The sequence below is a fragment of the Chryseobacterium sp. TB1-D10 genome (genome assembly GCF_059803555.1).
Map to the genome: position 1 here is coordinate 115,344 of NZ_JAPFHB010000009.1, position 57,671 is coordinate 173,014.

The following is a 57,671-nucleotide window of genomic DNA, read 5'->3' on the forward strand; positions in this document are numbered from 1 at the left end:
GCTAATGCTTTTAATAATTCTTTATCGTTATTTGTTGAAACATTTTCATCAAACCATTCCCAAATATATCCTCCATCTCCAGAATCAGTTTCTGTATTTAATGGAATATATTCATAGGCTTTTCCATCAATTGAAAATTGAATTTTATCAAAAAACAACCATTCATCAGAATAGTATTGAACTCTAAATCTTAAATTACTTGGAGTATTATTCTCAGTTTGAAAATAACAATAAATTCCATTTTGATTTGTGTATGCCGGCGAAGATTTTGGTTTTATCCAAGTTTTTCCTTCAGGTGAAAACTCATCTTTTTTCTGTTTAAAATATGCTTTTAGTTCTCTGATTTTTACAGAATCAATTTTGTTTTTGTTCATAGAAACTGTAGGTTTTGAAAACGAAGTACTTAAAGAAAGAATGCTTTTCATAATTTCATTTTCTCTTTTTTCTTTATTAGGAAAATCGATATAAGTAATATCATTCCCTTTATCATCATAAACATTAAAACTTATTGGTGTGGATGACGAAGACCCTAGCGATTTTTTCATCTCCAATTCCACTTTTTGAGAAATCGCAAATTTTTTGAAAGCCTCTAAATAAGCTAATGTATCATTTTCAGATTGAATTTGCACTTCTTTTTCTTCCCGATCAAATCCCCCAAGTATTCTTTCTTTTTCAATTTTTTCAACATATCTATAATCCTTCTTACAAGAAAACAAAGTGATTGACATTAAAAAAAGTAATAATAATTTTTTATTCATTTGTAGAGATTTGTACTATATTCAATATTATTAATTCCTCAAATATAAAACAATCATCATCGTATTATTTACGGTTTTCCGTAATCAATTAAAAAAACATTAAAATAAAAACCAAAACACAATCCCCCACCACATCTTTCCCAGAATAATAAATATCACTACCTTTAAAACCCTTATTTAAATTGACATAATGGACTTGAGAGACCAACTGAAAAACCTTTTTCCCGGGCACGAAGAGCAGGATTTTGAAATGCCGGATGAAGAAAAAGAAAACTTTAAACAGAAAGAACCGCTCGTTTGCAAATTCGAGAAGAAAGGCAGAAACGGAAAACCCGTAACCATCATAGAAGGCTGGGAAGGCGACGACGAAGGCCTGAAAGAAATCTCCAAAAAAATCAAAACAAAACTCGGCATCGGTGGCTCGGAAAAAGACGGCTTCATCATGATCCAAGGCGACAACCGCGACAAAATAATGACCATCCTAAAAGAAATGGGCTACAAAACAAAGCGCGTTGGAGGATGAGAATAATTATTAATGGTTAATTATAAATGATGAATGATTTAACTTCTGGTTTCTTAGGAAATAACAGAATATATTTTAGAAACAAATGACTGAGAATCAAGTGGTCATTATTGGCGCTGGTCCTGCAGGACTGATGGCTGCACAAATCCTTGCCGAGAAAGGCTTCAAAGTTCAAATCTTCGAGCAAAACAAAGCTGCAGGAAGAAAATTCCTAGTCGCTGGAAATGGCGGTTTCAATCTGACGCATAGTGAAGAATTAGAATCTTTTATCGAAAAATATGATGCGCTGGAAATTAGAGATATTGTAAAAAGTTTCGATAATAAAAAAGTTGTGGATTGGCTTTCTGACTTGGGAATTACAACTTATGTCGGAAGTTCGGGGAAGATTTTTCCGACGAAGAATTTCAAGCCGATTCAGGTTTTAAAAACTTGGCTGGATAGATTAGAAAAACTTGGCGTCATCATTCATTACGAACATACTTTTATGGATTTTGATGAGAATTCTGTTTCGATTAAAAATAAAGAGAAAGAAATTAATGTTGAATATTCAAAATTAATCCTGGCGATAGGTGGCGGTTCCTGGAAAAAGACAGGTTCTGATGCAAAATGGATTGAAATTTTAAAATCAAAAAACATTGAAATCACGCCCTTAGAATCAGCAAATTCCGGTTACGATACGGATTCAAAATTTCATCAACTACAAGGTCAATATCTGAAAAATATCAAAGTTTCTTTCGAGCGAAATGAAAAAATCGGTGAAGTGGTTTTCACAAAATATGGCATAGAAGGAAGTCCAATTTATTATCTGAATCGATTTACAAGAAAACACTACTTTCCTCTAACCTTATATATTGACTTAAAACCAAATCTCTCAGAAACAGAAATCTTCGAAAAATTAAACGGAACTGAAAAGATAAGTCAGGTTTTGAAACGGAAATTAAAACTCTCCACAACTGCGCTCAACCTTCTGAAAACATTAGACAAAGAAAGTTACACGAACATAGAAATCTTATCCAAATTAATCAAGAAATTCCCGATAGAAGTTCTAAGTTTCCGACCAATCGACGAAGTGATTTCGACTTCGGGTGGCGTTTCATTCTCAGCTTTAAATCAAAAACTTGAACTAAAAGATTTTCCTAATGTTTTCTGCGCCGGAGAAATGATAGATTGGGAAGCACCAACTGGCGGTTATCTTTTGCAGGCTTGTTTCAGTACGGGAAATTGGGTAGCAAATCAGATTGCCAATTCCTGAAATTTTAATTATTTCAAAAATTAAATAGCTTCGATCCTTTTGCGGATGGAGAATTTTGTTAACTTTAAGACCTTTTTAATTTCAAAAATTAGTGCACCTTTTAATCATTAATTTTTTAATCTTTTAAATTATAAATCAAAAATATGATCAACAAATTAGCAGCTTCTGAACTGGTTCTAAACGATGACGGAAGTGTTTATCACCTTAATCTTCTTCCCGAAGATCTTGCAGACAAAGTATTATTGGTAGGCGATCCGGACAGAGTTCCGAAAGTTTCGAAATATTTTGACACCATTGATGTAAAAAAGAATAAAAGAGAATTCTACACGCACACAGGAACTTTGCGAGGCGAAAGGATCACAGTAATGTCAACAGGAATCGGGACAGAGAACATTGATATCGTGATGAACGAGCTTGATGCTTTGGTGAATATTGATCTGAAAGAAAAGGAATTCAAAACAGAACATAAAGCTTTGGAACTTTTCCGAATGGGAACTTGCGGAAGTGTGAATCCTGACATCGAAGTTAATAATATGTTGGTGACAGAAAACGTAGTTGGCCTTGACGGACTTTTGCATTTCTATCAGGATTATGCTTTTGAAAATGAGTTCAGTAAGAATTTTATGGCGAAATTCCCTTATGAGAAAATCAAACCAATGTTATACTTTTCAGATTGGGCAAAGGATATTTCGGATTATTATGCTGATGCAAAATACAAAGGAAACACTGCAACTTTTCCTGGATTTTACGCACCTCAAGGCCGTCAGTTGAGATTAAAAGCATTAGACGATCAATTCCTTGAAACATTGAATGACCTTGGCGTTTCCAACTTCGAAATGGAGACTTCTGCAATCTATGCCTTATCAAAATTATTAGGCCACAAAGCCTTGACCGTAAACTGTGTCATCGCCAACAGAAGACGAGGCGAGTTTGCAAGTGACCACCACGCATCAGAAAAAATGATGATCGAATGGGTTCTGGAAAGGATTATTAAATAGAAATCAGAGTTTAAACTTTAGATATTAGAAAGCAACATTCAGAAATGAGTGTTGCTTTTTTTATAGTTTGGTTTTATTTATAATTACTTTAACGTTCATTAAGATTTTACGGCATTTTAATTGAATAATAGAAAGCATCAAATCAAATTTTTCAATTTAACCACAAAATAAAATATTATGAGCACTCAAGATCAAAATTACAATGACGCAGAAAGAGCAGTTGACAGAACTGAAAACTCATTAGAAAATGCTGCTGATAAAGCGAAAAATAGAGTTAATGAATATGCTGATAAAGCAAGAAATTACATTGACGAACAAAAAAGAAACAACACAGAATCTACAAAAGAAGGATTCTTTGAAAAACTGAAAGCCAATGCTACAGAAGCTTGGGAAGATACCAAAGATTTTGCAGAAAAAGCTTGGGACAGTACAAAAGATACAGCATCTGACGCTTGGGAAAAAACCAAGGATGCCAGCGAAGACGTGAAAGCAGAAGTCAGAAAAGCAACGAATTAGTTTTTAAGTTAGTAATAGTTTTTCAACACGAAAGGAGAAGACATTTATCAAGTCTTCTCCTTTTTTATTTATATTTACAAATTATTACGATGTAAATGAAAAACTTAATTTTCTCAGTTATATTTTTAGGATTTTTTGCAAATTCTCAAACATTCAATCAGGATTATGCCAATGTCAGCAATCTTGTTTCTCAGGCGAATATCAATAATTATCTGCTCGAGTTCGAAGCTTTAGGCGTCAAAACCACAGGTTCTACAGCCAACAACTACGCTTACAACTGGCTAAAAAACAAATATTTATCTTTCGGATATTCTGAAGCCGAAATTACCAGAGACAATTTTACTTACAACGGAAACGCCACATCCAACATCATCGTCACCAAACAAGGCACAAAATATCCAAATATTTACATCATCGTATGCGGCCATTACGATACCATCACAGGTCCCGGCACCAATGATAATGGCAGTGGCGTTTCAGTAATTTTGGAAGTTGCCCGGCTTTTGAAAAACGTTTCTACCGATTATTCTATCAAATTCATCAATTTTTCGGGCGAAGAACAAGGCTTGCTTGGTTCTCAGCATTATGTAAGCAGCGTAGTCAATGCAACCAGTCCTAAGATGAATATCCGTTTGGTACTTAATATAGACGAAGTGGGCGGAATCAAAGGACAGACAAATGATACCATCACTTGCGAGAGGGACGAATCCAATAATCCAAGCGCAAACAATACTGCGTCAAACACTTTTACGCAGCAATTGATAAAATGCGTCACACTTTATTCTCCTCTGAAAACGAATCTTAACTACGCGTATGCTTCAGACTATATGCCTTTCCAGGCAAATGGCGAAGTGATAACGGGACTTTTCGAATATAACGAAACACCTTATGCACATACAGCGAACGACAAATACATCTATCTGGATCCGGTTTACATTTACAATATTGCAAAAGCCACGACAGGTGCGGTTCAGCATTTTGCAATCGCAGGTCAAACTTTGGACACTTGTACGCCAAAAGAAATTGTGATGAGTTTCAGATTCTATCCCAATCCTGCACAAGATTATCTGCAACTGGAATTTCTGAATAGCAAGACCCAGCGTTTCACATTTACGATTACAGATTTCGAAGGAAAGATCTTAAGCAAAACAGAAAACCAAACCAGGATTGATATTTCTTCACTTTCAAAAGGGATTTACTTAGGAACTTTCAAAGTGGAAGACCAGGTGATTACCAAGAAAATTATCGTTGAGTAAGGAGTTAATCTGGGCAATCCCCTTGCCTACGCTTGCCGTCCAAAGGCCACAGCAGAGCCATCAGCTTGGGTCGCGCTATCCGTTACTATCTTTTTCCAGCCTTGGCTTTTTCCTGGCTTTAGAAAAAAGGATAACCGCTACTATCGCTATTGCAGGGACCATTTGTAATCAATTGAAGTTTCCTGTTTTTTAGAATATTTCTATATTTCTATTTTCAGAATAATCAATCATAATAATTTCGCATTACGAATTCTAAAATTTGTATCTTTGCACCTATGCAAAAAATCTTAATCGTAGAAGACGAAAAAGCAATCTCTGGAGTACTTCACAGTATCTTATCAGACGAACTTCCAGAATACCAATTCGAAATCGCAGAAGACGGTCTCGAAGGTTTCAAGTACATTGAAAAGGAAGATTTTGCCTTGGTGATTTCTGATATTAAAATGCCAAAAATCTCAGGAACAGAACTTCTGAAACAAAGTCTGGCTTTAAAACCTGAAAGCACTTTTATTATGATCTCTGGACACGCAGACATAGATACTGCTGTCGGCTGTTTGAGAGAAGGTGCTTATGATTTTATCTCTAAACCGATTGATATCAACAGATTGATCACAAGTGTGAAAAACGCTTTGGACAAAGGCAATCTTCAAAAAGCAAACTCAAATCTGAAGCAGGAAAATTCTCAGCTGAAGAAAAAAGTCAATAAAAAATATCAGATGATCGGGCAATCTCCTGCACTTAAAAAGATCCAGGAAATCATCGACAAAGTGGCGGTTTCTGACGCAAGAGTTCTTGTAACCGGACCAAACGGTGCTGGTAAAGAATTGGTTGCGCACGCAATCCATTCTCAAAGCGAACGTTCGAGAGGACCAATGATCGAAGTAAATTGTGCTGCAATCCCGTCAGAATTGATTGAAAGCGAATTATTCGGTCACGTGAAAGGTTCTTTTACAGGCGCGATTAAAGATAAATCCGGAAAATTCGAGCAGGCCACTGGCGGAACTATTTTCCTTGATGAGATTGGTGATATGAGTTTGGTTGCTCAGGCAAAAGTGCTTAGAGCGCTTCAGGAAAGCAAAGTTTCTCCTGTTGGAAGCGACAAAGAAATCAAGGTTGATGTCCGCGTGATCGCTGCTACTAACAAAAATCTGGCTAAAGAAATTGAGCAAGGAAAATTCCGTGAGGATTTGTACCACAGGCTTTCTGTAATCGAAATCAGTGTTCCTTCTCTTAATGACAGAGCGGAAGATATTCCATTATTGGTGGAACATTTTACCAATTTGATCGCTTCAGAAAAAGGTTCTGCACCAAAGAAATTTGACGATAAATCCATCAAAGCTTTGCAGCAATATGATTGGACAGGAAACATCCGTGAACTTAGAAACGTTGTAGAAAGGCTGATCATCTTAGGTGCTGATCCTGTAACTGCTGATGACGTTGCTAGTTTTGTAAAGAAATAAACTTAATTAAATATTATATTTAACCGCAGTTTATTCTGCGGTTTTTTTTTTGGAAAATTTTGAAAAGTCAACAACCACTTTTCATTGAATAATAAATTATGAACAAATGAAATTTTTAGATAAACAATACACACAGCAAGGGCTAAAACTGGCACTTCCTGTGATGTTGACACAAGTCGGGCAAGTGTCCGTGAATCTCTTCGACAATATCATCGTGGGAAAACTTTTGGGCGCGCAGGCTTTGGCTTCTGTGTCTTTGGGAAATGCGCTGTTCTTTTCCATTTTCGTTTTGGCACTGGGATTTTCTTTTGCTATTCCGCCATTGGTTTCTGAGGCTAATTCTCAGGGAAAGCACGATACCATCAATTCGGTTTTCAGACACGGATTTGTCATCAATCTTGGGATTGGGATTTTGCTGATGATCTTACTACTGGCCGGACTTCCGTTGATCAAACATATGGATCAACCTACTGAAATCATTCCAGACACGATTAGTTTTTTAAGCATCATGGCATTTACAATGATTCCGTTTATGATGTTCCAGACTTTGCGAGAAGTGTCGGAAGGTTTGTCATTCACTATTGGTGTTACGAAAGCTACAATTATTGCGAATGTTATTAATATTGCTCTAAATTATGTTTTCATCAAAGGACTTTTCGGCTTACCGGCAATGGGTGTCCAGGGTTCTGCTTTGGCAACATTGATTGCGAGAATCTTTATGGTGGTTTTCTTATATTTTGTTTTGGTAAAAGAGCCGAAAACAAGACGTTATATCAAAGATTTCTCATTGAAAATCAATTTGTTTGCGAAAGAAATGTTCAGCAAAATGTTCAAGCTTGGATTACCAACCGCTTTGCAAATGTTCTTCGAAGTGACAGCTTTTGCAGCGGCCGCTTTCATCTGTGGATTGGTAAGTTCTCAGGATATTGCGTCGCATCAGATTGCTTTGTCAATGGCTTCATTCACATTTAATCTTTGTATCGGTTTTAGCGTCGCTTCTACCGTGATGATTGGGAACAAAATGGGTGTGAGAGATTTTGAAGGCTTAAGAAAAATTGGAATTAATAATTTTAAGTTGACACTGATTTATATGGGATTTTGTGGCATTATGTTCATTCTTTTCCGAAATGTTCTGCCTCATTTCTTCACGAAAGAAAGTGATGTTTTGGTGATCGAATTGGCTTCAAAACTAATGATCATCGCCGCACTTTTCCAATTGTCCGATGGAATCCAAGTGACAGCTTTGGGTTGTCTGAGAGGAATCCAGGATGTGAAAATCCCGAGTGTCATTACGTTTTTAGCCTATTGGGTTTTCACGATTCCGGTTGGCTATTTCCTTTGTGTGACGATGAAAATGGGCGCATTTGGAATGTGGATCGCGCTTGGAATTGGATTGACGATTTCTGCGATTCTTTTGGTCATCAGGTTTTTGAGGTTGAGCAAGAGGAAAGCTTTATTAATTAATAATGAAGAATTAATAGTGAATTAAGGCTTTGAACCTCTCGCAGATTTTGCAAATTTCGCAGATCTATTTTTTAAAATCTGTTTGGTCTGCTGAATCAGCGAGAAAAAAAATAATCATTATTCTAACGGCGAATTGCTCGCAGCCCGACTTGAGCGGAAATCCTTTTTTGCGTATACTAAAGTTCTATCTAAACTGAAACCGTCAGCAAAAAAGATTGGGAGCGGAAGGCGGAAAAGCTGCCCAAAGAATCTCAATTATATAATTTGCGACTTTGCTTCAAAAACATATTTTAAATTTTTAAATTTGCAACACAAAATTCTGAAATGAATATCATACAACATATACAATCCAAAATATCCGAGATCATCCCGAAACTTTGTGGCGTGGATGGCGTAAATCTGGATGTTCAAAAAAATAAAACCGAGTTCGAAGGCGATTTCACTATCGTGATTTTTCCTTTGGTAAAACTGGCGAAGAAAAGTCCGGACGCTATTGGAAATGAACTTGGAGAAGCCATCAAAAATGAAATCGATTTCATTGAAAGTTTCAACATCGTGAAAGGTTTCCTGAATCTTAAATTGAAAGACGAGGTTTTTGCAAATCAATTGTCCGAACTTCAGGATAATTTTGACAACGTAACACCGAAAAATTCAACGGTAATGGTGGAATATTCTTCACCAAATACGAACAAACCTTTGCACCTTGGACACGTTAGAAATAACTTGCTAGGTTTCTCGGTTGCTGAGATTTTGAAAGCTGACGGTTACAATGTCATCAAATCTCAAATCATCAATGATCGTGGGATTCATATCTGCAAATCGATGTTGGCCTGGGAGAAATTTGGGAACGGTGAAACGCCTGAATCTACGGGTTTGAAAGGCGATAAACTGGTCGGAAATTATTATGTAGAATTCGATAAGTTATATAAATCCGAGATCAAAGCAATGGTGGCTGACGGCATAGATGAGGAAACTGCGAAAAAGCAAGCGCCATCTATTATCGAAGCTCAGGAAATGCTATTGAAATGGGAAAATAATGATCCGAAAGTTCGTGAACTTTGGGCAATGATGAACGCTTGGGTTTACGCAGGTTTCAATGAAACTTACTTTAAATTGGGCGTTAACTTTGACCAGGTTCAATATGAGAGTAATACCTACATTCTTGGGAAAGATCTCATTCAAAAAGGTCTTGATAACGAGATTCTTTATAAAAAAGAAGATGGCTCGGTTTGGTGTGACCTGACCGACGAAGGTTTGGATCAAAAACTACTTTTGCGTTCGGACGGAACTTCGGTCTATATGACTCAGGATCTTGGAACAGCTGTTGAGCGTTTCAAAGAAAATAATATTCAAAAACTGATCTATACTGTTGGTAATGAGCAGGATTATCACTTCCAGGTTCTATTCAAAATCCTGAAAAAATTAGGTTATGAGTGGGCAGATCAGCTTTACCATTTGTCTTACGGAATGGTGGAATTGCCGGAAGGAAAAATGAAATCCCGAGAAGGAACTGTGGTAGATGCCGATGAATTGGTTGAAGAAATGATCACAACAGCGAAAGAAAAATCTGAGGAATTAGGCAAGTTAGAAACGCTTTCCGACGAAGACAAAGTAAAATCTTATGAAACCGTTGGGCTTGGAGCTTTGAAATATTTCATTCTGAAAGTGGATCCGAGAAAGAAAATGCTTTTCAATCCTGCGGAAAGTATTGATTTTAATGGAAATACCGGGCCATTTATTCAATATACTTATGCCAGAATCCAGTCACTTTTGGCTAAGGCTGAATATGCTGGAAAAGGAAATTTCGGCGCTTACGTTCCGAATGAAAGTGAGAAGGAAGTGATTATGCTTTTGGCTGAATTTAAAGTAGTGATTGCGCGTTCTGCGGAGTCTCTGAGTCCGGCTTTAGTTGCAAATTACGTTTATGAATTAGTGAAATCTTATAACTCATTTTATCAGAATAATCCGATTGTAAAACAGGAAAATCTGGATGCAAAACAATTCCGTCTTCAGGTTTCTGATTTGGTAGCGAAAACAATTAAGAAAGCTTTGGCAATGCTTGGAATAAATGTGGTGAACAGAATGTAATTAGCTGATGGCGAATGGCTTTTGGCAATTGGCTAACAATTCAAAAATAAAATTGAAACTCTGCTTCGGCGGAGTTTTTTTTGTTTTAGATTCATTCCTCACTCCCATATTTATCTAAAATATAATTTGTAACCGGTTTTAGGTCGCTTCCATTTTCTGGATTCACTCCATTATCTGTAAAAAATTCCACTTCACTTTGATATTTGGAATACCAAATGTTTTTAATTGAAGTGATTGTATCCGGTCTTGTTATTCTTTTGAAATTTGCTACTTTTTTATGGTCAATTGCAACCAGATTATTCTTTGTTTGACCACAATCTTCCGGAATATATTCTTTCCCATTCCAGTACATACATTGCTTTGCTTTTGGTATGTTGAGCAATCCTACCCTATTTTCATTCGCATTTTTTTGAGGCGCAGTTTCTTCAGCTTTATACATTTTACTTCCTATTACAAAACTTCCACAAAGAATAACTCCGATAATTCCAAGATTACTTTGTTTTGAAAGAAACTCCTGAAGATTAAAAACCGGACTATTAAGAAGTGTAAAATTAAAATTAGATCCTTTTATAAAGTGTTCTTCATCATCAATGCTAAATCTTAATGTTGTAGAATCATTAATCTTTTTTTCAAATTTGAAATTCTTGCAAAAATCGTCGTAATTCTTATATCCGATGTATTTACTTAATTGATCCAAAGTTATTTCATCGATATAACGATCCTTATTATTCTCTACAAGGTCTGTGTAATAGCGGACAAAGGTTTTTTCATTCTTTGCAGATTCAAATAAGCCTTCGAAATGGGTACTAAGATATCCGGCAAGATAATTTTTGCTGACATTCTCTTTTTTCAACTCTTTCTCTGCTTGTTCAAAAGCGGTTTTTACTAAGATTTTCTTCTTGTCATACATATATTTTATTTGAAGAATTAATTACGTGTCCAAATTAGACAAATCCCTGTCTGAAAAATTACGGTTTTCCATAAAAACAATACAAATCCTGTCCATTCTGTGTCCAGCCTGTGTCTAGGAAAAAGCACCTCATTTGACTGAAATTTGTAATCAGAAATCAGTGATAAACAAAACATTACAAAAACAAAGTTACAAAACTGATCTCAAAAAACAATCAGATAAAACGGAGGTAAATCTCTGGCTTGGGAAGCGGATGTTTCTCTTCCGTTTTTGAAGGTTGACTTCCCAAAAATTTAAGAAGCGCTTCTTTTTTCAACAACTGTGTAAACCTGCTCGTGGACTGTTTCGCGGGGAAGAACACGAATGTCAATTTTTAAATTTTTAAAACAATGTTAAACTTAATCTTAATATTAATGGGATTGATTTCAAATCCAAATTCGAATACGTCAAACTGTGGCGGTGATGAAACTACACCATCAATCGTGAATCCAACAACAACACCTCCTACAGGCGGAGAGGACGGTCATCCTGTTCCTCCAAAAATCATCGGCGGCTAGGACACGGCAGACTTATATGTAATTTAATTAGCGAAAGAGTTTTCTTTCGCTAATTTTATTTAAATTCGGTGAAAACTAATAACTTGAAGATTTTTGCATTTTTATTAATCATATTTATTTATTCTTGCTCAGATAAAATAGCTGATGAAGAAAAGATTACAAATCATTTTTACGACAAAGCTTTCGAATACAGAGAAAAAGGCAACATTGACAGTTCTTTTTTGTATTTCTATAAAGCTAAAGACGTTTTCCTGCAACAGAAAGACAGTTTTGGGATTGCAAAATGCCTTGTAAACCTCGCTATCATTCAGGAAACTAAGGGAGATTATTTGGAAGTCAGGAAACGGCGCTTTCGGCACTGCGCTATTTTAATGCGAATGACAGTTTACAAAACACATATTTATCTATTAATTATAATACTTTGGGCATCACAGCCAGTAAGTTGGAAGATTACACAAAAGCTATCCAATTTAATCAGCAGGCATTAAAATTTGCTGATGATTTGACAAATAAAAATATTTATCAAAATAATTTGGCTAACAATCACAGGCGAATTAAAAATTATAATGCGGCAATAAGGATTTTAGATTCGCTGTCAGAAAAAAGCACAGCAGGATCTTCCCACTCAAGGATCATAGACAATCTTGGCTTTACAAAATGGCTTCAAAACAGGAACTACAATCCGATTCCGGAATTCCAAAAGGCTTTAAATATAAGACTTCAGGAAAAGGATAATTGGGGACTCAACTCCAGCTATTCACATTTTGCAGATTATTACACGGAAAAAAAAACAGATTCTGCATTATTTTTTGCCAGAAAAATGTATGAAACGGCTAAAGAAATCAAAAGTCCGGATGATAAGATTGAAGCACTTCAGAAATTAATCTCTCTGGAAAATCCTGAAAACTCCAAACAATATTTCAAAATCTATCAAAAACTTAATGACAGCCTGCAAACAGCCAGAAACAAAGCTAAAAATCAGTTTGCCCTGATCCGTTATGAAACCGAAAAAAATAAGGCAGATTTCCTCAAAGCAAAAGCAGAAAGTGCCGAACGGCAGAATAAAATTATAGTTAGAAATATTCTCGTTATATCTTTAGTTATTTTTCTAATATTTAGCTTCCTTCAGTACAAAAAAAGGCAGAAACGACTTCAGCAGGAAAAACTATTAGAAGTAAAAAATACAGAACTGAAATATTCCAAAAAAGTACACGATGTGGTAGCAAACGGACTTTATCATACGATGATAGAAATCCAAAACAATCCTGAACTAAACAAAGAAAACATCCTCAACCGCATCGAAAAAATGTATGAAGAATCCCGGGACATTGCTCAGGAAGAGGTTTTAGAAACGGATTTTTTCTCACGATTTTCGAAGATGATAAATTCTTACAATTCTTACCATCAAAAAGTTTTGATCGTGGGATACAAAGATGATTTGTGGGAAAATGTCTCAGAACGGGTACAATCTGAGTTATACTATATCGTAAGAGAAATGTTGGTTAATATGAAAAAACACAGTCTTGCGAAACTCGCTTCATTAAAATTTGAAAAGAATGAAAATAACTTAATCATAAAATACACTGACAACGGAATAGGAATCAACAACTTGGAAAACAAAAAAGGAACAGGAATCCGAAATACGGAAAACCGTATTGATGCTATTAATGGAGATCTTATTTTTGAAAAAAAAATAAATGGTGGATTAATTATAAAAATCACCGTTCCAATAAATTCAAAATATGTTTAAAAAAATTCTAATTGCAGAAGATCACGAAGTCAGAAATTTAGGTGTTATCAATGCATTGTCGGAACTCCGCATTCAGGAATTCGATTTTGTAAGCTATTGTGATGATGCCGTAAAAAGAGTATTAAAAGCTCTTGCTGAGAACAAACCGTATGATCTTCTAATTACCGATCTATCTTTTGATAAAGATCATTTGGAGCAAAAAATCAATTCCGGACAGGAACTGATTGATGAAGTAAGAAAAATACAGCCGGATCTGAAAATTGTTGTTTTTTCCATCGAAAACAAACCGGCGATTGTTGATGAGCTTTTCAAGAAATATAACATTAATGGTTTTGTAAGTAAAGGCAGAAATGATGGGAAAGAACTAAAAAATACGTTAAGAAAAACATACAAAGGTGAAACGGTAATTCCTCAGGAGATTATCAATTCTATCAGGAATCAATCTTTTGTATTCTCAGAATACGACACACTTCTTGTAGAATTATTAGCAAAGGGTTTGAAACAAAATCAGATAGAAATGCATTTCAAAAAAAATAATATTACTCCCGACAGCAAAAGTTCTATTGAAAAACGACTTGGAGAATTGCGCGAAAACCTGAATGCCAAAAACAACATCGAAATGGTTGTGATGTGCAAGGATATTGGCATAATTTAGAAAATAACAACATTTAAATTAAACCCTTTCAGAAAATTTCTGAAAGGGTTTTTTTTTAGAAAAAATTCACTTTACGGTTTTCCGTAATGAAGGGACTTCTAATGATTATACTTTTGGATTATTAAACAAATAAATAATACCATAATGAAAAAAACCTATTACTTAAACAAAAATCAACAGTCAAATGGAGATTATGAGGTTCACGAAAGTTCTTGTAATTATTTACCTCTACAAGAGAACAGAGTCTATTTAGGAGAATTTTACACTTGTAATGACGCCGTAGTAGAAGCAAAGAGAAGATTCCCTACATATAAGAATAATATAAACGGCTGTTATTATTGTTCAAAAAGTTGTCATACCAGCTAATTAAAACTATAAATCATCATGAAAAAATTATTCTTCACCTTACTGACATTAGGATTATTAATCCCAACAACTTACGAAGGATCAACAGGCAATTTATCTTCTACAACAGAATTTACAATTCAAAAACAAAAAAAGAAGAAATCTTCAAAAAAGAGAAAATTGAAAAAGACTTACTCTCAAAGCAAGGGCTGTACTTATCAAGGACATACTTTATATGTAGGGAAAAGAGGCGGCTGCTATTACATGGCCGGAAACAGCAAAGAATATGTAGACAGAAGCTACTGTTCCGGATGTAACTAATGATGGAAAAAGCCAAAAATAAAACAGAAACAATTAGGCTGGAAATCGTCTATAAAACATTTTTCTCTTTTTGCGCATTATGCTGCTTTGTTGCAGTGCTTCCGCTTCCGATCTCTTATTACACATTTCTCAGGGTTATTGTTTTCATCGCATCAGGAATTGCGGTTTACCATTTCGGAAAGCAGAAAAAATATCATTGGATAATCATTTTCGGAGTAATTCTGGTTTTATTCAATCCCATAATTCCGGTTCATTTTTACCTGAAAAGCATCTGGATTCCGATTGATATCGTGACAGGAATTCTATTTCTACTTATCATATTCATCAGGAAAAAAGTAAAAGAAATAACACAAGAAATCGCTCCGGAAAGCTCGCCACAACAAAAAACCTACAGCAGAGACAGAATCATTAAAACTTCATCTAAAAACAACAATAACAATGAATGAAACAACCGAACCAACCGAAAGCCTCAAAGCCCATTTTCTCAGGCTTTATCAAATGGCTATTTGCGATGACAACTTCAGTCCGCTGGAATTGAAAGCTCTTTACAAATCTGCAGAAGACAGAGGAATTTCCCCAAAAAATCTGGACGAAATCCTTTTGAATCCCGTCAACTCCAAAATTGCAGTTCCGCAAAGCATAGAAGAAAAAATTGACTGCCTCTATGATCTTACAGTCATGATCTGGGCAGACGGAGAAGTGTCTCCCAACGAGAGAACTTCATTAGAAAAATATGTGCTGATGTTCGGATTTATGGAAGAAAACAGTTTACAGATCGTAGATTATCTGATTGATTCTGTAAAAGATGGAAAAAGTAAAAATGATATTTTCAACGATTTAAAAAACTAAATTATGACAAGCAATATCAAAAATATTTTCAGATTAAAACCTGATTCAACGGTTATAGATGATTCTCATTTGAAATTCGTTGAGACTAATAACAGCCAAGAATCAACGGAGGAAAGCAGAAAAAGAACCTATCACGAATCCGGTTACAGAGACAGTTCCAGAAACAGCGGGAATCATACGGCATTGTCCATTTGTCTGGACGCCATCTACTCGAAATTTCAAAATGAAGAAAAAGAACTGGCCGAGAAACAAAATAAACTAAAGGAGCCTTACATCAACGAACAGAAAAACAAAGAAACCGAGATCAAAGGACTGACTGTTTCTCTCGATAATAAAGAAGAGCAAATCAAAGAAGTTCAGAATAACATTAAGAATGTTCAGGATAAGATAGAATCTCTTAAATTCGAAATCAATGATATCCCAAGAAATCCCGAAGTTTATCACATCAATGCGCGTAAAGGCGCTTCTACAAAATTCTGGATTGGTCTTTTATTATTAATTCCGATAACTCTTTATCTTTTCACATTTTATATTTCGACCTCATTTTCTGCTTTCTTTAAAACCTTTGATCCCAATGTCAGCATTATGCAGAGTGTTTTGGACGCTCAGGCTTTCAATAAGGCTTGGGATGAAGGTCCGTTGGAAGGCGCATTCGTAACGTTGATTCCGTTTGTTTTTTTAGGACTTGGCTATCTGATTCATATGTTTGGAGAGAACAAAAACTGGCTGAATTATGTGAAAATGCTTCTGCTTTTTGTGGTCACATTCATTTTCGATGCCATCTTAGCTTATGAGATCGAGTCCAAGCTTTATGAACTTAATAAAACGTTTGATTCTCCTCCATTTGACTTGTCGATTGCTTTTACCAAAAATCAATTTTGGGGAATCATTTTCGCCGGATTTGTAGTATATATTATATGGGGATTGGTCTTTGATTTTATTATGAAAGAACATAAAGAAAAAGACAAAATCAAAAATGAACAGCTTAAAAAGCATCAAGACATTACGGTTCATCAGGACAGAATCTCTGCTTTTGAAAAACAGACGGAAGAAATCAAAAACAGTATTGCAAGTATCAAAGAACTCATCATCAAAGCAAGAGGGAGAATTGAGGAGCTTCAGAATATTATTGACGGCGTTATTATCCCAACCAAAGAATATAAATCTTATGCCTCCGAATATGTGCAAGGCTGGATCACTTTTGTCAATGAAAAATTAGCCGTTTCGCATTCCGTGAAGCAGGAAATGATTGACGAATGTAAAAACCAATACAATTACAACCTCAACAAAGTAGGGGCAAATTCTGACAGTCAGAATTCTGTGTATGTTTCTGTTTTATAAATTATTGATTATGAAAAAAATATATTATTTATTAATTCTTTCTCTATTTGTACAATGTGGAAAGAAACCAGAAACAAAAACTGGAGGAAAAGGCGTGGATTCTATTACGAATAATAAAAATCTAAACATTAGCATCCTCATTGATTTGTCTGACAGAATCGATCCAGAGAAATATCCGAATCCGTCTATGGAATTTTATCAAAGAGATCTGGAATATATCAAAGCCATCAAAACAGGATTCATAGATCACGTAAAAAGTAAGAAAGTCATCCAATTGAATGATCAGATGCAGATTTTCTTCAATCCTGAGCCTTCAGACCCGGAAATCAATGATTTTGCTAAACAACTGAAAGTTTCGTTTTACAAAAACACCTCGAAAGAAAACATTAAACTTGTTGATGAAAAATACACTTCTCTCCCGGACAGAATTTACCAATCAGCAATTCAGGATAAAAAGTATGTTGGATCGGACATTTGGGGATTTTTCAAGAATAAAGTGAAAGACTACTGTATCAAAGATAAACACAGAAATATCCTTTTCATTTTGACAGACGGTTATATGTTTCATAAAGATTCAAAATTTTCTGAAGGAAACAAAACCTCATATCTCACTCCGGAACTGGTAAAATCTATGAAACTAAACAGTTCGGATTTCAAAACTAAAATTGAGGATAAAGATTTTGGTTTTATCAAAGCAAATGACAACCTTGATAACCTGGAAGTCGTAATTCTAGGAATTAACCCAGAAAAAGGCAACCCTTTCGAAGATGAAATTATTAAAATCTATTGGGAAAATTGGCTGAAAGAAATGAATATTAAAAAATATCAAATTAAGGATGCTGATCTGCCCAGTAATCTTGAGCCTTTAATTAAAAACACAATTTTAAATAAATAAGTCAATCTACAATTACTAAAATGAGATTTCAAATTGAAATCTCATTTTTTATTAAAAAAAAGATCTACCAACTTATTTTCGAAGTTCATTAATATATTTTGAACACCGTAAAAATTATTATTTGTAACAACTCTTACAATATTTAAATAATTTATCTGTCAAAAATCTGATATTCAAGAAAAATAAAATAAAAAGTTGTACTCAACTAAAAATTTTATTTCACTTTACGGTTTCCCATTTTTTACTTTCAAAGGCTTTTTATATATTTAACGTCAATTATATTTCAGAGTTAAATATAATGCGAACCGAACAATCAATTGACAAATACGCTTTTATTAAAATTCAAAGGCGTATTTTTTTATATCATATTTAAAACATAACCAAGAAGAACATTTATTTTATGGCAATTAATTTACAAAAAGGTCAGAAAATTGACATCGGATTAACCAAAATGACCATCGGGCTAGGCTGGGATCCAAACGAAGGAACCGGACATGATTTTGATTTGGATGCATCAGCAATTATGATCGATTCCAATAGAAAACTGGTCGGAGAAGATTATTTTATTTTCTATAATAATTTGAAGTCTCCGGATGATGCACTCACGCACACAGGCGATGATCCAACAGGTGGAAACAGCGATGGCGACGATGATGAAGCCATCATAATTGATCTGGATAAAGTGGATTCCAGAGTAGAAGAAATCTTGTTTGTGGTTACGATAGAAGACTTTGAAAGAAGAAAACAAAACTTTGGACAAGTACGAAATTCTTACATCAGAATTGTAGATAATTCTAACAATGAAGAGATTGCAAAGTACGAATTAGACGAGGACTTTTCTATAGAAACTGGTGTCGAGTTCGGAAGACTTTACAAAAGAAACGGCGCCTGGAAATTTGAAGCTTCAGGTATTGGCTACAAAGCCGACCTAGGCTTTTTCCTTGAGAAATATTATAACGGATCCATCATAAAATAGTAGTATGGCAATTAATTTACAGAAAGTTACCATCGAGAAACAAGGTGACACGCACTCCATCGATCTCACAAAAAAAGATAATAATAAAGAGATTGTCATCAATCTGAATTGGTCTCAAGGCGAAACCAAAAAAGGTTTTTTTGCAAGCTTATTAGGCGGAAATAACGCAATCGATCTGGATCTTGGCTGTTTTTACGAATTGGCTGATGGCTCAAAAAATGTGATCGACGGTGTTCAGTTTTCGAAAGGAAATGGCGGACCGAGAGACAGAAAAACACGTCAGGGAAGATATACAGATTCACCCTGGATTTGGCATACAGGCGATGACAGAGGCGCTGCGGCTGGGTCTGGAGAAAATATCATCGTGAACCCGAATAATAGTATCAAAAGAATGGTCATCTATTGTTTCATCTACGAAGGTGTTGCAAAATGGGCAGAAACCAACGGTGTTGTGACCATCAAAGTATCAGGAAATCCGGATATCGAAGTTGAAATGGGTAAACAAAACGACACCAAAAAATTCTGTGCAATAGCGGAAATTTTGTTTTCTCCGACAAGTTTGCAGGTTAAAAAACTGGTAACATTCCATAATTCACACAGCGATTGTGACAGAATGTACAATTGGGGAATGCAATGGGCAGCAGGATCAAAATAATTGTTTGTGGAAATAGACATAGATTCTTACGAGCATTTTTCTTTTGACCTTTGGCTGACATTAATCAAATCAAATCCCGATTTCAAATTCAAAAGAGATTCTTTATTCAGAGATTTTTTTTCAATTGATAAAGATATTGATGAAGTTAGGAAAGTGATCAGACATTACGATGTTTTATTCAATAAAATTTCTGAAAAAACCGGCAATCATATTGAGAGAGAAGAAGTTTTTCTTTTGATGTTGGATGCGTTAGGTAAGGAAATTGATGCGATTGATGAAAATCATTTAAAGTCGTTTTTTCAGCAGGTAGATGAATTATTTTTGAATAATATGCCAATTCTTTTATGGGAAAATATCGAGGAAATATTAAGGGAGATCAAAGAAAAAAATAAAACAGCCAGCATCTTGAGCAACACAGCCTTTATTCTCGGCGACTCATTGAGCAAAGTTTTGGAACATCTTGGTCTGGCTCAGTATTTTTCATTTATGATTTTTTCTGATGAAGTCAAAGCTTCGAAACCTAATATTCAGATTTTTGAGATGATGTTCAATAAAATCAATGACTTAAGAAAACTCGATAAAGAACAGATTTTACATATCGGCGACAATAAAAAAGCTGATTATGACGGCGCAAAAACATTTGGGGTCAACTCAAAATTGGTGAAATTTTAAAAAAGTTATGAAAAAAAGATATAGTTTACATAAAATTGAAAGTGAACTTAAAAGCCCTTTTGATGAGGGAAGTTACAGCAAATTCAAGTTTGGAGACACTTCCGTTGCAAGACATTTTGCTGCAGAATTATTCCAGGGTTTTATTTCAGAATTTAAAGATGAATTATTACAACAGGAAGAGATCATTCTGTTCCCAAGTCCATATCATTCAATCCCGACGGCTTCCAATTTTCTCTGCACTTACTTCAAAGAGCAGCTGAACTATTTCCTTTTCGAGAATGGGAAATCGGCTTGTCTGGAAGGCAAAATCCACAGGAAACAGACTTATGTGGAAGATTATGGCAATATGAGTTATGAGGAAAGAATCAATCTGATTTCCAATGATACTTATTACATCGATAAAAGCTTTGTGGACGGCAAATTCTGTCTTTTTATAGACGATATCAAGATCACGGGAAGCCACGAAAATACGGTTGATAAGATCCTGAAACATTATGGCGTGAATGGTGAATTTATTTTCGTATATTTTGCTGAATTAATAAACAAAGATATTCATCCGAAAATCGAAAATCATTACAACTATTTCAAAGTAAAATCTACGGAAGATTTGATAGAGGTTATCAACGGAAAAGATTTTCATTTTAATACAAGAATCACGAAATACATTCTGCTGATGCAGGATTCGGATTTTGAAAAAATATACGACAACATCTCAGAAGCGAAAAGAAACGAAATTCTGAGTTTGGCAATCAGTAATAATTACCATCTGGTAGAGGAATACAAAGAAAATATTATCAAATTAAAAAATAAATTACAATGGCGATCAACTTACAAAAAGGACAAAGACAAAACATTAATGCACCAAAATTCACTATTGGATTAGGCTGGGATGCGAATAACTCTTCCACTGGAGGCGCTTTCGACCTGGATGCATCGGTTTTTGTTTTGGGCGAGAATAAAAAAATAGTTTCTGACGAGTTTTTTGTTTTTTACAACAACTTGCAAACGCCGGACAAATCTGTGACACACACAGGTGATAACCTAACCGGAGACGGCGATGGTGATGATGAGCAGATCAAAATAGACCTTACAGGAATCGACCCAAGAGTGAAGGAAATCATCGTGGTGGTGACGATTCACGAAGCAGATTCCAGAAATCAGAACTTTGGTCAGGTGAGAAATTCTTTCATCAGAGTTTTCAATACTGATACGAATGAAGAGATTTTAAAATATGAATTGGACGAGGATTTCTCAATAGAAACGGCTGTAGAATTCGGTAGAGTTTATGAGAAAAATGGCGAATGGAAATTCGAAGCGGTAGGAAACGGACAAAGAGACGGATTAGAAAAATACCTAAGCTTATATCAATAATGGATTTACCTCAAGTTAATAATGCGGTCATTGATAAAAATGGCAATGTAGATCTGGCGCAGCTGGGAACTACAGACGTTCAGAAATACGACAGCCTTTCTGGATCAATTGATGAGCAAAATCCGAATTCGATCATCAATTTCGGATCAGAATTACAAAATTCTCTGGCTAACCAAAGTGATTCTTTCCTGAACAACGTCAGAAAATCAAACTCAGGGGAAGTTGGTGATTTGATCAACAAATTGTTGGTTGAACTCAACTATGTAGATGTTGACGAGATCGAAGGCAGTTCTGTGAAAAAGTTTCTAAAGAAGATTCCGTTTTTGAATAAAATGGTTTCATCTGTAGAAACACTTTTTGTGAAATATGACAAGATTGTCAATAATATCTCTGATATTTCTAATAAAGTCAATGCAGGAATCATCAATTCTACTAAGGATAATGCAGTTCTGCAAACGATTTTCACAAGTAATATAGAATCTGTAAAAAAAATTGAGGATTACATCATCGCAGGAAGCATTAGAATGCAGAAGTCCAGCGAGGAATTGGCTTTGATGGAAATCAATGCTGCTAATTATCAGGATTATCAAATCTCGGACAAAAGAGATTTCATCAACAGATTGGACAGAAGATTGGCCGACCTCAAAGTCGTTCGATTTATCATTTTGCAGTCTTTGCCACAAATACGATTGATCCAGAACAACAATGTTTCTATTGCAGAAAAAGCGCAAACCATTTTAACGACAACGCTTCCTGTCTGGAAAAATCAATTGACTTTGGCAGTTGCAATGCACCGCCAGCAGCAGAATATCGATATTCAGAAAAAAGTATCTTCTACAACAGAAGAGATTTTGAGAAAAAATGCACAAAGATTGCAGCAAAATACGATAGATGTTGCAAGGGCGAACGAGCAAACGATTGTTTCCATAGAAACGCTTCGTGATACGACGAGTTCATTGATCAATACCTTGAATGAAGTGAAGCAGATCCAGCAGCAAGGAACACAACAGAGACAACAGTTGGATGTAGAGTTGAAAACCCTTGAAGATACTTTAAAAAAGCAAATTCAAAATTCTTAAATAACAATTGAGCCCGGAGCAGAATATTTTAAAGAACAGTAAAAAAAGAATACAGAAACTAAAGCTTCTAAGTAAGTTTTTTCAGAAAGAAGATCTGATCAATATCATCATAAAAACGGAAGTGATCCAGTCTTATTTTGAGTCGAAATCTATTGCAGGATTGGATATCAATAAGTTGGAATTATTTCATATTCAATATACTGATAGTCTGATTGTTCTTCTTGATAAAATTAAAAAACAAAAGGAAGCTGGGATTCTTACGGCTTATAAGGAAATCGATGCCAATGAAGATTATATCGCAGGATTTATTTCCCAGGAAAAAGGCGGCCGTGATTTCAATACGGAAAGAAAATATCAGAATGCTTTGGTCTCAGACTTTTTAAGGTCTATTTATGATAATTTGACAGACGTTAGAACACCGATTGATTACAAAAAAGTTCGGGATCTTTCTAATTCATTTGCTCAGGATTATTACAGAAAAGAAGCTAAAATAGACTGTTTGCTGAGTTTGCCCGATGTCAGATATTATGAATTCGATAATGTAGATATTGAAAGGAAATTGTTAGGAAAACTGAATGCAAACAACTTTAAGATCCGTTTTGTCTGTGGTTATATCATCAGCAATCAGATCTTTGAACTGTTCAGAATAGTTGACACGAATGAAGATTTTATCTGGAATCTGCAGACCAATGAGTTTTATCTTTTGGCAGAAGATATCGGATTATTGCTCGATCGTTCTCCAAACACATCTTCAAAAAGATCTATTGTAAGTGAGCTCAGAAACAGAAATGAGGAACTTAAAACTAAAGCAGAAAATATAAAATCTGAACTTCCGGAACAAGTAATCACACTTTTGGAAAAATATAAAGAAACTTTGGACAGTCAGGAAGTCCTGAACCAAGTGATAAGCATTGATGAAGAACTAAGTATTCTTACCTCGATGCTGAATTTAAATTTAAATAATAAAATACAATAAAATGGCAATTAACTTACAAAAAGGACAAAGAATAAGTCTGGTAAAAGAAAACGGAACAACGTTACAAAATGTTTGTGTAGGCGTTAACTGGGGCGCAATCGAAAAGAAAAGCTGGCTGGGAAGCGTGACGAAAGAAGCGGTAGATCTCGACGCAAGCTGTATCTTATTTGATGAATCAAAAAATGTTCTCGACACGGTTTATTTCGGACAACTGAAATCGAAAGACGGCGCAGTGAAACACAGTGGCGATGACCTTACAGGCGATTTGTCTGGCGATGATGGATTGGATAATGAGATCATCACTTTGGATTTTTCTAAACTAAGTTCAAACGTAAATTACGTCGGTTTTGTACTTAATAGTTACAAAGGACAGGATTTTGGGACGATTCCGTTCGCATCAATCAGAATTTATGAAGGAACACCTACAAGAGTTTCAGAGGTTTTTGCAACTTATAATATTGCAAAAGGTGATAATTTCGGCGGTCACGTGGCAATGGTGATGGGCGTTTTCTATAAGAAAAATGGAGAGTGGAAATTCAATGCGATCGGAGAACCTACGAGAGATAAAAAATTGCAGGAAACGGTGGAAACTGTAAGACAGAATTATTTATAATTCGTTTTGATTTCTTAAATAAATTTAATTGAAAAACTAATAGCCATGTCAATCAATTTACAAAAAGGACAAAAAATAGACCTTAGAAAAAGCTCTGGAGAAGCATTAACCAATTTTTGCGTCGGTGTCAACTGGGGCGCCATAGAAACTACAAAATCTGGATTTTTAGGTTTCGGAACCAAGAAAGTGGTTGAAGATGTTGATCTGGATCTCAGCTGTGTGATGTTGAATCAGAACGGAGATCTTGTAGACTGGATCTATTCCCCGGAATATAACGGCTGGCTTTCTCAGAACAATTTTCCATTAGGTAAATTATCCTCAAAAGACGGCGGTTTCAGACACAGCGGAGATGACAGACAAGGTGATGTAGGTGGCGATGATGGTTTGGACAATGAGATCATTTCCGTGGATCTTGGGCGTGTAAGTCCGGACGTAGATAAAATCTTTTTCTTCCTAAATATCTATCTGAATCAAGGTCAGAATTTTGATTTTGCTCAGATTCCATTTGCGAAAATCAGAATGTATGAAGGAACACCGACTCGTGTGAACAGTGTTCACTCCCATTATGATATCGTTACAGATTCAAGTTACAGGGGAAAAGGCGCTTTGATCTTAGGCAAACTTTACCGAAGAAATGGCGATTGGAAATTTGATGCCATTGGCGATCCTTTCGATGATAAAATCTTTGTTCAGACCATTCAGAGGATCACACAAAATTACAAATAACCCAATTTGATATGAGAAGATTACCCGTTTACCTATTGTTGGACACATCAGGATCGATGTCTGGCGAACCCATAGAAGCAGTGAAAAATGGCGTCCAGATGATGCTTCATTCTTTGCGCCAAAATCCTCAGGCTATTGAAACGGCTTATGTCAGCATTATCACATTCGACAGTGAAGCTAAACAAATCGTTCCACTTACGGATCTCGCATCATTTCAAATGGTCGATATCAAAGCACAAAGCACTACTTCATTAGGCGCTGCATTGGGATTGTTGGCAGACAAAATGGAACTGGAAATTACAAAAACAACCACCGACCAAAAAGGCGACTGGAAACCTTTGACTTTTCTAATGACAGATGGTGTTCCAACAGATGATTGGCAGACTGGTTTTAATAAACTTAAGAATATAAATAAAGGCTTGATCGTAGGTTGTGCCGCAGGTTCTGGCGCAGATGACAGTATTTTAAAACAAATAACAAGTTCCGTTGTAAGACTGGACAATGCAGATTCCGAAAGTATTTCCAAATTTTTCCAATGGGTCACGGCTTCCATTTCCACAACCTCTACCAAAGTAGAAGAAACAGGAATTGATTTCGTTGGATTGGATCAGTTGCCGCCGCCACCATCTGAACTGGTAATCGTATCATAAAATTATGAACAGACGACTTTTAGCCTATTTTTTATTGGACACTTCCGGATCAATGCGAGGCGAACCAATTGCTGCACTTAATAATGGCTTCAATGGTTTAATAAGTATGCTTCGTTCCGACCCACAGGCAATGGATTCTTTGCATATTAGCGTGGTCACATATGATCGTGAAGTTAATAATCTGATACCGTTGGTTGACCTGGCAAGTTTTCATCCTGTCGAGATCAAATGTCCGGACAGTGGACCTACGCATACTGGTCAGGCTTTGGAAATGATCTACGACCTTGTGAATAAAGATTTAATCAAAGGCTCGGCTGACAGAAAAGGCGATTGGAAACCACTATTATTTGTTTTTACAGACGGTAAACCTTCCGATCTGCAGAAATACAGAGAGATGATGCCTAAAATTAGATCCTTAGATTTCGGTGTCATTGTAGGCTGTGCAGCTGGACCAAAAGCGGAAGTAAGTTTCCTCCAGGAACTGACGAGTAATGTTGTAAAACTAGATACAACAGACGCTTCCACATTGACCACATTTTTCCAATGGGTCAGTTCGTCCATCGAAATGGGCAGTAAATCGCAAGGCACGGGAGAATCCATGACACTTCCGCCACCGCCAAGCGAGCTTAATATTATTGTCTAATAAAAACCAAATGCTATGAGAAGATTACCAATTTATTTCCTTCTGGATGTTTCAGAATCGATGATTGGCGAACCGATAGAACAGGTTCAGGAAGGTATCGCAACCATTATCAAAGAACTTAAGACTGATCCTTACGCCTTAGAAACAGTTTGGATTTCCATCATTGGATTTGCCGGGAAAAGCAAGACGATTACTCCTTTGCAGGATGTGATTGCCTTTTATCCGCCTAAAATTCCGATTGGCAGCGGAACTTCTTTATCGAAAGGTTTGGAAGAACTGATGAATGCTATCGACAGAGATGTCGTAAAAACAACGTACGAAAGAAAAGGCGACTGGAAACCGATTATCTTTCTATTCACAGACGGAATTCCGACTGACGATTCCGAAAAAGCAATTAACCGTTGGAATACAGATTACAGAAGCAAGAGTAATCTTATAATCATTTCCATTGGTGACAATACCAATCTCAATCTTTTAGGACGATTATCCGAGCAGGTTTTGTTATTCAATAATACGGATAGCAATTCATATAAAGAATTTTTCAAATGGGTAACAGCATCCATTAAAACCACAAGCGAAAATATAAATAATACCAATAAAGAAGGAATTGATCTCACCAAATCAAATCCTGATATTGTTGAAAAAATAGACTTGACCAAAAGTCATTCGTTACCGGATAATAATTTTGTTGTCCTCAGTGGAAAATGTTCCACGAATGACAGAATGTATCTGATGAAGTTCAAAAAATCTTTGGAGGAATCGAGTGTTCCGGGATTCCAGACCAGATTTTATAAGATTGAAGGTGCTTATAAGATCGACGAAAATTCTTACAGAGAATATTCTTCAGATTCCAATATTTCAAATAAAATATCGAGCGAGGAACTTTATGGTAATCCAAGTTGTCCGTCTTGCGGGAATAATTTTGCCTTGGCGACCTGCGTTTGTGGCGGTATCCACTGCATCAATGCCGATGGAAATGCAAAATGTCCTTGGTGTGGCAATACCGGATTTTACGGAATGGCAGAAGGCGGATTTGACATTAACAGAACCTTAGGATAAACAATGGAAAATGTTTTACGCGATGTTTTAAAAGAAAATAGGATTGAGACCAATAAAGTTGTAGATTCTACCATAGAAAAACTTTTGAATAATGTCAAGATCAATGAATTATCAAAGTCCATCAATGATTTAAAAGCAAGAATATTAGAAATATTTAATATGACGAAGGAAATAGAAGAATTTAAAGAAAGCCACATTATGATTCCAAATGCCAATGCAAAAAAGGAATATGCTTTCGCATTTGATATGGCGCGGTTTCCTTCGATAAAAATTAAGGAAATCAAGAATCTGGATCTTGTAGGTCTGGAATTTGATGTTGAAAATGCAATTATTTTCGGAAGTCCGACAAGTGCCGATCAAATCGAAATTCAAATTGAATTCTTTAATAAAGATGATGAGAACTTTGAATTAAATATAAAAACCGTTCCATTCATCGTAAATGCTGATCCAAAAGACCTTTGGCTCAACAAACCAAGTCCTGAAAATAGCAGATTTCCCAAAGAAGAAAACCTGACTTACAATTCTGGATTTTTAGATAAAAAAATTGTGGTGGCCTCCAAAAGAGGAAGGTCACACGCGCACGAAGGTACTTTTCGCGATGATGATTTTCTTGTGAAATCTCTACCGGATAATTGGGCTGTTGTTGCAGTTGCCGATGGCGCTGGATCTGCAAAATTTGCCCGAGCTGGGTCGAAATTTGCCACCGAATATATCATTCAAAATTTTGATAACGAAACTTTCTTACAGATTTTATCGTCAGAGGTTGACAGTTATTTTGATGGTCAATCAGCTGATGAATCCAAATTTAAAAACAAAACCTTCATCATCAACAGTCTTTACAAAACGGTAAAACAACTGAACGAAGCACTAAGTGATTATGCAACTTCGGAAGAGATCAACCTAAAAGATCTTCACACAACTTTGATTTTTTGCCTTGTCAAAAAATTTGATTTTGGTTATGTGATTCTATCATTCGGCGTTGGAGATTGCCCAATTAATGTGATTGGAAAAGATGAAACTGATGTTAAATTACTCAACATTCTTGATGTTGGAGAATTCAGTGGAGGCACAAGATTTATCACGATGTCGGAGATCTTCAGCAGACCAGATATTGCAGACAGATTTGGGATCAATTGTTTTCCTGATTTTTCTAAATTAATTCTAATGACAGATGGAATCTATGATCCAAAGTTCGTTGTGGAAAGTAAACTAGAGAATTTGGAAAGCTGGAAAGATTTTCTCAATGATCTAAACGGAGAGAATGAAGAAAATACAAAAGTTGATTTTGTGAACGATCAAAATATAGAAGTCCAATTATCCGATTGGATGGATTTCTGGAGCAAGGGAAACCACGATGATAGAACTTTAGCTGTAATATATTAGGATATGAATACAATCAAAGTTAATTCCATCATAGATCCATCGAAATCATACGAATACATCGATGATGGCAATCCAAAAAGAGGCGGTGTGAAAGATGTCTATTTTTCACCCGATCGAAAATATGTGGTTGCATTTTTCAGAGATCCGCTGGATTTTAATCAAAAAGAAAGGATAAAGAGAATTGTTTCTCTTTATCTTGAAAATATCAAAAAAGGAAACACTGCAGATTATTTCCTGGACGAGATTTTCCGTTGGCCTTCTGATGCCGTAGAAAAGAATGGAAAAACGGGCGTGATCGTACCTATCTACAACTCCAAATTTTTCTTCAAAAAAGGCTATTCCAGAGATGAGACCATCAAAGGCGGGGAGAAAGTGGGCAAATGGTTTACTACGCCTTCATTCAGAAATAACCAATATCCGCTGGCTTTGGATAAATCTGAATTGGGAGATTGGTTGAGCTATTTTCAGATTGCAATTAATATTTCCCGTGGTGTAAAAAAAATGCATCAGATGGGATTGGCGCATTCCGATCTGTCATACAACAATGTTTTGGTAGATCCTGTTACGAAATCGGCAACGATTATTGATATAGATGGTTTGGTGGTTCCGGGATTATTCCCACCAGAAGTGATTGGAACAGCAGATTTTATAGCACCGGAAGTCCTTAAAACAAAACATTTACCACTTCACGATTCAAATAGAATCTTGCCAAATCAAAAAACCGATCTGCATGCATTGGCCGTTTTAATCTATATGTATCTGCTAAGACGACATCCATTGCGAGGCGGGAAAATCTGGGATTTGGATTCGGAAAGAGATGAGGTTTTATCGATGGGAGAAAAAGCGATTTTTGTGGAAAGTTCTACTGACACGATGAATCGCGTAAAAGTGGATCATCTCAAAAAATGGAATATGTTTTGGGGCGATCCTCAAAAAATTCCTTACACAGTTACTGGTCCTTATTTATCGGAATTATTCAAAAGAGCATTCGTGGATGGTCTGCACAATCCAATGCTTCGTCCAATCGCTAACGAATGGGAGACGGCATTGCTTAAAACTGTGGATTTGATCCAGCCCTGCAGTAATCCAAATTGTGATGAAAAATGGTACGTCTTTGATAACACTTCGAAACCAAAATGTCCTTTCTGCGGAACACCTCACAGAGGAACTTTGCCAGTTGTTGATCTGTATTTTAAATTCAAAGATAATGTCTGGAAACCGGAAAATCACAGATTAATGGTCTATCACAACCAATATCTTTTCAAATGGCACGTTTCAAAAAAAGTCATCCGTAATGAAAGTCTGACGGCCGAGGACAAAAAACCGGTTGGCTACTTTACATTTCACCAAAACAGATGGGTTTTAGTAAACCAAAGTCTGCCGGATATGAAGGATGTGACTGAAAATAAACCAGTTCCCATCAACTCTATGGTAGAATTGAGCGATGGAAAAAAAATAATGTTGTCCGATGAAGAAGGCGGACGATTAATGTACATAACTTTGACAAATAAATAATTTAAATATGGATAAGAGTATTATCGATTTGCACCCAGGTCTTGTAGCGGGTTTTGCTGTAGTAGTATTTATAATGCTGCTGCTGGATTTAGGCGTTTTCAACAAGAGGGCACACGAAGTGTCTTCAAAAGAAGCAACCATTTGGTCAATCATTTGGATTTCCCTGTCGATGGCATTTTCTGGTGTTGTGTATTGGGTTTTCAACCAGGATGCAGGCGGTCACGATTTAGCTATTGAAAAGTTCACACAATTTCAAGCTGCCTATTGGATTGAAAAAGCATTGTCTGTGGATAACCTTTTTGTTTTCATTCTGGTATTTGGATTTTTCAAGGTTCCAAGATATTTACATCACAAAGTATTATTCTGGGGAATTATTGGCGCATTAATTTTCAGAGCTATTTTCATTTTTGCAGGTGTAGGAATTATCAACCTGACTTATTTGCCTGAATGGATCGTTTTCGGAACGCCGGTGAAGATCAATGTCGTGATGACACTTTTTGGATTGTTCCTTGTATATGCTGGGATCAAATCCTGGGGAGATGGAGATGGAGATGATGATGAAGATTACAGCGAAAGTGCTGGTGCGAGACTTGTGAAAAGATTTTATAAAGTTTCTGACAACTATGTTCAGGACAAATTTTTCACAGTACAAAATGGTATTAAAATGGCGACTCCACTTTTGGTAGTTGTAGCAGTAATTGAGTTTACAGATGTCTTATTTGCTGTAGATTCTATCCCGGCGATTTTTGCAATTTCAAAAGATCCGTTTATCCTTTATACTTCTAATATTTTTGCAATATTGGGTCTAAGATCTCTCTATTTCTTACTATCCAATTTCATTCACATGTTCAGCAAATTACCTTATGGTTTAGCTATTATTTTGAGTTTCATTGGGGTTAAGATGATCATTTCTCCTTGGTATCATATTTCGTCTCCAATATCTTTGGGAATTGTTGGAAGTATTTTGATCCTATCTGTCCTTATTTCGATTATGTTTCCGGATAAAGAGGAAGCTAAATAATATATTTTATATAAAAATACTATAGTAATAAGAATCCTAAAAACCTCATCTGCGATGAGGTTTTTTTGTATAAAAGACGAAAATCTCTCAGAACAGAGATTTAATAAAAAAAACAACCAGCTGAAATTCAACTGGTTGTAATTTTACAATTGTAGACCCACAGGGATTTTCACCTACCATTGCTTAAAGCCTCAATAAATATATAAATTGTACATTTTCAATGAATTACTATTTTTATTAATTTTATGATATTCAATAAATCTATTTGGATATCATAAAAAATGGCTGTAATTTTGGCTGTAATTTATTTTAATATTGAGATGATAAATATAAAAAGAAAAATCAACATTGTTTTGGAGAAAAGAAAAAAAGACGGTGTAATAGTTAATCATAATGTTCCGATTTTCTTCCGTGTAACTTTCAATTCAAATAGAGTGAATCTTTTTACAGGTTTTCGTGTTGATAGAAATAATTGGGACGAGAAATTATCTCAAATTAAGAAAGGTATTTCTAATATTAATGGGGAAACTATTGAAGAGATTAACACTAAACTGAGTAATCTTGAGAATGATTTACAGGCTTTTTTCATTAAATGTCAGGTTGAAGATAGAATTCCTGATCTAGATGAATTGAAAATTAGTTTTGGACAGGTTAAAAATAAAGGCAATACAAAAGAGAAAAAAGCTATCAAAACTGATGAAAAGGAAATGGAAATTGAAACTTTTTTCGATACCTTTGATAAATTCACAGATTATTCTGGAAAAGTAAATAATTGGACGATTGATACGTATAAAAAATTTGACGCACTAAAAAATCATTTACTTTCATTCAACCCAAATCTTACTTTTGACAATCTCAATTCCGAAGGTCTTCCAAAATTACTTTCTTATTTTTCTAATACGTTGAAGTTAAACAATGTTACAACGAAAAAGTATTTGAAAAATCTAAAATGGTTTTTGAGATTCGCTGTGAAAAATAATTATTGTGATAATCAATATTTTCAACAGTTTGCACCAAAAATAAAAACGGCGGACAAAGTTGTGGTTTTCTTGTCTGAAGAAGAAATTCTTAAAATTAAAAATTTAGAAATCTCTCAAACCAAAAAATATCTCGAAAGAGTACGTGACGTCCTTCTCTTTACGTGTTTTACAGGATTGAGATATTCCGATGTTCAAAAACTAAAAAAGACAGACATCAAAAATGATAAACTTTATATTGTTACCAAGAAAACGTCTGATTCCATCACAATTGAGTTAAATGATATTTCCAAAGAAATATTAGAAAAATATTTAGAAATCGAAACAGAAATGGCGTTGCCAGTAATTTCAAATCAAAAAATTAATGAATATTTGAAAGAGTTGGGACGTTTAGCCGAAATAGATGAACCGATAAATCACACTTACTTTATCGGAAATAGTAGAAAAGATGACACCAAACCAAAATTTGAATATTTTTCTTCACATATTGGCAGACGTACATTTATTTGCCTTTGTATTTCAAAAGGAATTCCAATTCACGTCGTTATGAAATGGACAGGACATTCGGACTATCAATCGATGAAACCTTATATTGATGTAGTAGATTCCACAAGAGAAGTTCAAATGCAAAAACTTAACATCATATGAAAATATCTGAACACCTTGATACAACACTAAAATTAGAAAAATCACTAAATAATTTAAACAGAGATAATCTATCAAAATCTTTGATTGATAATCTATTTGAATATTCAAAATCTTTGAACGAAATTGAATTTAGTGAATTATTTGAACACAAAAGACCTGGTTTAATTTACAAAGAATACAAAAATTCCATACAGAGATTGAAATTTCTTATTCATTATAAAAAGGATGTTTTAGGATTTAATAAAATTTCAAATCTAATAGATAAAGAATCTGCGAAAGAAAAAAGCGAATGTGATTTTCACTATAAGCAATTACGTGAAATTAGTTCAGAAGAAAGAGAACTGAATTCCAAATTAGAAAGTTGGGCTTACAAATATGCCAATGATTCAATTGAAATTAAGCAATTAAATGATGAATACGAAATAGTTAAGAAAAAATACAACAATGAACAAAATATTAGTTCTTCTTTGTATCAAAAATGGGAATCTAAAAAACGTGGTTTGTCTTATCTTTTAAACATTAATCCTATTGAAATTACCAATCAAATTAATGAGATTGAAAATCAACTTTTAAGACTTGATCATTTCGAGAAATATTCCGAAAAATTGTTGAAAGAAGAAAGATTGGTTTATTTTATCCATAAAATTTTTGTCGAATTAAAATTAATCAAGCATATCGGCTATGTGGAATTTTCTAATCAACTATTAGAAAGTAAAATAATGACATTGGAAAAAGAGCAAAAAAAAGACAGAAATATCGCTTATGCAATCAATTGCATTGCAAATGAATTTATTTTACCTGAATCAGCCACTAATTGGAAAAAAGATATGGTAGATTATTTTGAAATAAAAGATTTTGAAAAGAAAATCAATCCTTCTGAAGAAAATAAAAACGAAATTGACAAGGAAATTGACGACATTATTTCTCTCGCAAAAATGAACTCCTTTTAATCTCATAAAATTGATTAAAATCAATAAACATTTCAAAAAATCACATTTTGACACACTTAGAATTTTATAGAATCTCAAAATAGTTTAAAATATTATAATTTATTGAAAATCAGCACAAATAATTGTGCTGATTTTTATTTTGAATTTTTCTGAATTTCAAAAACTTCCAAATTTTGTATCAGAAAATTTTAAAACAATGGATACACAAAATTTATTATCAAAGCCTATTTGGCAAATGACGGGGGAGGAATTTTTGACACTAACAAAAACAGAAAACCAGAACAAAACAGAAAAGATTCAGTCTGAATCATCAGCGAAAGCAAATCCAAAATTGGTTTATGGTATTCGTGGAATTGCAAATCTTTTTGATTGTTCTATTGCAACTGCAAATCGAATTAAAAAAAGTGGTGTAATTGATGGGGCAATTTTCCAACGAAACAGAACCATAGTCGTAAATGCAGACGAAGCCCTCAAATTATTTAATGACAGTGAGAAAAAATAAAACTCAGGTTATTCATTAAAAAAAATCAGGCTGTTAAACTGAAGTAGATGGGAAAAGCTCAAAAACGGTATCAAACAGAAGCAGGTTCAGTCACGGTCTTTGATAAGGTCATCAAATATCTGAACCAAAAATACAAAGTCCGGTACAATGAAGTTGCTTTAGAATTTGAAATCCGTACCGAAAATGAAGATTGGGACGAACTCAATATCAATTCCTTGTTTATTGAGTTGATTCAATTTGGGATTAATATCACTTTGAATAAGTTGGAGATTTTGCTGAAAAGTCATTGGATAGAGAAATACAATCCGATTGAAAATTACTTTAAAAATCTACCAAAATGGAACGGTGAGAATCATATTCAAAAGTTAGCAAATTACATCACGACAACCGATAATGCATCGTTTCAAAATCATTTTGAAAAATGGTTAACGAGAGCGGTTTTGTGTTCACTAAAGAAAGGGTACGTCAACAAACAATGTTTCGTTTTGTTCAATACCAAACAAAATTCTGGAAAGACAAGTTTTTTGAGATTCCTGATTCCAACCGAATTAGAAAAATATTATACCGAAGATATTGGAATTGATAAAGATGGATTGATTTCTCTTTGTAAATCTTTGATTATCAACATTGATGAACTTTCGGTGATGTCTAAAATTGATGTGAATACGCTGAAATCCTTTATTTCCAAAAATACTATTAATGCAAGATTACCTTACGACAGAAAATCGTCATTAATGCACAGAACGGCTTCTTTTTGTGGTTCCACTAATCGTTCTGATTTTTTAACCGATGAAACAGGAAGTGTGCGTTGGCAAATTTTTGAAGTGTTGGAAATTGATTTCAATTATTCTAAGGAAATCAATATTAATCAAGTTTGGGCTCAAGCATATTTCAATGCTTTTGAAAGAAAAAACTACAATCCGGAACTCACTGCTGAAGACATTCTGGAAAACGAGAAACGGAATGAAAAATACAAACAAATCAGTTTGGAGCAGGAAATTATTATCACTCATTTTGAAAAATCTGAAAATAAAAATGAATTCCTCACTGCAACTGATATTATGTTGGCGATGAATAATGCTTTGGGAGTTCGGTTAAACATTATAAAAATCGGAAAAGCATTAACGGTTTTAAATTATGAACGGATAAAACATTCCAAAAGACAAGTCTATGGTTATGTAATCAAACGAAAAATCGAAGAATCAAAAAACGAATAGTAGCAAATCGACTTACCTCAATTACCAACTTACCTAAAATCTTTTAAAACTATTATTAATAAAGGTTTTTCTAATAAGGTAACATTAAAATTTCTTCTTACCTAAGTTACCAATTTATAAACTTTGAAAAGGTAAATAGGTAGAAAAAGGTAACTGACAAAAATTAACCAAAACTCTTTCTAACAAAGACTTTGGTAGAAAGGTAAGAAGATTCTGAAAAAACTTACAAAACTTTAAAATATTAAAAAAATGAACTGTAAAACCGCAAACGAAAATATTAATATTAGAGAGATTTTGGATAGTTTTTCTCTTTTTCCAAGCAAAGAAAATTTGAAATCAGCATTTTATTTTGCTTTTGACCGAAAAGAACGGACACCAAGTGTAATCGTCAATTTTGGAAAAAATACAGCTTTCGATTTTGGAACTGGCAAACAATACGATAATGTTTCTTTGGTTCAAGCCATTAAAAAGTGTTCGGTTTCTGAAGCATTGGAATATCTGAGACAATTTGAATTTTCAAGTTTTGATAGAAATGACAATTCGAAAAATAAACAAAATTCTGATAAAAAGTCAAAAACCAATTATGAGATTTTGGAAATTAAAAATGTAGAACGTTCTTCACTTTTGAGTTATTTAAAATCCCGAAATCTGGAAAGTCAAAAATCGGATTTAAAGGAAATTTATTATTTGCTTCATGACAAAAATTACTTCGGACTTGGTTTCAAAAACAATTCAAGCGGTTACGAAATCCGCAATAAATATTCAAAAATCTGTCTCGGAAAAAAGGATATTTCTACGATTAAAAACGGAAGTGAAACGTTGAGAATTTTTGAAGGATTTACGGATTATTTATCATTCAAAATTTTGGAAAAATCACTCGAAAAAGAACCTTCGGATTACCTGATTTTAAATTCGGTTTCTATACTTTTCAAAGCTAAAACTGAACTTGAAAACCATCAAAAAGTTGAACTCTATTTTGATAATGATGAAGCTGGAAATTTGGCAACCGAACAATTAATCAATCTACATAAAAATATCACAGACGAACGTTTGCTCTACAAAAATCACAAAGATTTGAATGCGTTTTTGATGAATAATGAAATTAAAGAAGAACGTCGTCCAAAATATGGCAGATAGTGAGTGGCAAAAAGTACCCAATGTTTACAAAAAGCGTGGACGCTAATTGTAAAATTGGAACTTTTTGGTTTTTTCCTATCGTCAAAAACGTCTTGAAAAACAAACTGAATGTTGATAAATAATAAATACACAAAAATATGGAGAATGATTTTTTGAAAAGTTTTGTCCTGAAAGTCTCCCGTGAGCAGGAACAAAAAAAAGAGACGGAAAAAAGGAAACAATACTTCCGTGAACTCGGAAAAAAAGGAGGGCTGAAAAAGAAAAGTGCGAACCATCTTTTACGAGTTGTTTCCGTGCGATTTACCGAAAAGGAATTTAAGTTTCTGGAGGACGAAGCTAATAAATACAGTTTGAAAATTTCGACCCTTCTTCGAATGGTAGCAACAAAAGAGGAGTTGAAAGCTAAGGAATTTGAAACTGATAAAATCCTTTTGGAATATGGCAATAACTTTATCCGAATCACCAACCTTTTGCGAAATTCCGAATGGTCTGCTTTTGAAAATAAAAAAAATATCCTGCTGGAAATCGAAACCGTTTTGACATTGATAAAACAATACCTCTATCAAAAGATTCACGAACGGGAGAATCTGATGAATGAAGAATTATGAATAATTCGGCAACAACAAGACTGATTTCCAAAATCGCTTTGGAATACAACGGAACTGACAAAGGAACGGCGAAGATGCTTGGAACAAACAATCTTCTCGGAAGCAGTCCTGAAGAACAATTTTTGGAAATGAAAGCAATAGCAAAAAGAAATTCCAATGTCAAAAAATGGGCTTTGACAGGTTATATCTCACCACCAAAAGAAACAGGCGACCAACTTTCTGATGCAGAACTGGCGAAAATCACGATACAGGCTCTTGCAAAAGTCGGAGTTTCGGAAAACAACCAATATCGCTTGGATGTCCACAATTCTACGAAACAAAAGCATATTCATTTCGTGGTAAACCGGATTGACACTTTTGGAAAATGTACGGTCAAATCCCACAATATCGGGGAGAATTTCGGTAAGGCTGTAAGGGAAATCTGTAGAGATTTGGGTATAAAGACAGACATCGAAACAGGCATTGATAAAAGAAATGAGATGTATGAGAATCTGGTTGCCAGTATCGGAAATTCTAAAAATTTTGAAGAGCTGGTTTTGGAAATGTCGAATCGGGGTTATTTGGTTTCATTGTCGAGCAATGTCAAGGTCGGGATTTCGGGAATGAGAATCGTTCTTAAAACAGATATCAACGATGAAACCTCACGTCAGTATAAAGCAGGATACAAGCTTTCGGAAATTACTAGCAAGCTGAAAATATCGGAAATAAAGAAAATCTTTGAAGATAAAACAAAACGCTCGGAACAATTGAAAACATCAAATGATTCGGAATTTCTTAGACAAAATAAACGGAATGAGGATTTGAGAAATAATGAAATGAAAATAGAGAACAATAAAAAATTTAAACGTTAAAAATTATGGACAATACACAAAAAGACGGAATGGAGATTTTGAATCAAGTTATAGAATCCTGTAAAGCAAATATTGAATCTAACACAGAAACTAAAGCTTCAGTTGAAGATTATATGAATGTATCTTCAGAACTTGAACAATCTGTATCGGCTTTGATAAATATAATCGATGAAACATCAAGAACTTATCAAAAAGAAAATGAAATATTTAAGAAAACCGTAAGTCAAATCCCGAAAATAATTATTGCGGAATTATCTCAGCAAAGTATTGAAGCTTTACGAAAATCGAATCTTGTTTGGGGTATTTTTGGTGCAATTTTACTGTCATTTTCGACAATTCTAATAAGTGGAAATCTTGCATTCAAATGGTATTCCGAAAGTATCCGTTCCAAAAGCGAGCTTAGAGAGGAAATCCTTTCCGAATTTGAAAAGGATGGAAAACTGCTATATCCTAAAGACGACATTCAAAAATTAGAAAACAACACCGAACTTGTACAAAAATGGATTAATAAAAACCCGAAAGATGCGGAGAAATTCCTGAGATTCAAAGATGGTTACGAAGCTAAATAGGTCTATTGTCTTTATTTTTTTTAAAGTTTGGAAAACAAAATAGTAAGTGGGTTGGAAAATATTAAAAATAAACAGAACCAAAAGAGTAGATTAAAACGGTAAATATTTGAAAATTTATTCTTAATAGTCTTAAATCATACATAATAATTTATATAAAAATTGCACAATTAAAAATTTATTTTAAATTTGCTATAGTCAAATTTTATAAAAAAATATTATGAATGCAGAAAATTTTACTCAACTAGATCAAGAAGTTGAAAAAAATGAATTATTAGAAAATTTCCAAATGGAAGAATTGGAACAAAGATTTGAAATGAAGGCTTGGGACGTAAGTGTATCTGCACCTACAATGTTTGATGCTGGTGAAACAATTGAAACCAATACTACTGCCGTTGGAGGTAGTGCCACTTGGACATTTTAAAAAGTAACAGCTAATACAATCTATGTATTAGCTGTTTTTATATTTCAATTTTTATGAGAGTAGTTTTTTTTACAACAATTTTGTTGATATCCTCACAAATTAACGCACAGTTACTTCCAAAGTATACTGATTCTCTTAAATATAAAAAAGATACTGCAATATTAGGATTAAGCAACAAAAAAGAAATAGTAATAGATTTTAAAAAACCACAAAAAAAGAGTGGTTTTAATTTTTCTCTTGGAAAAGAAAAAGAAGTTATTTACAGAGATAATTTTACAAATCGGATTTATTTTCAAAATGGATTTGATAGAACATTAATATATCAAAGAGATAATACAACTAAATGAAGTCCATATTATTTTTAATAGCCTATTTGGGGTTATCATTACAATTTTATTTTCCTCAAAATATCAAAGTAAGAATTATTGATTCTGAAGAAAACAAACCTCTTCAAAATGTTAGAATTATGTCTGATAATGTGGTGCTGTATAGTAACGATGATGGGGAAGTAGAACTAAAAAATGATAAGAAACCACTGAATATTTTTGCTCAAGGATATGAAGAGTTAACATTGGAGTCTTTAACTCCTATTATAAAATTAAAGCCATTATATAAAGATATTGAAGAGGTGAAAATATCCAAAATAGATATAAGGCAAATGTTTCAAAATGCTTTAAAAGATTATCTAAGCATATATTACAGTAAGCCCTCTCTATATCAATCTACAATAAAGCAAAAAGGTTATATTGATGGGAAAATGATTAACCTTTTAATAGCCAATATTGACATATGGGCTTTAGCAAATGCCTATAATTTTAAGGCACAAGATAATGTCGACTCTTTTGTCCAAATCGGCTTTAACAACATTAAATATTTTAAAACTAAAGTATCTTCTAATGATTATCCCTTTAATACAGATATTCAAATAACTCCCAAAAACTTTATTCAGAAGTTATTTTTTAATAGTGAAATTATTGGTTTTTTAAATGATACAAAAAATAGTGTATTTGTTTCAAAAATACTTTCAGAAAACCAGAACATTCAAATTATTTATTTTGAAACAAAAGATGAAATAAATACATATAAAGGAAAATTTACATATAGCAAAACAGACAAAGTCATTAGTAGTTTTGATCTTTATATAACAAATATGTCTCAGTCGTTCAAGAACAAGAACAAACGAGGAGAAGCTTACGAAGGTGTAGCCACTTCAAATAATATCAAATATGATTTTTATAAAAAAGACGGAAAATATCTACCAGCTTTAGTTTATACCGAAATTAAAGGTTATGCGCTATACAAAGAAAAAAAGTATCCCGTTTCATTTATTCAAGAAATAAATTTTCAAAAATTTTTAGAATCAGATAAAAAAGGATTGAAAAATAAAATTGATTTAAATAAAAATCTAACCGAAAATATTGCTAATAAAGAGATTAAAGAAAATAATACTTTACTTTCCAAAGAAGAACAGAAATTTATTGATGAGCCATAAAAAGAAATCTCCAGAATTTTACGAATATTATCCTAAACTATTTCACGATTATTTTCCAGATATAGATAAGGTGACAATAGACCTGCTTTCAAAAGCAGGCTTTTATTTTTATCAATCTATTTTGCAATTAGATGCTGTTATTGATAATCAAGAAAATCATAGAATATTTAATGTTTTAGATTTACAAGAGAATGCAATAAAAATTTTATCCACAATATATGAAGATGGTAACAATTTTTGGAATCTTTGGGAAACAAGAAAAAGAGAGTTTCGCAAGGCAATATCATTAGAAAAAAACCTTTGGAATAATCCAAGTGAAGAGAATTATAATAAAGTTGCAGATATGAAATCTGCCTTTGGAAAAGTAGCTATTGATAGTTTATTTATTTTTTCAGAAAATAGTAACAATAGCGAAATTTATAATTTACTGCTCGAATCTCATAAATATTTTTCGATAGGGTTTCAATTATATGATGATATTATAGATTTCACAGAGGACTTTAACAAAAAACAATTTAATTGGGCGGTATATGAATTATCCAAAACATTAGACTTTTCCAAATATAAATATGATGTAAATATTTTAAATAAGTTGTTTTATATAGATGGAACAAGTGTTATTCTTTTTGAAAAATCAATTTATTATTTGGAGAAGGCTAAAAAAGTAATTGAAAAATTGCCACCGGATAGTTTGTGGCTGGATACAATCTGCGACTTTGAAAAAACAATTCTTCAAACCAAGGATTCAGTTAATGGTTATGTCAAAACAATAGAAGAAAAAGCAAATACAAAAAGAAAATTAATTCAAGAAGATTACTTTTTTGATTTTAATAAAGTCACAATAGACTTTTTTTTTAAAGGCTTGCAATTCATTAAGAGTGATTTTCTTCAAAATTATGTTGATTTAAAGCATTTTATGTATTTAGGAGGTATGGAAGGATTCGAGAATGAAATTGATATCCATTCTTCAGATACTTTTCAAAGAGCATTATTGAATGATTGTTTGTTGGAAATTGCACATTCTTTTAATCTTAATCTTCAAGTTTTTATTGAAAAAGAAAATCAATATATAGAAGGAAGACAAAATAAGGACAATATTGGAGCTTGGTCTTATTTTCCAACTGTTCAGGAAATAGCAGCAGATATTGACGATCTAGGGCAAATTATGCAACAGTTTATCAAAACAGGAAATGGGAAATTGGTAGATAAATATTGTATAAAAGCAATTAGTATTGCCGTATCTGAAAGAACACAGCCTAGTGGTGGAATAGAAACTTGGATTCTTCCTAAAGTAAATCTTACTGAAAAACAGAAAAAACAGGATTTATTCAATTCTACCAAATGGGGAAAAGGGGCAGATGTGGAAGTTGTAGCCAACTTTGTATATGCTTTAACCTTATTAGATTCAGAAAAATACAAGTCCACCATAGAAAAAGCAATCAAGTATATTATTTCAGAGCAAAAAGAGCAAGGGTATTGGGAGAGCAGATGGTACTATGGTAAACTTTATGGTACATATGTTTGTCTGAGGTTGCTTAATGAGTTTCCTACACAATATGGAGCTGTCAAGCAGAAAATAAAAGACTTTTTGATTGGTTTCCAAAATGCTGATGGAAGTTTTGATGAGAATCAATATAAAAATTTGTCAACTTCTTTTGCTATTTTTTGCATGAATTTATTAGAGTTTCCTGAACTTGAGAAAATGAAAAATAGCGCACAACAATTTTTAATAGAACATCAGCATGAAAATGGTAGTTGGAAGGCGGAAAATTTTATTAAACCTAAAGCCCATGAGCCTTACAAAAGTAAGACGCTTACTACTGCTTACGCATTAAAGGCTTTACTATAATGGAGGAAAGCCCTGTATATAAACTATCATCAGATATTGAATTTTCAAAATTCAATGAAAGTGAATATTTACTGCATAATGTAAAACTTAATAAATATACTAAACTGAATCAGAAATACTATGATTTATTAAGTTTAGCAGATGGGAGCAGAACAGTATCACAAATTAATATGGATTTTCAAAAAAGCCATAAAGTACCTATTTCAGATTCACAAATTATATTGCTTTTTGGTCAGCTAAAACAGTATGGAACTTTTGGTCACGATGATTCAATAAAAGAACAATCAAAAATTCCGGACTATATAAAATATGGTTTCATTTTTCTTAAACCAGAAGTAATTTCAACAATAGTTCCCTTCTTGAAACTATTGTTTGTCAGGAAAGTTTTTTATTCGGTTATTTTTTTTTCAATCATTATTTTTGGATATAGTATTTATACAAATTATTATAATAATCCGACTCTCAACTCTAATACTTTTGTGCCATATTTTATATTGCTACTTTTTATAAGTACTATTTTTCATGAGCTGGGACATGCAAGTGCATCCCATTTTTTCAAGGCAAGACATGGAGGAATTGGCTTTGGTTTTTACTTGTATTTCATACCAGCATTTTTTGCAGACGTGACGGATATATGGAGATTAAGTAAGTGGAAAAGAATTATAGTAAATAGTGCAGGTATTTATTTTGAAATTATTTTTTGCTTATTACTATTAATTATTGGTTTTTTTATAAAATATCATATACTGGAAATTTTGGCATTGGCTATTTCAGTAAAAGCATTATACAATCTAATCCCATTTTTGCGAGCTGATGGATATTGGATATTGTCAGACTTGTTGAACAAGCCTAATCTTAATTTCCATGCCATGAACAACTTAAAATTGATTCTATTATCTACTTTTAAAAATGAAAAGTCTATACTAACGAAAAAGGATTATCTTATTGCTTTATATGGGGGCTTTAACATTGTAATGATAGCTCTGTTTTTCTATTATCAAATATTTTTAAATTGGTATTCAATTATAAATTTTCCCATAACAATTTATAAAATAGTTATCTCAATCTTTCAATGGAAGTTTAATTTAAGCTTTAATGAATTATTCAAACTATTATCAGTCTTAATTTTTTACATTATAAGTGTCAAGATAATTTTAGGAATAATGAAGAGATAATTATTGTTTTTCAAACACACTAAATAATTGCACAATTTAAAGTTATAGAATTGACTTTTAAAATGAAATTTCATATAGAAAAATTAGCACCTAAATTAGCACCCGAAAATTAAAAAGCCTATAAACACGTTGTTTATAGGCTTTTTTTGCGGAGAGTGAGGGAAAGTAACTGCCTTAGTAGGAGCTTCCGGAAGTTGTAAACCACCATAATGAAATTGCTTCTTAAATTTTACAAACCTGTTAAGGGAAGTATCTTTTACAACTATGATGATTTAGAGATCATCTCACCGAAAAGTTTGAGAGAGAATTGTGGCGTAGTGATGCAGGACGGGTATATTTTTTCGGATACTATCGAAAGAAATATTGCAACAGGAGATGAAGAAATTAATAGGGAAAGATTACAAAATGCTACAAAAATAGCCAATATAGAAGGATTCATCGACAGTATTCCTTTAGGATATAACACCAAAATCGGAGCATCAGGAAATGGAATTTCAGGAGGACAAAAACAACGTATTCTGATTGCACGTGCCGTTTATAAAAATCCACATTACATCTTTTTTGATGAAGCAACTTCGGCATTGGATGCGGAAAACGAAAAGACAATTCATGACAACTTACAATCGTTCTTTAAAGGAAAAACAGTCCTGATTATAGCACATCGCCTTTCAACTGTAAAAAAAGCCGACCAAATCATTGTTCTAAAAAATGGACAAATTGTAGAACAGGGAAATCATCAACAATTGACAGCAAATAAAGGTGAATATTATAATCTTGTAAAAAATCAATTGGAATTAGGAAGCTGAATAAACTGTCTTGATTTTATAATTATGGCGTCTTGATTCATAAATCAATACAAAATAAGGGCTAAATCATTTTAGAAGAAGAAATAAATCAAAACCCTGTAAGTTAAAACTCACGGGGTTTTTAATTATGTTTCCTAAAATATCTTGAAATATCAAAAAAATAAAAAAGCCAATTTTACATTGCTTTTGGCTGTAAAATTGGCTGTAATTAATTTAAATCACTGATTATCAAGTGATATTGTAGACCCACAGGGATTCGAACCCCAGATGACTGCACCAAAAACAGTAGTGTTACCGCTACACCATAGGTCTGTCCTTTATTGTGGTGCAAATTTAGAGCTTTTTTCTGAACTTCCAAATAATTTTTAAAAAAAATTGCATAATTTTATAAAATAAATTTTCGCTAAGCCTAATGTTAATCGACCTTTCCAAACCTTTATCCAATCAAGGAACACCATCTAACGAATTTGAAACCAAAGTTTTAGACTTCATAAAAGAATGGTTTTCGAACTCAAAAACAGTAAAAATTCAGAGTTCTGGTTCTACCGGGATTCCAAAAGTTTTTGAGGTAGAAAAATCAAAAATGCTGAATTCTGCAGAGGTGACTTGCGATTTTTTAGGATTGAAAGAAGGAAACATCGCATTAATCTGTCTCCCGATAGAATATATCTCAGGGAAAATGATGGTCGTAAGAAGTATTCTAAGAAATTTAAAGTTGAAAATCGCTGAACCTTCCACGAATCCACTGCAAAACTTCAACCAAGAAATCGATTTTTGCGCAATGACACCTTTGCAGGTTGAAAATTCATTAGACAAACTTCATCTCATCAAAAACCTCATTATCGGTGGTGCATCCGTTTCCGAAACTTTGAAGAAAAAAATTCAGGAATCAGGAATCAAGAATCAGCAATCAAAAATTTTTGAGACTTATGGAATGAGCGAAACACTTTCTCACATTGCTTTGAGACAGATTTTTCCGAATCAGGCAGATTGGTTCACGGTTTTTGAAGGCGTTGAAATTTCCTTGGACGAGAGAGATTGTCTGAAAATTTTTGCCCCAAAATTGAATTCAGAAGAGTTGCAGACAAATGATTTGGTCGAAATTAATGATAAAAACCAATTCAGATTTCTCGGAAGATTAGATAACGTCATCAATTCCGGAGGCGCAAAGATTTTCCCCGAAGAACTGGAAAAACTAGTCAAACAAAACATTCCAAATGAAGCTATCTTTCTCGGAATTGAGGATGAAAAACTCGGACAAAAATTAATTCTGATAATCGAAGGAGAACATGACGAAAATATAAAATCTAAAATTCAAAATTTAGAATTTCAAAAGTCATTTCATAAACCAAAAGACGTTATTTTTGTAGAACAAATCCCAAGAACACCAAACGGAAAAGTGAGCCGGCTGGAATTGAAAAAATTAATTGAGAAATGAAAAACTTCACGTCCGAAATCAGCTACAAAACTTCCCGCTCTTCCGGCGCTGGCGGACAAAACGTGAACAAAGTGGAAACGGCTGTGACGGCGATTTGGAACGTTTCGGAAAGTTATTATTTCTCGGACGATGAAAAGCTGAGAATCTCGGATAAACTAAAAAACCGCATCAATTCCGAAGGTCTTCTGCAAATGACTTCCTCAGAAAGCAGAACGCAACTCGCCAACAAAAAAATAGTGACCGAAAAGATGCTGGAAATGGTAGAAAAATCACTCTTCATCCCAAAGTACAGAGTCAAAACCAAACCTTCAAAACGCCAAGTTCAAAAGCGAATCGACAACAAAAAGAAAATTTCTGAGAAAAAAGACAACAGGAAATTTAAATTTTAAAATCCGACAATTCTTCTATTTCTTTATTGATTTTCTGAGAATATTCTAGCTGTTTATCACGAATTCTCCCGTGATTCGTCACCGTTTCATAATCCTGCTGATAAGTTTTGTAATCATCATAAATTCTCTCATAATATTTCTGCAAAGATTTAGTATCCAAACTTTTATCACTTATTATTTTCCTAAATCTCCTTGCAAACAACTCAGCAATATCAAAATGACTTTGCTCGTGCATCAGAACATTATCCGTCTTATGTTCCGGATGCGCCCAGGATTTGGACGGAATAAAAAACGATTCAATCTTAACTTGTTTATCCGTGAATTTCTTAGTCGGACTATCCAGCAAATAGGACATTCCACAATAGGTTGTAGCTGCGGCTTGAGAAGTATTCGGCTTAGTCTGGGACTGAAAATCCGGCCACTCCAACTTTCGGTTTTCGTTCCAGAATATTTTGTCCTGAGCCTTCGTAAATCCTAAAAAAAAGATGAAACCAAGCAGCAAAAATTGTTTTATCATAACGATTAGATGATTTTTTTCTTCAAATGTTAATTTGTTACCATAAAACTTGTATTTTTACCTCCCTGCATTTTTAAAAAATGGAAAAAGAAATAAAAATCAATTTTGAAGTAATCCCGAGTTACGAACAGCTCAACGATATAGAAAAAACGCTTTTCGACAAAGCCAAATCCATCCGCGAAAATGCCTATGCGCCCTACTCCAATTTCTTCGTCGGATGTGCGCTTCTTCTGGAAAATGGCGAAATTATTACGGGAAGTAATCAGGAAAATGCAGCTTATCCATCAGGTTTGTGCGCAGAAAGAACGACCATTTTCTGGACATCTGCCAATTATCCGGATACTAAAATCAAAAAAATATTCGTGATTGGCGGCCCAAAAGACGTTTTGAGCTCCACACCAATTCCACCTTGTGGAGGATGCAGACAATCAATCTTGGAGTACGAAGCCAAACAAAAAGAAAAAATCGAAATCTATTTTGCATCGCCAAACGGAGAAATCATCAAGACAAAATCTGTAAGAGATTTGCTTCCCTTCTCGTTTGACGGGACTTTCTTATAATTTTTAAGAGCAAGACGATTGGTCTATCGTAGGACCTAACTCACCTGCTGTCCACTATATCTTTTTTTGCCTCGCCTAAGCCAGACAAAAAAAGGATGCCGTTCCCATCAGGGCTATGTTGAGGATTTGTACTTCTTTTCACTTTTTTTGATACTGGGTTTTCAATCCATTATCATTAAAAAACTTTTCCAATTCAGGATAAATATATTCACAAGACTCTCGCCAATCAAAAAATTTATTTGGAGAAGTTTCTACACCGCCACACTCAAAACAAATCTCCATTATCTCAAATATTTTATCATTCTCGTCATAAAATATCACGGCATTTCTGGGAAAGAAACAGCCTGACTGAGACCGCATATTAATATAATATTTATTGCAGGTATTAAAAAGAATATGAGTTAGTTGCGAAATTTCATTCAGATTAAGTGTCTTTGACTCCTCCACTTCTTTTTCGGACTGTGTTTCAATAATATCTCGAAAGTCTATAGACATTGGCCGATTGTAGAACTCATTCAGCTTTAAAGAATCTTCTTTTGTTTTTGCAGGAGGCTGCGCTGGTTGTGAATAAGTTTGTTTTGCAAATTGTAGATTATAAGAAACAATTTTTATTTTTGAAGCTTTGTTAAAAGGATAATTTTTAATTCTCAGTCCTAATGATATAGGTCTGTAATCCTTATTCAATTTTCCTTCAGATGAGATATAATAATCCAATTCTGCAATTGGATTTTTTTTATAATTGCTTCTTTTTTTTTGTCCAAAAATAAAAATTGAACAAAATATAAATAGTAAAACTGAAAATTTTCTCATTATTTCAAATCTCAAAAATTCTACTTTCCTCATCAATCCTTTTCACAACACTTTCTGTACGTTCTTTGTGCGTATCTGTAATGAAGATTTGCCCAAAGTTTTCCTTGTTCACCAACTCAATCAATTGAGAAACTCTGGTATCATCAAGCTTATCAAAAATATCATCAAGTAAAAGAATTGGCGATTTTCCCGTCAATTCTTTGATTCGATTAATTTGAGCCAATTTCAATGAAACCAAAAAAGATTTCTGCTGACCTTGAGAACCAATCCTTTTAATCGAATTTCCATTCATTTCGAAAATCAAATCATCTTTGTGGATTCCTTTGGAAGTGTAAGTCAAAACCCTGTCTTTATCAATTGAACTCGACAAAAGCTCCTGAAAAGTACTGTCTGAAAGATGAGATTCATAAACCACTGAAACCTTTTCTTTTCCACCAGAAATGATGTCGTAGTAGTGCTGAACAATCGGATTCATTTTCTCTATAAATTCCTTTCTCTTCTCAAAAATCCTTGTTCCAAAGTTCGAAATCGGGTCATTATAAATCTCTAAAGAATCATTATCGAAAGTTCTGTTTTTAGCAAAATATTTTAACAAAGCATTTCGCTGCTGAATAGTTTTCTGATATTGAATCAAATCAAAAAGATAAACAGAATCTGTCTGAGAAATCATTGCATCCAAGAACTTCCTGCGACTTTCCCCGGAATCTGAAATCAAGTTGGAATCGTACGGCGAAATCATCACACTCGGCAAATAACCAATGTGGTCTGACAATCTGTCGTAAGCTTTGTCGTTTTTTTTGATGATTTTTTTGGATTCTCTCGGATGCAGGATTTTGATAATATCTTCTTTCTCTTCATTCTGAATTTCGGATTCAATGGAAAAAAAATCTTCTTCGGATTTGATATTATTAAGGTCTGAATTTCCTAAAAAACTCTTTCCAACAGACAGATAATGAAGCGCATCCAAAATATTGGTTTTCCCTACGCCGTTATTACCTACGAAACAATTGATTTGTGGCGAAAAGTCAAATGAAACCTCGGAGTGATTTTTGAAATTAATGAGTGATAGTTTGTTGATGATCATAATCCTTAAATATTTTCGAGTGCTTCAGGATTTTGATGGTTTTCCCAAAATGAAATGATTGAAATGGTTTCTTTTTCGATATTATAAATCAAACTATAATTTTTAAACACTAACATTCTTACAGTTTCATTAATAGTTTTCTTTTCAGAAAATGGTTGCAACTTTAATTGATTGGTTTTCTCTTTGATGACGAGTCTTAACTTTTTAGAATAAGAATTGCTTTTGTTTCTATTGTTCCAATATTCGAAAATCTCATCTCTTTGTTTCTTTGTAAAATGGGTCCATTCGACTTTTATTTTAGCCATTCTTTATCCATTTTATCCATTTCCTCCTCTGTGTAAACCTTTCCATTTTTCACATCATCCATTCCTTGTTCTATCATCTTCAAAACATAATCTGGAAGAACGACTTTCTCTACCTTAAAATACTCATCAACTTCCTCTTCCGTCATTGGTCTTTCGGATTCGTAGATGGATTCTGGTTCTGCGACGATGTTGTTGGACTTACTTTCAAAATTTTTCAGAAGTGAGGACAACAAATAATAATTCTGGGATTCGCAGATTTTCTGAATCAGTTTTAATTTAATATCGTTGATATTTTCCATCACTCAAAATTTATGTAAAGATAAAAAAACGGTTTTAGAATTAATTTTAAATCAAAAAAGAATTGAAAAATTCAGTAACATTTTCTGAACCACAAAAGACACAAAAGTTATATTTGATTTTAGCTATTCAAAAGTGTAAAAAAGCGTTTGCGTCGAAAAATATTTTTTTAATTATCGTGAATTTTCTTTTGTGACTTTTGTGGTGAAATCTAATTTCCAAAATTAACAAAATGAGGAATATCCGCTCCGAAACCATTTAGTGGTAAAACGTTATTGCGATTGCTATTAAAATCAAAAACAGAATTATTATCAAATGGAACCCGAGGATAATAAGTAAACGAAATCTGAATCCTGTTGAACACCAGATATGGATTATTAATCAAAACACCAATTCCTATTTTTGTATTGGCTGTCGTTCTAAGCAAATTGTCTTCCGGCATTCCCAACCATCCAACTGCTGTTGTAAGATAAGGACTGAAATGGAAATTTTTCCAGGTTTTATTTACAAATAGCTGAAGCTGATATCTCAAAACCAACTTTTTAGTTCCTATATAGTCTGCGTTATAAACAGGAAATTCATCTGATGCAGAAAGATTGATTCTGTCTTTATAAGAATAATTGTGCTGTGGATTTCCAAGTGCGAGAGTTGGAGAAAAAAAATGTCGGACTTTAGCAAATTTCCAGTCCATCAGATTGGTAAAATAAGTTCCATCAAACCGGAAAGATTCTCTATTTTGACTATCCTCATTGAAGAATCTTCCAAACTGTGCTTTCACACTGAAGTAACCAATCTTGGTAAAATCTCCGTAAGCGCCCGAAACGCCAACGTATGGCATAACTTCTTTACTTCTTGATAAAAGTCCGCCCGTCAAGCTGAAGGAATTTCCGTACGAAATATCCTCAGGCAATTCATATTGAAAAATATTTTTCTCTACAGAGAATTTCCTCTGAATAAATCCCGCTGAAGCCAGGAAACTATTGTAGGACTGGAAATAATCAAACTGGTCAATTCCCGGACTGTCTTTGTATTGATAATTCTGAAAACGTCCTATAAATGCGATGTTGCTGGAAACCCTTTCCTCAGGATTTGCAGAAACAGGAATCTGATATCCACCCCACAAATCCTGACTATAAACTTTGATTTGGACTTGTGGCAAAGCACTTCTGTCAACCATTGGCAAAGCCACATTCCGCATAAAATATTCGAAGGAGAAACCGCCGGCCCATTTTGTTAGAGGAGAGAAAAAATCTCTTCTTGCATTCACATTGATTCGTTCATTTCTCCAAAAATCCCGTTCTCCCAAAACCTGAGCGTTGATGTAGGAACCGAAAAGGTTGTAAGCCGTATAACTTCCCAAAAGATAGTCCTGATTTTGCTTGGAATCGTTTCTGTAAAGGAAATCGGCTTTGTGCCCCAAACCAAGAAAGTTTTCTTCTGTCACACCCATTCCGATTTTGCTTCCGGAGAAACTAGCGCGCGGTTTCAAACTCCAGGAGTCAAGAACTTGTACCACAACATCTATAGAATCTTTTGTCGATGTGCTGTCGGCAATCGTAATTTTGACTCTGTTTACAAAAGGCATTTCACGCAAAAGACGTTCAGATTCGTAAAGTTTTTGAGCATTATATTCTTCGCCTTTTTTGAAAAGCAAATAATTGTTGACTGTCGAAATTCTGGTATTGGAATGTAGATGATTTGTAAACCAGTCATACCAGCGGGACTTTTCCTTTTTTTCTTTGGTGTTATATCCAAACGGGTCAATCGTTTCTATTTTGATATTTCGTATATGTTTTCCGTCGTATGAGGCTTGCGTTTCTTTTTCAGTTCGGGTTTTCACAGAAACAGAATCCGCCTCACGCCGAAAGATGAAACGATGAATGAATTTAGTAAATTTTCTTTTGTCTGAGTACTTTTCAATCTTGTAATAGATAGAATCCTTTTTCTCTTTCTCCTGCGCAGACACAAAAGAAACACTACATAAAAACAAAATTAACGCAAAAATATTTTTATGCATCAGATTACAAATACTTCAAAAATTAATTAATAAAATCCTAATATCAATTTACAAGCCAATAAAGTAAAATTATAAACAAAGGCAATCCGCTACAAGATTCTACCCAAAAGGAAAAGTAGCTTTCCAGATTATCATTTTCCGAAAAATAAATCAGAATAAATGTAAAAACCGTTGTTATCAAAAAACTAAGAGCGAATTGTCCCTGCAGAAATATCAAACCTAACAAACAAGCAACGAAAACCAACAGATAAGCCAGATATTTTGTCTTCTGAACACCGATTAATATAGGGAAAGTAACCACACCATCACTTTTCATATCCCGAATATCAAAAGGCAAAACCAAAGCCGAAACAAAAAACCACGAAATCCAGAAAATCGACCAATTAAATTCCGGAAGAATAAGCCAGGAATTGATTAAGGCCCAGGTCAAACCCACATAAAAAATTTTTAGCAAAGGTATTCTCCTAATGAACTTTTCAAGAAAAAAAGAATTATAAAGCAAGCCCAAAACCACAATAATTGCCCATTTCAAGAGTCTGTATTCATTGTGATTTTTGAGAATGAGAATGACGCTGACAATTCCGCAAATACAATTGAAAATCAAAATCTTAAAGAAAATTTTCTTATCGCTTTGATATTTGGTGTAAAGATAACCGCTGAAATACGTGATGAAAATCAAAAGCAAAGTCGGCCATCGGAATATCTTTTGATCCAGCATAAAAAATATAGCCAGAAAAGTCCCCATCAATGAGACATACACCTGACTGTCAATCACATATTTTTTTGCTAAATTTAAAATCGACATTTTACTTTTAACAAATGTCCGAAAAATTGTTCTAAATCAATGAGATTTCGAAAGTGTTAATTTTTAAAAAAGATATTAATCTTTCCAACCTTTGATAAAATAATGCATCTTTATACAGTGAATCATTCACTAAAAAAAAATAAAAGTCATATATGAAAATCATTAAATCAGTCTCAGTTTTCTTGCTGATGCTTTTCTTCATCAACTTTTCGGCGCAGAATTACTACGATTCTCAATGGAAAAAAGTGGAAGAAAACTACAAGAAAGGAACTTACAAAAGTAATCTTCCGATAATTCTGGACATTCAAAACCAAGCGATGAAAGACAACAACGCCATCCAAATCATCAAATCTCTGAAAGCGGAATTCAGCATCCTGAAGCAAACGCACGATGACACGCAGAATGATGAAAACTCAAAATTCTTTTCGAAACTTCAGAGCACGAAAACCAAACTGAAAGGCGATGAAAAGCAATTGTTTCATCTTCTGACATTAGAATTCATCAATGATTATTACGATAACAATTCGTGGAAAATCAATCAGAAAACGAATATCGACAATCAAAATCTGTCACAAATCGAGACCTGGAGCAAACTGGATTTCAAGAATTTCCTTGCTAAAAACTATTCAGATTTGGAGAAAGAAGAATCGGTTTTGAAGAAAATTCAGACTCAGAAGTACAAGGACATTTTTGAGGCGACGGAAAATTTGGACTACTTCCCTACTCTTTCGGATTGGTCAAATTTCAATTACATCGAGTTTTTAAGAAATCAAAATCTGTTTACACCAAACGAACTGAAAGTCAATTCGAAGAAAATCAATGACATTTATGATTCGGAGATTTCGGCGAATTCTGGAAATTCAAAACTGTATTTCCAACATCAGAAAATCAACTATAATTGTGAACTGAATAATTGCAAAGATAAATTCGCTCAACTTGAAAAACTGGTTGAAGATGAATCTGTAAAAGGCGATTACAAAGTTTTGATTATCGATGAAATGATTGAGCTTCTTCAACAAAAAGACGATAACAAAACCGCTTTGGCTTGGGTCAATAAAGCGAAAGACCTTTATCCAAAATCGAAGTTCATCAATAATATTCTTAACAAAGAAAATGCGATAAAAAATCCGCAACTTAACTTATTTTATGAGAAAGAAACGCAACCGAACAAACCAATCCATATCGTTGCGGAAGGCAAAAATGTAAAGCAATTTTCACTCAATATTTATCAAGTAAAAGATGATTCGCAAGGTTTTCTGAATTACGTTTTTGATTCTTATAAAAATCCATTTTCTAAGGTTAAAAAATCTTTGGCAAGAAAAGATGAATTCAGTTTGCCAGCTTCTTCGGATTTTAAATCTCATAAAACATCTTTGGAACTGAAAGCGCTTCCAGCAGGGATTTATTTGGCGGAATATGTGGTTGAAAATTCGGTTCAGGGGAATTATTATTTCATAGTTTCTGATTCGAAAATTATCTTTTCCAAAAAAGATGATAACGATCCGAAAGCCACAATTCTCAAATTGGTTAATAATGAAAACGGAAAAGCTTTTATCAATGAAAACCTTGATATAATCGAATATGTAAGAGGAAAAGCAGTTACAAAATACACTTTAAAAACTGACAAATCCGGTAATTTCCAGTTTCCAAATTCTGCAAATCAGGAATATTACAGAAACTTCCTCGTGAAAAACGGAAACAATTTTTCGATGATCAATGTTTATGGTTACGATTACGGCAACCGAAACAAATCTGAAAATCAGGAAAGTGCACAGATTTTCCTCGACAGAAAAATCTACAGACCCGGACAAATCGTTTATTTCAAAGTAATTGCAACGGGCATCAACGGCGAAACTCAGAAAATAAAAACGCTGGAAAAAGTGAAGTTGAATATCACTTTGAACGACACCAACGGCGAAGAATTACAAACTTTGAAACTGACAACCAATCAATTTGGTTCTGTTAATGGAAGTTTTACTTTACCTAAAAATAAATTGAACGGGAATTTCAATATCGAAGTTGATAATGATGACGATGATGCCAGTTATAACATTAGTGGATACGCAGATTTTCAGGTTGAGGAATACAAACGTCCGAAATTTGAAGTGACTTTTGAACCGATAAAAGATGAGTACAAATACGGCCAAACCATTGAGCTGAAAGGAAAGGCAATGATGTTTTCCGGCGTTGCTTTGAGCAATTCGACCGTGAATTATGAAATCAAAAAACAAAATATCCGTTGGCGCTATTTCTGGTGGTATCCGCGTGGAAATGATAATGAAAACTCAATTCTGGGAACGGCAAAAACCAATGAAAAAGGCGAATTTACCATCAAAGTAGAACTTAAAAAAGATGAAACTTTGGAAGGTATCCAGATTGATAATTACGCCATCAACGCTTCTGTGACGGACATCAACGGCGAAACGCAATCTGCAGACACTAATGTAAAAGTGGCTTCGGTTTCTCATTATATTTCGGCGGACAATGTTGACAATATTTTCTCTGATGAAGCTGTAAAACTGACTGTTTCGACGAAAAATTACAACGACCAAGTGCTTGCGAAATCTTACAAGGCAAAACTTGAAAAGCTGGAAGAACCGAGGCAGATTTTCAGAAGTCAGTTTGAAAATACAATTCAGGATTTGCCGAAACTTTCTAAGGAAGAATTTGTGCAAAAGTTTCCTCACGACAGATTTGATAAAACTAATGAAGAGAAAAACTGGAAAGTTGAAAAAGTTGTTTTAAATAAAATTCAAGAAACAAGTAAAGAGAATCAAGATTTGAAAAACAATCTCGATTTAGGGAAACTGGAAGCGGGAACTTACAAGCTTCAACTTTATAATATCGAAGGAAAAGACACGATAAAATCCGAGCAATTTTTCAAAGTTTGGGACAAAAAATCGCTTGGACAAAATCAAAAACCTTTCCTGGAAGTCGTTAAACCAAAACAGGATTTCAAACGTGGTGAGAAGGCGAAAGTGTTTGTTTACTCTGCCGTTCCTGATGCTTTGGTGAATGTTTTTGTTCAAAATGGGAAAGGCGAAACGGTGACGGAAACGCATTCTTTCAAAAATGGAATTCTGGAATATGAAACTGTGATTCCGAAAGATGAAACTGTTTCGAGAGTTAATTTGCAGTTTCAGTTAGTTGCATTTAATGATGTAAAAACGGAGAATGTGGATTTGAAAATTGCTGACAGTAAAGATGATTTGAAAATTGAAACGGTGACTTTCCGCGACAAACTTCAGCCGGGACAAAAAGAAAAATGGACAGTGAAAGTTTCCGGTGCTGATAAAGAGAAAATCAATGCGGAAGTTTTGGCGGGAATGTATGACAAATCGCTTGACCAATTTGCTGTGAACAGTTGGAATTGGCAGGGATTTTATTCGCAGTTTTTCCAAAGTTCTTATGATTTGAGAAATGGTTTAAGCCAGGAAAGTTTCAATCAAAATTTTAAATTTGTAAAGACTTATAATGTTAATAGTCCTCAATTTAATTGGTTTGATAGAAGACTTTATAATAGAAATTCAATATATGGAAATACTATAAGTGCTTTAGAAGGCAAAGTTGCTGGAGTTCAAGTGCAAGCAATGGGAGATCCTGGATCAGCAGATAAAGTTGTTATCAGAGGTTATGCATCTGTAAAATCTGCAGCAAAAATGGCAACTCCACCTCCACCAAATAAAGAACTTGAGGAAGTTGTAGTAGCAGGATATTCCACTCAGAAACAAAACGAAAATTTAGAAAAAATCCCAGTTCGTCAAAACCTCAACGAAACGGCATTTTTCTATCCAAATCTTTTGACGGATAAAGATGGTAATGTGAGTTTTGAATTCACTTCTCCGGAAGCTTTGACGCAATGGAAATTTATGTTTTTAGCTCATACGAAAGATGCGCGTTCTGCGACTTTAGAAAAATCGGTGGTGACGCAGAAAGAGTTTTCTATCACACCAAATTATCCAAGATTTTTGCGTGAAGGTGATGAATTGAATCTGCAATCTAAATTATCAAGTTTGGTGAATCAAAAACTGAATGGTGTGGCGCAATTGCAGATTTTGGATACGTTTACGAATGAAGATATTTCGGAGAAATTCGGGATTAATCAATTGACGGCGGTTGCAGGTTTTAATAAAGAACAATCTTTTTTATTGAGTGAAAACGGAAACTCTGTTGTGAATTGGAAATTGAAAGTTCCGAATGATGTTTCATCAATTATTATTAAAATAGTTGCGAAAGCTGGAAACTTCTCTGATGGCGAGCAAAAAGCAATTGCCGTTTTGCCGAACAGAATGTTGGTGACAGATGCGCTTCCGATTTTTGTGAAAGAAGGACAGACGAAAACTTTCACTTTGGAAAATCTGAAAAACTCCAATTCTAAAACTTTGACCAATGTTTCCAATACTTTGGAACTGACGACGAATCCGATTTGGGAAATTATGTTTGCGCTTCCTAGTTTGAAAAATGACACGAATAATTCTGCGGATGTCATCTTCAATAAATGGTTTGCGGATGTTTTGGCGTCAGAAATCTTCAAAGCGAATCCGAAACTGAAAACGGTTTTCGATGAATACCAATCTAAAGGTTTATTGACTTCGAATCTTGAAAAAAATCAGGAGCTGAAACAATTGTTGCTGGAAGAAACGCCTTGGGTTTTGGAATCTAAAAACGAAACCGAACAAATGGAAAAATTAGCAAGATTGTTCGATGCGAATACGATGCGAAATTCCATTCAAAATGATTGGAGCGAATTGCAAAAATTGCAAAATCCAGACGGCGGTTTCAGTTGGTACGCAGGTTATCCGAGTTCATATTACAATTCACTTTATATCTTGAAAAATTTAGGAAAAATCAATGAATGGCTGAAAGGAAATGTGGCGGATTATCAAAGTTCCGAACAAAAAGAAATGTTGACGAAACTGGTTTTTTATGTGGATAATGAAGTGAATAAATATTGGAAAACAGATAAAGAT

Annotated in this window: 58 protein-coding genes, 1 tRNA gene and 1 pseudogene (2 of these 60 cut by a window edge); 50 read left to right on the forward strand and 10 right to left on the reverse strand. The window is 34.0% G+C overall.

Annotated features, from left to right (window positions below; all coding sequences use genetic code 11):
* Positions 1 to 758, reverse strand: partial view of a hypothetical protein gene (locus tag OPU68_RS13545; RefSeq protein ID WP_498474526.1) — the 5' portion only. It extends 130 nt beyond the left edge of the window; the window shows 758 of its 888 coding nt (coding positions 1-758); it begins with the start codon at positions 756 to 758; its stop codon lies off the left edge, out of view.
* Positions 759 to 948: 190 nt separating this feature from the next.
* On the opposite strand from OPU68_RS13545, the gene OPU68_RS13550 reads away from it, so the two are divergent.
* The 8 genes from OPU68_RS13550 (at position 949) to argS (ending at position 10,315) form a co-directional block, all read left to right on the forward strand.
* Positions 949 to 1,281: a translation initiation factor gene (locus OPU68_RS13550; protein ID WP_498474527.1), complete on the forward strand. Its 333-nt coding sequence runs from the start codon at positions 949 to 951 to the stop codon at positions 1,279 to 1,281.
* An 85-nt stretch (positions 1,282 to 1,366) separates the two neighbouring features.
* On the forward strand, positions 1,367 to 2,533 hold the full coding sequence (locus OPU68_RS13555; protein WP_498474528.1) for a BaiN/RdsA family NAD(P)/FAD-dependent oxidoreductase: 1,167 nt from the start codon (positions 1,367 to 1,369) through the stop codon (positions 2,531 to 2,533).
* Between the two features lie 143 nt (positions 2,534 to 2,676).
* On the forward strand, positions 2,677 to 3,531 hold the full coding sequence (locus tag OPU68_RS13560) for a nucleoside phosphorylase (protein ID WP_498474529.1): 855 nt from the start codon (positions 2,677 to 2,679) through the stop codon (positions 3,529 to 3,531).
* Positions 3,532 to 3,708: 177 nt separating this feature from the next.
* The gene (locus tag OPU68_RS13565) at positions 3,709 to 4,047 is read left to right on the forward strand and encodes a hypothetical protein (RefSeq protein ID WP_498474530.1); all 339 of its coding nucleotides are present in this window, start codon (positions 3,709 to 3,711) and stop codon (positions 4,045 to 4,047) included.
* A gap of 95 nt (positions 4,048 to 4,142) precedes the next feature.
* Positions 4,143 to 5,303, forward strand: coding sequence for a M28 family peptidase (locus OPU68_RS13570; protein ID WP_498474531.1), 1,161 nt, complete (start codon positions 4,143 to 4,145; stop codon positions 5,301 to 5,303).
* 275 nt (positions 5,304 to 5,578) lie between these two features.
* A complete protein-coding gene (locus OPU68_RS13575; protein WP_498474532.1) occupies positions 5,579 to 6,763 on the forward strand; it encodes a sigma-54-dependent transcriptional regulator in 1,185 nt (394 codons plus the stop codon).
* 106 nt (positions 6,764 to 6,869) lie between these two features.
* A complete protein-coding gene (locus OPU68_RS13580; RefSeq protein ID WP_498474533.1) occupies positions 6,870 to 8,252 on the forward strand; it encodes an MATE family efflux transporter in 1,383 nt (460 codons plus the stop codon).
* 299 nt (positions 8,253 to 8,551) lie between these two features.
* Positions 8,552 to 10,315 carry an arginine--tRNA ligase gene (argS, locus tag OPU68_RS13585; RefSeq protein WP_498474534.1) on the forward strand — a complete coding sequence of 588 codons (1,764 nt, stop codon included), beginning with the start codon at positions 8,552 to 8,554 and terminating at the stop codon, positions 10,313 to 10,315.
* A 91-nt stretch (positions 10,316 to 10,406) separates the two neighbouring features.
* On the opposite strand, the gene OPU68_RS13590 is transcribed toward argS, so the two are convergent.
* Positions 10,407 to 11,225 (reverse strand): hypothetical protein, encoded by an 819-nt coding sequence (locus OPU68_RS13590; RefSeq protein WP_498474535.1) that lies wholly within the window; start codon positions 11,223 to 11,225, stop codon positions 10,407 to 10,409.
* Between the two features lie 389 nt (positions 11,226 to 11,614).
* Here OPU68_RS13590 and OPU68_RS13595 point away from each other — a divergent pair, with 389 nt between their 5' ends.
* The 38 genes and pseudogenes from OPU68_RS13595 to OPU68_RS13780 form a co-directional block, all read left to right on the forward strand.
* Positions 11,615 to 11,782, forward strand: coding sequence for a hypothetical protein (locus tag OPU68_RS13595; protein WP_498474536.1), 168 nt, complete (start codon positions 11,615 to 11,617; stop codon positions 11,780 to 11,782).
* 68 nt (positions 11,783 to 11,850) lie between these two features.
* On the forward strand, positions 11,851 to 12,270 hold the full coding sequence (locus tag OPU68_RS13600) for a hypothetical protein (protein WP_498474537.1): 420 nt from the start codon (positions 11,851 to 11,853) through the stop codon (positions 12,268 to 12,270).
* Positions 12,204 to 13,532, forward strand: coding sequence for a tetratricopeptide repeat-containing sensor histidine kinase (locus tag OPU68_RS13605; RefSeq protein WP_498474538.1), 1,329 nt, complete (start codon positions 12,204 to 12,206; stop codon positions 13,530 to 13,532). Before OPU68_RS13600 ends, OPU68_RS13605 begins: the two co-directional genes overlap by 67 nt.
* The gene (locus tag OPU68_RS13610; RefSeq protein ID WP_498474539.1) at positions 13,525 to 14,187 is read left to right on the forward strand and encodes a response regulator; all 663 of its coding nucleotides are present in this window, start codon (positions 13,525 to 13,527) and stop codon (positions 14,185 to 14,187) included. The genes OPU68_RS13605 and OPU68_RS13610 overlap by 8 nt, the downstream gene beginning before the upstream one ends.
* 384 nt (positions 14,188 to 14,571) lie before the next feature.
* Positions 14,572 to 14,853: a hypothetical protein gene (locus tag OPU68_RS13615; protein ID WP_498474540.1), complete on the forward strand. Its 282-nt coding sequence runs from the start codon at positions 14,572 to 14,574 to the stop codon at positions 14,851 to 14,853.
* Positions 14,853 to 15,299, forward strand: a complete 447-nt coding sequence (locus tag OPU68_RS13620) for a DUF6804 family protein (protein ID WP_498474541.1) — start codon at positions 14,853 to 14,855, stop codon at positions 15,297 to 15,299. The genes OPU68_RS13615 and OPU68_RS13620 overlap by 1 nt, the downstream gene beginning before the upstream one ends.
* Complete coding sequence (locus tag OPU68_RS13625) at positions 15,292 to 15,702, forward strand: tellurite resistance TerB family protein (RefSeq protein ID WP_498474542.1); 411 nt, start codon at positions 15,292 to 15,294, stop codon at positions 15,700 to 15,702. The genes OPU68_RS13620 and OPU68_RS13625 overlap by 8 nt, the downstream gene beginning before the upstream one ends.
* 3 nt (positions 15,703 to 15,705) lie before the next feature.
* Positions 15,706 to 17,043 (forward strand): coiled-coil domain-containing protein, encoded by a 1,338-nt coding sequence (locus OPU68_RS13630; protein ID WP_498474543.1) that lies wholly within the window; start codon positions 15,706 to 15,708, stop codon positions 17,041 to 17,043.
* Between the two features lie 10 nt (positions 17,044 to 17,053).
* Positions 17,054 to 17,938: a hypothetical protein gene (locus tag OPU68_RS13635; RefSeq protein ID WP_498474544.1), complete on the forward strand. Its 885-nt coding sequence runs from the start codon at positions 17,054 to 17,056 to the stop codon at positions 17,936 to 17,938.
* Between the two features lie 400 nt (positions 17,939 to 18,338).
* The gene (locus OPU68_RS13640) at positions 18,339 to 18,914 is read left to right on the forward strand and encodes a TerD family protein (protein ID WP_498474545.1); all 576 of its coding nucleotides are present in this window, start codon (positions 18,339 to 18,341) and stop codon (positions 18,912 to 18,914) included.
* Between the two features lie 4 nt (positions 18,915 to 18,918).
* Positions 18,919 to 19,569: a hypothetical protein gene (locus OPU68_RS13645; protein ID WP_498474546.1), complete on the forward strand. Its 651-nt coding sequence runs from the start codon at positions 18,919 to 18,921 to the stop codon at positions 19,567 to 19,569.
* A gap of 6 nt (positions 19,570 to 19,575) precedes the next feature.
* Entirely contained in the window at positions 19,576 to 20,241 is a 666-nt protein-coding gene (locus OPU68_RS13650; RefSeq protein ID WP_498474547.1) for an HAD family hydrolase, read from the forward strand.
* Positions 20,242 to 20,248: 7 nt separating this feature from the next.
* Positions 20,249 to 21,124, forward strand: a complete 876-nt coding sequence (locus tag OPU68_RS13655) for a phosphoribosyltransferase family protein (RefSeq protein ID WP_498474548.1) — start codon at positions 20,249 to 20,251, stop codon at positions 21,122 to 21,124.
* A complete protein-coding gene (locus tag OPU68_RS13660; RefSeq protein WP_498474549.1) occupies positions 21,058 to 21,612 on the forward strand; it encodes a TerD family protein in 555 nt (184 codons plus the stop codon). Before OPU68_RS13655 ends, OPU68_RS13660 begins: the two co-directional genes overlap by 67 nt.
* Complete coding sequence (locus tag OPU68_RS13665; RefSeq protein ID WP_498474550.1) at positions 21,612 to 22,691, forward strand: toxic anion resistance protein; 1,080 nt, start codon at positions 21,612 to 21,614, stop codon at positions 22,689 to 22,691. Before OPU68_RS13660 ends, OPU68_RS13665 begins: the two co-directional genes overlap by 1 nt.
* Before the next feature lie 7 nt (positions 22,692 to 22,698).
* Positions 22,699 to 23,667 (forward strand): hypothetical protein, encoded by a 969-nt coding sequence (locus OPU68_RS13670; protein WP_498474551.1) that lies wholly within the window; start codon positions 22,699 to 22,701, stop codon positions 23,665 to 23,667.
* Position 23,668: 1 nt separating this feature from the next.
* A complete protein-coding gene (locus tag OPU68_RS13675; RefSeq protein WP_498474552.1) occupies positions 23,669 to 24,280 on the forward strand; it encodes a TerD family protein in 612 nt (203 codons plus the stop codon).
* Between the two features lie 45 nt (positions 24,281 to 24,325).
* Complete coding sequence (locus tag OPU68_RS13680) at positions 24,326 to 25,006, forward strand: TerD family protein (protein WP_498474553.1); 681 nt, start codon at positions 24,326 to 24,328, stop codon at positions 25,004 to 25,006.
* Between the two features lie 11 nt (positions 25,007 to 25,017).
* Entirely contained in the window at positions 25,018 to 25,656 is a 639-nt protein-coding gene (locus OPU68_RS13685) for a vWA domain-containing protein (protein WP_498474554.1), read from the forward strand.
* Positions 25,657 to 25,660: 4 nt separating this feature from the next.
* On the forward strand, positions 25,661 to 26,299 hold the full coding sequence (locus OPU68_RS13690) for a vWA domain-containing protein (protein WP_498474555.1): 639 nt from the start codon (positions 25,661 to 25,663) through the stop codon (positions 26,297 to 26,299).
* Between the two features lie 15 nt (positions 26,300 to 26,314).
* Complete coding sequence (locus OPU68_RS13695) at positions 26,315 to 27,358, forward strand: TerY-C metal binding domain-containing protein (protein WP_498474556.1); 1,044 nt, start codon at positions 26,315 to 26,317, stop codon at positions 27,356 to 27,358.
* A 3-nt stretch (positions 27,359 to 27,361) separates the two neighbouring features.
* Positions 27,362 to 28,741 carry a PP2C family serine/threonine-protein phosphatase gene (locus OPU68_RS13700; protein WP_498474557.1) on the forward strand — a complete coding sequence of 460 codons (1,380 nt, stop codon included), beginning with the start codon at positions 27,362 to 27,364 and terminating at the stop codon, positions 28,739 to 28,741.
* A 3-nt stretch (positions 28,742 to 28,744) separates the two neighbouring features.
* A complete protein-coding gene (locus OPU68_RS13705; RefSeq protein WP_498474558.1) occupies positions 28,745 to 30,256 on the forward strand; it encodes a helix-hairpin-helix domain-containing protein in 1,512 nt (503 codons plus the stop codon).
* A gap of 7 nt (positions 30,257 to 30,263) precedes the next feature.
* Positions 30,264 to 31,277: a TerC/Alx family metal homeostasis membrane protein gene (locus tag OPU68_RS13710; RefSeq protein ID WP_498474559.1), complete on the forward strand. Its 1,014-nt coding sequence runs from the start codon at positions 30,264 to 30,266 to the stop codon at positions 31,275 to 31,277.
* Between the two features lie 320 nt (positions 31,278 to 31,597).
* The gene (locus OPU68_RS13715; protein ID WP_078677376.1) at positions 31,598 to 32,902 is read left to right on the forward strand and encodes a site-specific integrase; all 1,305 of its coding nucleotides are present in this window, start codon (positions 31,598 to 31,600) and stop codon (positions 32,900 to 32,902) included.
* Positions 32,899 to 33,852, forward strand: coding sequence for a hypothetical protein (locus tag OPU68_RS13720; RefSeq protein WP_498474560.1), 954 nt, complete (start codon positions 32,899 to 32,901; stop codon positions 33,850 to 33,852). The genes OPU68_RS13715 and OPU68_RS13720 overlap by 4 nt, the downstream gene beginning before the upstream one ends.
* 196 nt (positions 33,853 to 34,048) lie before the next feature.
* Complete coding sequence (locus tag OPU68_RS13725) at positions 34,049 to 34,354, forward strand: DUF3853 family protein (RefSeq protein ID WP_028123571.1); 306 nt, start codon at positions 34,049 to 34,051, stop codon at positions 34,352 to 34,354.
* Positions 34,355 to 34,401: 47 nt separating this feature from the next.
* Positions 34,402 to 35,571: a VapE domain-containing protein gene (locus OPU68_RS13730; RefSeq protein ID WP_028123570.1), complete on the forward strand. Its 1,170-nt coding sequence runs from the start codon at positions 34,402 to 34,404 to the stop codon at positions 35,569 to 35,571.
* A 249-nt stretch (positions 35,572 to 35,820) separates the two neighbouring features.
* On the forward strand, positions 35,821 to 36,708 hold the full coding sequence (locus OPU68_RS13735) for a DUF8464 domain-containing protein (RefSeq protein WP_028123569.1): 888 nt from the start codon (positions 35,821 to 35,823) through the stop codon (positions 36,706 to 36,708).
* A 137-nt stretch (positions 36,709 to 36,845) separates the two neighbouring features.
* Positions 36,846 to 37,316: a hypothetical protein gene (locus OPU68_RS13740; RefSeq protein WP_028123568.1), complete on the forward strand. Its 471-nt coding sequence runs from the start codon at positions 36,846 to 36,848 to the stop codon at positions 37,314 to 37,316.
* Entirely contained in the window at positions 37,313 to 38,167 is an 855-nt protein-coding gene (locus OPU68_RS13745; RefSeq protein ID WP_051259716.1) for a relaxase/mobilization nuclease domain-containing protein, read from the forward strand. The genes OPU68_RS13740 and OPU68_RS13745 overlap by 4 nt, the downstream gene beginning before the upstream one ends.
* Positions 38,168 to 38,172: 5 nt before the next feature.
* Positions 38,173 to 38,736 carry a hypothetical protein gene (locus OPU68_RS13750; protein WP_028123567.1) on the forward strand — a complete coding sequence of 188 codons (564 nt, stop codon included), beginning with the start codon at positions 38,173 to 38,175 and terminating at the stop codon, positions 38,734 to 38,736.
* Between the two features lie 217 nt (positions 38,737 to 38,953).
* A complete protein-coding gene (locus OPU68_RS13755) occupies positions 38,954 to 39,157 on the forward strand; it encodes a hypothetical protein (protein ID WP_028123566.1) in 204 nt (67 codons plus the stop codon).
* Positions 39,158 to 39,210: 53 nt separating this feature from the next.
* A complete protein-coding gene (locus OPU68_RS13760) occupies positions 39,211 to 39,504 on the forward strand; it encodes a hypothetical protein (protein ID WP_028123565.1) in 294 nt (97 codons plus the stop codon).
* Entirely contained in the window at positions 39,501 to 40,649 is a 1,149-nt protein-coding gene (locus tag OPU68_RS13765; protein ID WP_028123564.1) for a hypothetical protein, read from the forward strand. The genes OPU68_RS13760 and OPU68_RS13765 overlap by 4 nt, the downstream gene beginning before the upstream one ends.
* Positions 40,639 to 42,498: a prenyltransferase/squalene oxidase repeat-containing protein gene (locus OPU68_RS13770; RefSeq protein ID WP_034975277.1), complete on the forward strand. Its 1,860-nt coding sequence runs from the start codon at positions 40,639 to 40,641 to the stop codon at positions 42,496 to 42,498. Before OPU68_RS13765 ends, OPU68_RS13770 begins: the two co-directional genes overlap by 11 nt.
* Positions 42,498 to 43,673, forward strand: a complete 1,176-nt coding sequence (locus tag OPU68_RS13775) for a zinc metalloprotease (RefSeq protein ID WP_028123562.1) — start codon at positions 42,498 to 42,500, stop codon at positions 43,671 to 43,673. Before OPU68_RS13770 ends, OPU68_RS13775 begins: the two co-directional genes overlap by 1 nt.
* Positions 43,674 to 43,832: 159 nt before the next feature.
* Positions 43,833 to 44,479, forward strand: a pseudogene (locus tag OPU68_RS13780) (ATP-binding cassette domain-containing protein); the annotation flags it as partial.
* 241 nt (positions 44,480 to 44,720) lie between these two features.
* Here the strand turns inward: OPU68_RS13780 and OPU68_RS13785 are convergent.
* Positions 44,721 to 44,791, reverse strand: a tRNA-Gln gene (locus OPU68_RS13785).
* Between the two features lie 100 nt (positions 44,792 to 44,891).
* On the opposite strand from OPU68_RS13785, the gene OPU68_RS13790 reads away from it, so the two are divergent.
* A complete protein-coding gene (locus tag OPU68_RS13790) occupies positions 44,892 to 45,917 on the forward strand; it encodes an AMP-binding protein (protein WP_498474561.1) in 1,026 nt (341 codons plus the stop codon).
* Complete coding sequence (arfB, locus tag OPU68_RS13795; RefSeq protein WP_498474562.1) at positions 45,914 to 46,306, forward strand: alternative ribosome rescue aminoacyl-tRNA hydrolase ArfB; 393 nt, start codon at positions 45,914 to 45,916, stop codon at positions 46,304 to 46,306. The genes OPU68_RS13790 and arfB overlap by 4 nt, the downstream gene beginning before the upstream one ends.
* On the opposite strand, the gene OPU68_RS13800 is transcribed toward arfB, so the two are convergent.
* Positions 46,296 to 46,823, reverse strand: coding sequence for a DUF922 domain-containing protein (locus OPU68_RS13800; RefSeq protein ID WP_498474563.1), 528 nt, complete (start codon positions 46,821 to 46,823; stop codon positions 46,296 to 46,298). The two genes, arfB and OPU68_RS13800, sit on opposite strands and share 11 nt — an antisense overlap.
* An 80-nt stretch (positions 46,824 to 46,903) precedes the next feature.
* Here OPU68_RS13800 and cdd point away from each other — a divergent pair, with 80 nt between their 5' ends.
* Positions 46,904 to 47,383: a cytidine deaminase gene (gene cdd / locus OPU68_RS13805; RefSeq protein WP_498474564.1), complete on the forward strand. Its 480-nt coding sequence runs from the start codon at positions 46,904 to 46,906 to the stop codon at positions 47,381 to 47,383.
* A 138-nt stretch (positions 47,384 to 47,521) separates the two neighbouring features.
* Here the strand turns inward: cdd and OPU68_RS13810 are convergent, their stop codons facing one another.
* The 6 genes from OPU68_RS13810 to OPU68_RS13835 all read right to left on the reverse strand — a co-directional run bounded on the left by OPU68_RS13810 (position 47,522) and on the right by OPU68_RS13835 (position 52,701).
* Positions 47,522 to 48,193, reverse strand: coding sequence for a hypothetical protein (locus OPU68_RS13810; RefSeq protein WP_498474565.1), 672 nt, complete (start codon positions 48,191 to 48,193; stop codon positions 47,522 to 47,524).
* A gap of 4 nt (positions 48,194 to 48,197) precedes the next feature.
* Positions 48,198 to 49,277: a DNA replication/repair protein RecF gene (gene recF / locus OPU68_RS13815; RefSeq protein ID WP_498474566.1), complete on the reverse strand. Its 1,080-nt coding sequence runs from the start codon at positions 49,275 to 49,277 to the stop codon at positions 48,198 to 48,200.
* Between the two features lie 5 nt (positions 49,278 to 49,282).
* Complete coding sequence (locus OPU68_RS13820; RefSeq protein ID WP_498474567.1) at positions 49,283 to 49,582, reverse strand: type II toxin-antitoxin system RelE/ParE family toxin; 300 nt, start codon at positions 49,580 to 49,582, stop codon at positions 49,283 to 49,285.
* Positions 49,570 to 49,881 (reverse strand): hypothetical protein, encoded by a 312-nt coding sequence (locus OPU68_RS13825; RefSeq protein ID WP_498474568.1) that lies wholly within the window; start codon positions 49,879 to 49,881, stop codon positions 49,570 to 49,572. The genes OPU68_RS13820 and OPU68_RS13825 overlap by 13 nt, the downstream gene beginning before the upstream one ends.
* Before the next feature lie 209 nt (positions 49,882 to 50,090).
* Positions 50,091 to 51,896 (reverse strand): hypothetical protein, encoded by a 1,806-nt coding sequence (locus OPU68_RS13830; RefSeq protein WP_498474569.1) that lies wholly within the window; start codon positions 51,894 to 51,896, stop codon positions 50,091 to 50,093.
* 43 nt (positions 51,897 to 51,939) lie between these two features.
* Entirely contained in the window at positions 51,940 to 52,701 is a 762-nt protein-coding gene (locus OPU68_RS13835) for a UbiA family prenyltransferase (protein ID WP_498474570.1), read from the reverse strand.
* 152 nt (positions 52,702 to 52,853) lie between these two features.
* On the opposite strand from OPU68_RS13835, the gene OPU68_RS13840 reads away from it, so the two are divergent.
* Positions 52,854 to 57,671, forward strand: partial view of an alpha-2-macroglobulin family protein gene (locus OPU68_RS13840; RefSeq protein ID WP_498474571.1) — the 5' portion only. The gene runs 1,119 nt beyond the window's last position; only the first 4,818 of its 5,937 coding nucleotides appear in the window; it begins with the start codon at positions 52,854 to 52,856; its stop codon lies beyond the right edge, outside the window.

What these genes read in the sequence shown, in the direction of transcription:
- OPU68_RS13620 (WP_498474541.1), top strand. Translation starts at nt 14,853, where the DNA reads ATGATGGAAAAAGCCAAAAATAAAACAGAAACAATTAGGCTGGAAATC.
- OPU68_RS13775 (WP_028123562.1), top strand. Translation starts at nt 42,498, where the DNA reads ATGGAGGAAAGCCCTGTATATAAACTATCATCAGATATTGAATTTTCA.
- OPU68_RS13655 (WP_498474548.1), top strand. Translation starts at nt 20,249, where the DNA reads ATGAAAAAAAGATATAGTTTACATAAAATTGAAAGTGAACTTAAAAGC.
- OPU68_RS13745 (WP_051259716.1), top strand. Translation starts at nt 37,313, where the DNA reads ATGAATAATTCGGCAACAACAAGACTGATTTCCAAAATCGCTTTGGAA.
- OPU68_RS13565 (WP_498474530.1), top strand. Translation starts at nt 3,709, where the DNA reads ATGAGCACTCAAGATCAAAATTACAATGACGCAGAAAGAGCAGTTGAC.
- argS (WP_498474534.1), top strand. Translation starts at nt 8,552, where the DNA reads ATGAATATCATACAACATATACAATCCAAAATATCCGAGATCATCCCG.
- OPU68_RS13700 (WP_498474557.1), top strand. Translation starts at nt 27,362, where the DNA reads ATGGAAAATGTTTTACGCGATGTTTTAAAAGAAAATAGGATTGAGACC.
- OPU68_RS13625 (WP_498474542.1), top strand. Translation starts at nt 15,292, where the DNA reads ATGAATGAAACAACCGAACCAACCGAAAGCCTCAAAGCCCATTTTCTC.
- OPU68_RS13580 (WP_498474533.1), top strand. Translation starts at nt 6,870, where the DNA reads ATGAAATTTTTAGATAAACAATACACACAGCAAGGGCTAAAACTGGCA.
- OPU68_RS13755 (WP_028123566.1), top strand. Translation starts at nt 38,954, where the DNA reads ATGAATGCAGAAAATTTTACTCAACTAGATCAAGAAGTTGAAAAAAAT.
- OPU68_RS13735 (WP_028123569.1), top strand. Translation starts at nt 35,821, where the DNA reads ATGAACTGTAAAACCGCAAACGAAAATATTAATATTAGAGAGATTTTG.
- OPU68_RS13690 (WP_498474555.1), top strand. Translation starts at nt 25,661, where the DNA reads ATGAACAGACGACTTTTAGCCTATTTTTTATTGGACACTTCCGGATCA.
- OPU68_RS13800 (WP_498474563.1), bottom strand. Translation starts at nt 46,823, where the DNA reads ATGATAAAACAATTTTTGCTGCTTGGTTTCATCTTTTTTTTAGGATTT.
- arfB (WP_498474562.1), top strand. Translation starts at nt 45,914, where the DNA reads ATGAAAAACTTCACGTCCGAAATCAGCTACAAAACTTCCCGCTCTTCC.
- OPU68_RS13550 (WP_498474527.1), top strand. Translation starts at nt 949, where the DNA reads ATGGACTTGAGAGACCAACTGAAAAACCTTTTTCCCGGGCACGAAGAG.
- OPU68_RS13560 (WP_498474529.1), top strand. Translation starts at nt 2,677, where the DNA reads ATGATCAACAAATTAGCAGCTTCTGAACTGGTTCTAAACGATGACGGA.
- OPU68_RS13715 (WP_078677376.1), top strand. Translation starts at nt 31,598, where the DNA reads ATGATAAATATAAAAAGAAAAATCAACATTGTTTTGGAGAAAAGAAAA.
- OPU68_RS13610 (WP_498474539.1), top strand. Translation starts at nt 13,525, where the DNA reads ATGTTTAAAAAAATTCTAATTGCAGAAGATCACGAAGTCAGAAATTTA.
- OPU68_RS13725 (WP_028123571.1), top strand. Translation starts at nt 34,049, where the DNA reads ATGGATACACAAAATTTATTATCAAAGCCTATTTGGCAAATGACGGGG.
- OPU68_RS13660 (WP_498474549.1), top strand. Translation starts at nt 21,058, where the DNA reads ATGGCGATCAACTTACAAAAAGGACAAAGACAAAACATTAATGCACCA.
- OPU68_RS13825 (WP_498474568.1), bottom strand. Translation starts at nt 49,881, where the DNA reads ATGGAAAATATCAACGATATTAAATTAAAACTGATTCAGAAAATCTGC.
- OPU68_RS13615 (WP_498474540.1), top strand. Translation starts at nt 14,572, where the DNA reads ATGAAAAAATTATTCTTCACCTTACTGACATTAGGATTATTAATCCCA.
- OPU68_RS13575 (WP_498474532.1), top strand. Translation starts at nt 5,579, where the DNA reads ATGCAAAAAATCTTAATCGTAGAAGACGAAAAAGCAATCTCTGGAGTA.
- OPU68_RS13555 (WP_498474528.1), top strand. Translation starts at nt 1,367, where the DNA reads ATGACTGAGAATCAAGTGGTCATTATTGGCGCTGGTCCTGCAGGACTG.
- OPU68_RS13695 (WP_498474556.1), top strand. Translation starts at nt 26,315, where the DNA reads ATGAGAAGATTACCAATTTATTTCCTTCTGGATGTTTCAGAATCGATG.
- OPU68_RS13835 (WP_498474570.1), bottom strand. Translation starts at nt 52,701, where the DNA reads ATGTCGATTTTAAATTTAGCAAAAAAATATGTGATTGACAGTCAGGTG.
- cdd (WP_498474564.1), top strand. Translation starts at nt 46,904, where the DNA reads ATGGAAAAAGAAATAAAAATCAATTTTGAAGTAATCCCGAGTTACGAA.
- OPU68_RS13720 (WP_498474560.1), top strand. Translation starts at nt 32,899, where the DNA reads ATGAAAATATCTGAACACCTTGATACAACACTAAAATTAGAAAAATCA.
- OPU68_RS13740 (WP_028123568.1), top strand. Translation starts at nt 36,846, where the DNA reads ATGGAGAATGATTTTTTGAAAAGTTTTGTCCTGAAAGTCTCCCGTGAG.
- OPU68_RS13680 (WP_498474553.1), top strand. Translation starts at nt 24,326, where the DNA reads ATGTCAATCAATTTACAAAAAGGACAAAAAATAGACCTTAGAAAAAGC.
- OPU68_RS13635 (WP_498474544.1), top strand. Translation starts at nt 17,054, where the DNA reads ATGAAAAAAATATATTATTTATTAATTCTTTCTCTATTTGTACAATGT.
- OPU68_RS13630 (WP_498474543.1), top strand. Translation starts at nt 15,706, where the DNA reads ATGACAAGCAATATCAAAAATATTTTCAGATTAAAACCTGATTCAACG.
- OPU68_RS13730 (WP_028123570.1), top strand. Translation starts at nt 34,402, where the DNA reads ATGGGAAAAGCTCAAAAACGGTATCAAACAGAAGCAGGTTCAGTCACG.
- OPU68_RS13640 (WP_498474545.1), top strand. Translation starts at nt 18,339, where the DNA reads ATGGCAATTAATTTACAAAAAGGTCAGAAAATTGACATCGGATTAACC.
- OPU68_RS13830 (WP_498474569.1), bottom strand. Translation starts at nt 51,896, where the DNA reads ATGCATAAAAATATTTTTGCGTTAATTTTGTTTTTATGTAGTGTTTCT.
- OPU68_RS13820 (WP_498474567.1), bottom strand. Translation starts at nt 49,582, where the DNA reads ATGGCTAAAATAAAAGTCGAATGGACCCATTTTACAAAGAAACAAAGA.
- OPU68_RS13675 (WP_498474552.1), top strand. Translation starts at nt 23,669, where the DNA reads ATGGCAATTAACTTACAAAAAGGACAAAGAATAAGTCTGGTAAAAGAA.
- OPU68_RS13570 (WP_498474531.1), top strand. Translation starts at nt 4,143, where the DNA reads ATGAAAAACTTAATTTTCTCAGTTATATTTTTAGGATTTTTTGCAAAT.
- OPU68_RS13770 (WP_034975277.1), top strand. Translation starts at nt 40,639, where the DNA reads ATGAGCCATAAAAAGAAATCTCCAGAATTTTACGAATATTATCCTAAA.
- OPU68_RS13790 (WP_498474561.1), top strand. Translation starts at nt 44,892, where the DNA reads ATGTTAATCGACCTTTCCAAACCTTTATCCAATCAAGGAACACCATCT.
- OPU68_RS13645 (WP_498474546.1), top strand. Translation starts at nt 18,919, where the DNA reads ATGGCAATTAATTTACAGAAAGTTACCATCGAGAAACAAGGTGACACG.
- recF (WP_498474566.1), bottom strand. Translation starts at nt 49,277, where the DNA reads ATGATCATCAACAAACTATCACTCATTAATTTCAAAAATCACTCCGAG.
- OPU68_RS13595 (WP_498474536.1), top strand. Translation starts at nt 11,615, where the DNA reads ATGTTAAACTTAATCTTAATATTAATGGGATTGATTTCAAATCCAAAT.
- OPU68_RS13685 (WP_498474554.1), top strand. Translation starts at nt 25,018, where the DNA reads ATGAGAAGATTACCCGTTTACCTATTGTTGGACACATCAGGATCGATG.
- OPU68_RS13665 (WP_498474550.1), top strand. Translation starts at nt 21,612, where the DNA reads ATGGATTTACCTCAAGTTAATAATGCGGTCATTGATAAAAATGGCAAT.
- OPU68_RS13810 (WP_498474565.1), bottom strand. Translation starts at nt 48,193, where the DNA reads ATGAGAAAATTTTCAGTTTTACTATTTATATTTTGTTCAATTTTTATT.
- OPU68_RS13590 (WP_498474535.1), bottom strand. Translation starts at nt 11,225, where the DNA reads ATGTATGACAAGAAGAAAATCTTAGTAAAAACCGCTTTTGAACAAGCA.
- OPU68_RS13760 (WP_028123565.1), top strand. Translation starts at nt 39,211, where the DNA reads ATGAGAGTAGTTTTTTTTACAACAATTTTGTTGATATCCTCACAAATT.
- OPU68_RS13750 (WP_028123567.1), top strand. Translation starts at nt 38,173, where the DNA reads ATGGACAATACACAAAAAGACGGAATGGAGATTTTGAATCAAGTTATA.
- OPU68_RS13765 (WP_028123564.1), top strand. Translation starts at nt 39,501, where the DNA reads ATGAAGTCCATATTATTTTTAATAGCCTATTTGGGGTTATCATTACAA.
- OPU68_RS13710 (WP_498474559.1), top strand. Translation starts at nt 30,264, where the DNA reads ATGGATAAGAGTATTATCGATTTGCACCCAGGTCTTGTAGCGGGTTTT.
- OPU68_RS13705 (WP_498474558.1), top strand. Translation starts at nt 28,745, where the DNA reads ATGAATACAATCAAAGTTAATTCCATCATAGATCCATCGAAATCATAC.